Genomic DNA, 57,671 nt, shown 5'->3' with positions numbered 1-57,671 from the left:
CGCGGTGAACCAGCGCGAGCTGCAGGATGCGCTGAAAAAGGGCCAGATCAAGCCCGAGCATCTGGTGGAGAACGACAAGGCCCTGCTGGCCGAGAAATTCGCCGACGTGCAGGCGCTGGTCGAGCAGATCGCCAGATACGAGGCCAGGCGCGTCAGCGAGCTGGTCGGCGAGCTGGATCAGCAGCCGGTGCGGCTGTCCGGCTATCTGCTGCCGCTGCAGGAAAAGGACGGCAAGGTCACGGAGTTTCTGCTGGTGCCGGTGATCGGCGCCTGCATCCATGTGCCGCCGCCGCCGCCCAACCAGCTGGTGGTGGTGCGTTACCCGGCCGGCTATGCCAGCGAGCGGCTGTTCGCGCCGATCACCGTCACCGGCAAGCTCAGCGTGCGCAAGAGCCGCAGCAATCTGGCGCTGGCCGACGGCAGCGCCGAGGTCGATGTCGGCTACCAGATGCAGGCCGACGGCGTCACCGAGTACAAGCGCAAGCCCAATTAGCAAGCTTGCTCCTGCGTGGAAATCCTTCTCGGCAAAGCGCAACAACCGCTTGAACCACAGAGACACCGAGGGCACGGAGGAAGCAAAACCCTGAGAAATGTCTACCTGATTCAGCAAGACTTATCAGCACAGCATGCCCGCGTCCCACGGGAATTCCCCTCGGTCAAGGCGGGCATCCAGTATCCACGCGGCATTGCTGGGTTCCCGCCTTGACCGAAGGGAATCCCCGTGGGACGCGGGAACGACGATGTTTACCGTTTGCTGAGCCTTCTTGCTCATCGGGAAAACCTATGACGTACTCCCGCTTTTCTCTGTGTTTTCTGTGCCTCTGTGGTCAATTCGGGTTTCACTGAAAGTCTAGTCAATCAACAACGGGGTATTGCCTTGAAGCCATTCATCCTGATTGCCTGTATCGCCATATCCAGCCAGGTATATGCTGGCAAGCCGCATCAGCACGCCGCGCACCAGCACGGTGTGGCGACGCTGGATGTCGCCAGTGACGGCACAACGCTGCATATCGCGCTCGATAGTCCGGCCGACAATCTGCTGGGCTTCGAGCACGCCCCGAAAACCCCGGCGCAAAAAGCGGAGCTTGAGCAACTCGGCAAGCAGCTTGCCCGGGCGACGACGCTGCTGGACATTCCGGCGGGCTGCACGGCCAGCGCCGGGCAGGTCGCACTGCCGGCCTTTGGCAAGGGCGAACACAGCGATGTCAGCGCCAGCTACACCCTGAGCTGCCAGGCGCTGCCCGAGCGGCTGACGCTGCAGCTGTGGCAGCACTACCCGCGCCTGAACAAGCTCACCGTCAACCTGGCGCTGGCATCCGGCCAGAGCCGGCAGACGCTGCGCCGTGGCGAGGCGCTTGCGCTCAAGGGCAAATAGCCATGAGCGCGGCGCTGGAGCTGGAAGAGCTGGTGTTCGCCTGGCCGGGCCATGCCCCGGTGCTCGACATCGCCCGCTTCCGGCTGGAAGCCGGCGAGCGCGTCTTTCTGCACGGCGCCAGCGGCAGCGGCAAGAGCACGCTGCTGGCCCTGCTGACCGGCATCGCCAGCCCGCAGGCCGGCAGCATCCGCCTGCTGGAGCGGCCCTTTTCCACGCTGGCGGCCAGCGCGCGCGACCAGTTTCGCGCCGATCACATCGGCTATGTGTTCCAGCAGTTCAATCTGCTGCCCTATCTGGACCTGCTCGACAATGTGCTGCTGCCCTGCCGCTTTTCCGCGCGTCGCCGCCAGCAGGCCGGCGATGTGCGCCGCACGGCGCAAGCGCTGCTGGCCGAACTGGATCTGGCCGACCCGGCGCTGCACCGGCGCCCGGTGAACACGCTGTCGGTCGGCCAGCAGCAGCGCGTGGCGCTGGCGCGCGCGCTGATCGGCGCGCCAGAACTGCTGATCGCCGACGAGCCGACCTCGGCGCTGGATGGCGAACGCCGCCAGGCCTTTATCGACCTGCTGCTGCGCCTGGCCGCCCGGCACGGCAGCAGCGTGGTCTTCGTCAGCCACGATGCCACGCTGGCCGCGCATTTCGACCGCACGGTCGCGCTCGCCGACCTCAACGCCGCCCGCCCGGAGGCCGACCATGCTTGAACTGGCGCTGAAAAGCCTGGCCAACCGCAAGCTGACCGCGGCGCTGGCCATCCTTACCGTGGCGCTGTCGGTGCTGCTGCTGATCGGCGTCGAGCGCCTGCGCAGCGAAGCGCGCGCCAGTTTTGCCAATACCGTCGCGGGCACCGACCTGATCGTCGGCGCGCGCACCGGCTCGGTGCAGCTGCTGCTCTACAGCGTGTTTCGCGTCGGCAACGCCAGCAACAATATCGGCTGGGACAGCTATCAGGCCCTGCGCCAGGACCCGCGCATCGCCTGGACGATTCCGGTGTCGCTGGGCGACAGCCATCGCGGCTTTGCCGTGCTGGGCACCACCGGTGATTACTTCCGCCATCTGCGCTATGGCGACGCGCAGCCGCTGACCTTCGCCGCTGGAAAACCGTTCTCCGGCGTGCACGACGCGGTGCTCGGCGCCGAAGTCGCCCGCCGGCTCGGCTACCAGCCCGGCGACCGGCTGGTGCTCACCCACGGCAGCGGCGAAGGCGCGCTCAGCGAGCACGAGGACCAGCCGTTCACGGTCAGCGGCATCCTCGCGTCCACCGGCACGCCGGTGGACGATACCGTGCATGTCAGCCTCGCCGGACTGGAAGCCATCCATGCCGGCTGGGAATCCGGCAGCGCCTCGCTGCTGGCGCAAAGCGGCCTGCTCGCCGAAGGCGTGAGCGCCGATGCCCAGCCGGAAAGCATCACCGCCTTCTATGTCGGCCTGAAAAGCCGCAGCCAGCTGTTTGCCGTGCAGCGCACGATCAGCGATTACGCCGATGAGCCGCTGCTGGCCATCCTGCCGGGCGTGGCGCTCAGCGAATTGTGGGCGCTGCTGCGGGTGGCCGAGCAGGCGCTGCTGGTGGTAGGCGGCCTGGTCGTCGTGGTCGGCCTGTTTGGCATGCTCGCAGCGCTGCTGACCGGCCTGAACGAACGTCGCCGCGAGATGGCCATCCTGCGCGCCACCGGCGCCCGCCCGCGGCACATTTTCACCCTGCTGATGGGCGAAACCGTGGCGCTGGTCAGCGCTGGCATTCTGCTGGGTATGGGCCTGCTGTATTTGCTGCTGTTTGCCTGCAGGCCGGTACTTCGCACCGTATATGGCCTGCACATCGGCATTGCCGCGCCCAGCGCCACCGAGTGGCTGCTGCTGGCGCTGGTACTGGCCGCAGGGGCGCTAAGCGGCCTGATCCCCGCCTGGCGCGCCTATCGCAGCGCACTGGCCGACGGGCTGACACTGCGGGTGTGAGGCGCCACCCTTAGCAGGGTGTTGAAAAACACCCCGCGTCTCGTTTTTTCCGGCAAAGCCGGGAAAAATGTATGAAAAGAAAAATTGTAAAGCATTGATTTTTCAAGAGGTCGCTTGCACCGGGCTTTGCCCGGTGCTTGATGCTGCCGGAAAAACCGACTTTTTCAACAGCCTGTTAGGAGCGAGCTTGCTCGCGAGGTGTGGCTGATCGCGAGCAAGCTCGCTCCTACGGGAATTCAATATTCCGAGGGCTGAATTGATCGCCATCCACCGCCCCGCAAATGCCGGGCCACCAGCCCTCCTCGCCGGCAGCGGCGGCAAAGCGGTCATCCACGGCCACGCCGGCTATCGCGGCCAGCTCGCCACCGATCTCCAGCACCGGCAGCACCGCGCGCAACCAGGGCGGGATGCCGGCTTCCTGGCAGAGTTTCTTGAACTGGCGGTGCAGGCCGCGCACCAGCAGCACATCGTCGTCCCGCCGCGCGCGCACCGTCAGCCCCTGCTGCAGATGCCGCAGTGCAAGGCCACGCTCCTGCTGCCGCCAGCAGGGCGCCAGCGACCAGCCGGCGGCCCGTGCCAGAGCGTCGGCAGGCTGGTCGCCGTGCAGCGGGTAAGGTTTGCCGCTGTGCAGATGGGCGGGCGTGACAAACAGGCGCTGGCGATAGGCGCGCACGCAATACTCCCCCACCTTTATAGTCAGAGCGCTTTCCTCGTTTAGGCTGGCAAGCGATACCCAGAGGTTATCGAAAACGGCAGCATCCGGCTGCACGCCGTGCTGCCCCAGCCAGTGCCGCAGGGCGTTGCGCTGGCGACGCTCGGGCAGAAAGCGCAGTGTGGCGGGGGCATAGCCGTCGCCGCTGACGGCACGATGCAGGTCCAGCGCAGCCAGGTCGGCCAGCAGCTCGGATGCTTCGGCAGCATGGCGGGCGACGCGCGCCAGTGCGGCCTCTGTGTGCGGAAAATGGGTCACCAGCGGCGGCAGGACTGCGTGGCGCAGCCGGTTGCGCGTGTACTGCAGTTCGGCATTGCTGGGGTCGTCCACCCAGGCCAGCCCCCGGCTGGCGGCCCAGGCCTGCAAGGTGTCGCGCGTTTCGTCCAGCAGCGGTCGCCACAGGCGCGCGCCACCGGCAAACTGGCGGGCTGGCGGCATGCCGGCGAGACCGGCCAGACCGTTGCCGCGCAGCAGATGGTGCAGCACCGTTTCGGCCTGATCGCCACGATGGTGCGCGACGAGCATGGCGCGCGCCGGGCTGTCCAGGCTGGCCAGATGGCCGGCAAAGGCGGCATGGCGCGCCGTACGGGCGGCGGCCTCGATGCCGTTGCCAGCGGCGGCGACCTGCACGCGCTGCACGGTGCAGGGCACGGCGCGTGCCGCGCATTCGCGCTCGACAAAGGCCGCCCAGTCGTCGGCAGCGGCCTGCAGGCCATGGTGCACATGCAGTGCACTGAGGGAAAAGCCCAGCGGTTCGCGCAAGCCCGCCAGTACATCGAGCAGCACCATGGAATCAAGGCCACCCGAGAGGCCCAGACAAAGCTGGATCGGGTGGCCCTGGGGCAGTTCAGGCAGCCTGTGTTGCAGCCAGGCGGCGACGCGCCCGGCCAGCGCCTCAGGCGATGGCTTCTTCCTTGTACTTGCCATACTCCATCAGCCGGTCAAAGCGGGTTGCCAGCAATTCGTCGACCGGCTTTTCCTGCAGGGCGCGCAGGGCGTCGGCAATCGATTTTTTCATCGAGGCCATCATTTGCGCGGGGTTGCGGTGCGCGCCGCCGACCGGCTCGTTGATCACCTTGTCGACCAGATTCAGCGCCTTGAGACGGTTGGCGGTGATGCCGAGCATTTCGGCCGCTTCCGGGGCGCGCTCGGCGGTCTTGAAGAGGATGGAGGCGCAGCCTTCCGGCGAAATCACCGAGTAGGTCGAGTATTGCAGCATCTGCACGACGTCGCCCACGGCAATGGCCAGCGCGCCACCCGAGCCGCCCTCGCCGATCACCGTGCAGATCACCGGCACGCGCAGCTTGGTCATCTCGAAGAGATTGCGGCCAATGGCTTCGGATTGCCCGCGCTCTTCGGCGCCGATGCCGGGATAGGCGCCCGGCGTGTCGATGAAGGTGATGATGGGCAGGTTGAATTTCTCGGCCAGCTTCATCAGGCGCAGCGCCTTGCGGTACCCCTCGGGACGCGGCATGCCGAAGTTGCGGTACTGGCGCTCCTTGGTGTCGCGGCCCTTCTGGTGGCCGATGACCATGACCGACTGGCCATTGAAGCGCGCCAGCCCGCCCACGATGGCCGGATCGTCGGCAAAGGCACGGTCGCCGTGCAGTTCCTCGAAATCGGTAAAGATGCCGGCGATGTAATCCAGCGTATAGGGGCGCTGCGGATGGCGAGCGACCTGCGAAATCTGCCACGGCGTCAGCTTGCCGTAGATGGTCTTGGTCAGTTCCTGGCTTTTCTTTTCCAGGTGCGAGATTTCCACCGAAATATCGACAGCGGAATCGTCCTGCACAAAGCGCAGTTCCTCGATCTTGTTTTCCAGCTCGGCAATCGGCTGCTCGAAGTCGAGAAAAGTGGTTTTCATGGCTGGCTCATCTCCACGGCACATGTCCCGCCCGCCCGACGGGCGAGGCGCAAAATCCGGCAATAATACCGTAAGGCAGCCGGCCACACCACGCTTTCCCGGCCCCGGAAAGACAAAAGGCCGGCTGGGCCGGCCCTGTACTCTTGCCGCCTGCCGGCAAGATGCACGCGGCATTCAGTCGTTGCTGAACACGATGTTGGCCTTCAGCCGCGCCTTCTGCATGGCGCGGCGCGCGCGCGGGTTGAGCACCAGCGGGGTCTGCATCAGCGCCTTGACGGAATCCGATGCCTCATCCCGCGCCAGGATCAGCAACAGCAAGGCTTCGTCGTCGTCACACAGCTGCAGCAGCTCGCATTCGTCGTCATTGAGCACGATCTGATAGCCCAGGCCCAGCCGGTTGGCTTCGACCACGCTGAAGGTGACTTCCGGCTGATCGAGCGACTGCAGCCACAGCACGGTCGGGTCGGCCTTGTCTTCGTGCAGCAGCTTGAAACGCTTGCTGTCTTCAAAACCGGGCAGGCCCAGCGGAAATTCGATGATGGTGTCGGGGTCGACGTCGATGGGGCCAAACGGGGTCAGGAATTGCGGCATGAGGCTGCTCCGGTCACGGTTGCGGATGAGGGCCAGCATAGTGCATTTGCCGCACGCAGCCCAAGCCGGATCGCGGCGGCTGGCGCGCAGCGGTCACACTTCCAGCGGGTCCACGTCGAGAATCCAGCGGATCTGGCTGGCGGGCAGCGCGTCGATCTGCGGCATGGCGGCGTGCAGCGCAGCATGCAGCACCGCACGCGTGTCGGCCGCGATCAGCACCTGCATGCGCTCCTGCCCGGCCCGGCGGGTCATGCTGGCCGCCACCGGCTCGTGCACGGTCAGGCCACGCAGCAGCGGAAAACAGGCGCGCGCGGCGGCCAGAAAGGCCGCCACCCGCTCGGCCTGCGGCGCTTCGGCGCGCAGCATCGCCCAGGCCACCGCTGGCGGCAGACGCAACTGCTGGCGCTCGGCCAGAAGGCGCTGCGCCAGCCGGGCATAGTCGCCATCGAGCAGCTGGGCATAGAAAGGGTGATCCTCGAACAGCGTCTGGATCAGCACCTCGCCCCCCTGCCCGTGCCGCCCGGCGCGGCCCGCCACTTGCGTGAGCAGTGCGAAGAGCCGTTCCTCGGCACGAAAATCCATGCTGTAGAGGCTGGTATCGGCATTGAGCACGACCACGCAGGACAGGCGGGCGAAATCATGCCCCTTGGCCAGCATCTGCGTGCCGACCAGAATGTCCGCCTCGCCTTCGTGCACCTGTTGCAGGGCGGCATCCAGCTCGCCCTTGCGCCGCGTGCTGTCACGGTCGATGCGCAGCACGCGCGCCTGTGGAAACTGGCTGGCGACAATGTCTTCCAGGCGCTGGGTGCCATGACCCACGGCCTGCAGGTCATGATTGCCGCAATCCGGGCAGACCGGCGTGATGGCTTCTTCATAGCCGCAGTGATGGCAGCGCAGGCGCCTTTCATTCAGATGCAGCACCAGCCGGGCCGCGCAATGCCGGCAGCTGGCCATCCAGCCGCACTCGGTGCAGGCCAGCACCGGCGCATAACCGCGGCGGTTGATGAAGATCAGCGCCTGCTGCCCGGCGGACAGCGCGCGCTGGATGGCCTCCTGCGCCAGCGGATGCAGGCCGTCAGCCGAGCGGATTTTCTTGACCGGCAGCAGACGTATGGACGGCAACCCCGCTCCGGCAATGGCGCGGCGACGCAGGGTCAGCAGGGTATATCGCCGAGTCACGGCGTTTTGCCAGGTTTCCAGGCTCGGCGTCGCAGAGCCGAGCACCACGGGCACCCCCGCCTTGCGCGCCCGGTAGACGGCCACATCGCGCGCCGAATAACGCACGCCTTCCTGCTGCTTGTAACTCGGATCATGCTCTTCGTCGATGATGATCAGCCCGAGTTGCGGCACGGGGGTGAACACCGACAGGCGTGTGCCGAGCACGATGCCCGCCTCGCCGTTGGCGGCAGCCAGCCAGTTGAGCGCGCGCTGGCGGTCACTGAGCCCGCTGTGCAGGCTGGCAATCGTGGTGGCCGGGAAACGCGCGCGAAAACGCCCTTCCAGCTGCGGGGTCAGGTTGATTTCCGGCACCAGCACCAGCACCTGCCGGCCGGCGGCAAGCTGGGCGGCAATGGCGCGCAGATAGACTTCCGTCTTGCCGCTGCCAGTAATGCCGAACAGCAGAAAGGCGGCAAAGCCGCGGGCGTCGCACAGCGCCGTGACCGCCTGCTGCTGCTCGTCGTTCAGCTCCGGCTGCGCGCCGACCAGCAAGGACGCAGCCGGCACCGGCGTCAGGCTCGCCGTGACCAGCCCGGCCGCCTGCCAGGTCCGCACCCAGCGCAGCGCCTGCGGATGCCGCGCGCGCAGCTCGGCCTGGCCGGGCGAGCCTGCCAGCAGCTCGGCCACCGCACGTTGGGCATGCGCCCGTGGCGAGAGGCTGGCGAGCAGGGCCGGCAAATCGGGCGCACTGAAATGGCAATCCGGTTCGGGCGCCACAAAGGCCGCCGTTCCGCGAAACACCACCGGAATGGCCGCCGCCAGCACCTCGCCCAGCGGATGATGGTAGTAGTCGGCAACAAAACGGCACAGTGCCAGCACTTCCGCCGGCAGCGCCGGCATGTCGCCGGGCACCGCAAGCACGTCGCGCACCTTGCCGGCAAAATCGCCGGCATCGGCCGTCACCGCCAGCACGATGCCCGACAGCCGGCGCGGACCGAACGGCACCAGTACGCGCTCGCCGGGGCGCACGCTCCCGGTGCTCAGCCGGTAGGCAAATTCGCGGTGCAAGGGCACATCCAGCGCGACCTGGACGAAGCTATCTGTCATGTTTCTTTCACTTCACCCCAGGCCACGCCTGCTGCCGGGCTTATTCACAGTTTCTGTGGATAACTTTGTGAACAAACTGCGCAAAACCGCCCCAAAGCCAGCAGGATCAAGCTCCGGGCTAGATTGCCCAAAAAATGAACCAAAAATAAAACCATTGAAAATCAACAACTTGCAAATTTGCAACGTCTTTGAAAAAAATCGCCACACCCTCTTGACAAGCATTTTCCTGACGCACTGCCTTTGTGCATAACTTGCTGCGGGTTACTGCCGTGCTACTTCATATTCCGGTGGCAAGCTATTGAAAATTCGTGGCATTACGCAAAAATGCATTATTTGTAAGCTCTGGAGTGGCTGTGTACGGCCTGCACCAGCGCGGCGACATGTTCCGGGTTGGTGAACTGCGAAATGCCATGCCCGAGATTGAACACATGACCGCTGCCGTTTCCGTAGTCGGCCAGCAGGCGTTTCACCTCCTGCTCGATGGCCGCCGGCTGGGCGAACAGCGCATTGGGGTCGAAATTGCCCTGCAGCGCGACCTTGTCGCCGACGCGACGGCGCGCTTCAGCGAGGTTCACCGTCCAGTCCAGCCCCAGTGCATCGCAGCCGGTCGCGGCCAGTTCTTCCAGCCACTGGCCGCCGCCTTTCGTAAACAGAATCACGGGGATACGCTGGCCATCCTTCTCGCGTTTGAGCCCGGCCACGATTTTCGCCATGTAGGCCAGCGAGAATTCCTGGTACTTGCCATAGGCCAGCGCCCCGCCCCAGGTATCGAAAATCTGCACGGCCTGCGCACCGGCGTCGATCTGCGCATTGAGGTAGTCGATGACGGTCAGCGCGTTGATTTCCAGAATATGGTGTAGCAGCTCCGGGCGGTCATACATCATGGTCTTGACGCGGCGGAAGTCATCCGAGCCACCGCCTTCGATCATGTAACAGGCCAGCGTAAACGGGCTGCCAGAAAAACCGATCAGCGGGACGCGATTATCGAGCGCGCGGCGGATGCTGGAAACGGCGTCAAACACATACTGCAGCTCGCGCATGTCCGGCACGGCCAGCGCCTTGATGGCGGCTTCGTCACGCAGCGGACGCTCGAATTTCGGGCCCTCGCCCTCGGCAAAATACAGGCCCAGCCCCATGGCATCCGGCACGGTGAGAATGTCGGAAAACAGGATGGCGGCATCCAGCGGGAAGCGCTCCAGCGGCTGCAGCGTGACTTCCGTTGCCAGCTCCTTCGACTTGCACAGCTGCAGGAAGGAGCCGGCCACCTTGCGCGTCGCGCAGTATTCCGGCAGATAGCGGCCGGCCTGGCGCATCAGCCAGATCGGGGTGTAGTCAACGGGCTGGCGCAGCAGTGCGCGCAGGAAGGTATCGTTTTTCAGCATGGCAATCTTCTTGTCGGGAAAAAACCCGGGCACGGGCCCGGGCGGAATGAGTCTTCAGTCTAAAACCGGCGCATCAGGCTGGCTGCAGGTCCAGAAAGCGGGTGTGGTGCTCTTTCAGCGTGCTGCGGTGACCAACGCTGATCAGGATGCTGTCGGGCAGGCGCTCGATCAGCAGGGCATACAGGCGGCGCTCGGCGGCTTCGTCAATGGCGCTGGTGGCTTCGTCCAGCACCAGCAGAGCCGGCTTGTGCAAGAGCGCACGAATGATCGCGATGCGCTGCTGTTCACCGCCGCTGAGGATGTGTGACCAGTTGTCCTCGTCGTCAAGCCGGCCACGCAGATGCTCCAGGCCCACTGCGGCGAGCAAATCCTGCAAGTCTTCGTTGCTCGCGCTGGCTTGCCGCGGATAACAGAGCACGCTGCGCAGCGTGCCCAGCGGCAGATAGGGTTTTTGCGACAGGAAAAGTACGCCGCCATCCTGCCGGTAGGCAATGCGGCCAGTCACATAGGGCCAGATGCCAGCCAGCGCGCGCAACAGGGTGCTCTTGCCGCTGCCCGATGGCCCCTGCACCAGCAGGCGCTCGCCCGGGGCCAGCTGCAGGCCTAGATCACGCTGCAGAAGCTGGCCGTCAGGCCTGCTGACCGCCACTGCCGCCAGATCAACGCCACTGGCAGAAGCCTGGGGCTGGGGCACCTGCAAACGCTCTGCCGCGATCAGACTGCGATTGAAGGTGGCCAGACGATCGATTACTGCCTTCCAGGTGGCCAGCGTCTTGAAGCTGTTGATGAAAAACTCCAGCGAATCGTAAACCTTGCCGAACGCCGAGAGAATCTGCATCAGATTGCCCAGCGTGATCGCCTTGGCAAAGTAGCGAGGCGCAGCCACCACCAGCGGGAAGATGATCGCCAGCTGCCCCCAGAAATTGGTAAAGGCATTCACGCGCTTTTCATAGCGCATGATGTTCCAGTAATTGCCGACCACCAGCCCGAACAATTGCCCAAGGCGCAAGTCTTCCTGTTCGCCACCGCGATACAGCGCAATCGATTCGGCATTCTCGCGGATGCGCACCAGCGCAAAACGGAAATCCGCCTCGCGGCGCTGCTGGATGAAGTTGAGGCGTACCAGGCGCCGGCCGATGAGCACCGTCAGCGCCGAACCGAGCAGCGCATAGAGAATTGCCGCCCAGACCATGTAACCGGGGATGCGCCAGCTCTCGCCCAGCCAGTCGAATACCAGCGGACCAGACAGCCCCCACAGGATGGTCACGAAGGACACAAAGGTCACCGTGGCACGCAGCAGACCGAGTGTCAGGCCGAGTGTCAGATTGACAAACTGCCCGCAGTCTTCGGCAATCCGCTGGTCGGGGTTATCGGTGCTCGGGTCGGTGAGCTGGATGCGGTAGAAATGCTGGTTCTGCAGCCAGCGGGCTGTCAGCTCGCCCGTCAGCCAGCGCCGCCACTTGATTTCCAGCATCTGCTGGAAATAGATCGCATACACCGCCACCGCGATGTGCAGCATGGCGATCCAGGAAAACTTGAAGATCGACTGCCAGAAGGCCTTGCTGTCGTACTGCTGGATGGCATCGTAGAGGGTCTGGTAGACGGCGTTGATCTGCACGCTGAGATAGACCATCAGCAAGGACAGCCCGATCACCAGCACAAGCAGCCCCCAGGCCTTGAGTTTTTCCTGCGATTGCCAGAAAGGCCGCGCCAGCTGCCAAAAATGCGGCAGCAGCTCGCGCAATGGCGTGGTCTGGGCAAGTCGATCATCAGTGCTCATGACAACTCCGGTACGAGATGAACAGGCGGCTCGGCAGACGCGCTGGCGGGCAGGCGTCGACATGAATGCCACGCCTCGCCAGGCTGGAACAGCAGCGGCAGCGCAGCAATCCGGTCATCGGACAGGCAGCCTGGCGCAAGGCCGGCGACGTCAGAAAGAACCAACCGCTCCCCTGCGCCACCAAATAGGCACCAGCCGCCAATAAACAAGGTATATCGCTGCAGCCCTTATTCAAATTAGGCTACAGAGCAATACCCCTATTTGCACGGGCGCTGCGTCCACGCTTTGCCGCCACGGCGGCAGGTCCAGTCCTGGCGGGCGGCGTCGATCTGCCAGCGGTTGTCGACAAAACTGAGCTTCAGCTGGTAGCGCTGGCTTTTCACCGCGTCATCGAGCAGCCCGTCCATCACCAGCGCCAGATCAACGCTGCTGACCACTTCGCCCTTGCCGCCCTGGCGAATGTCGAGCTTCTGGTACTCGAACAGGCCATGCTCGTCGGCCACGCGGTCGGCCAGCCAGGCGAAGGCCACCTGCACCGGCGCATCACCGGGCTGGCCGATGAAAATCGGCCGGGCGGGCGCAGCGGCAGCCGGCGCCGAGGCCACCTCGTCAGCCGCCCAGGCGGGCGCCAGCAGGCCCAGCAACAGGGCCATCAGGGATGCGGCATGCTTCATTTGCTCTCCTTCGCCCAGGAATCCTTGAGCGTCACGGTACGGTTGAAGACGATTTTCCCGCCGGCGACATGGTCATGACGGTCGGTCACGAAATAGCCAAGACGCTCGAACTGACAGCGCGACTCCGGCGCCAGCGATTTCACCGCCGGCTCGATGTAACCGGTCACGACGGTCAGCGAGGCCGGGTTGATGAACTGCTTGAAATCCAGATACTGGCCATCTTCGCCACGGATGGCGTCCGGGCGATCCTCGGTAAACAGGCGGTCATAGAGGCGCACTTCGGCTTCGACCGCATGCTCGGCGGATACCCAGTGAATCACGCCCTTGACCTTGCGGCCGACCGGGTTCTGCCCCAGCGTGTCCGGGTCGAGCGAGCACTTCAGCTCGACGACGTTGCCGGCTGCATCCTTGATCACTTCGTCGCACCTGATGACGTAGGAGTAGCGCAGGCGCACTTCACCGCCGGGGAACAGACGCTGCCAGCCCTTGGGGGGGGCCTCGGCAAAGTCATCGCGCTCGATCCAGATTTCGCGCGCCAGCGGCACCTCGCGCTCGCCGAATTCCGGATGGTGCGGGTGGAATGGCGCACTGCGCGAGCCGGTCACGCCCGGCTCGAAGTTGGTCAGCGTCACCTTGATCGGGTTCAGCACCGCCATCACGCGCGGGCTGCTGGCTTCCAGCTCTTCGCGCACCGCGCCTTCGAGCACGGAAAACTCGATGATGTTCTCCGACTTGGAAATGCCGCAACGCTGCGCAAACAGGCGAATGCCTTCCGGCGAATAACCACGGCGGCGCATGCCCGAAATGGTCGGCATGCGCGGATCGTCCCAGCCACTGACCAGGCCTTCGGTCACCAGCTGGTTGAGCTTGCGCTTCGAGGTGATGGACGAGAGCAGCTCAAGGCGCGAAAACTCGATCTGCTGCGGGTGGCAGCCGATGGAGATATTGTCGAGTACCCAGTCATACAGCGGGCGGTGCGCTTCGAATTCCAGCGTGCACAGGCTGTGCGTGATGCCTTCGATGGCATCCGAAATGCAATGCGTGTAGTCGTACATCGGGTAGATGCACCACGCGTCACCGGTGCGGTGGTGATGCGCGCGGCGGATGCGGTAGATCACCGGATCACGCAAGTTCAGGTTCGGCGAGGCCATGTCGATCTTCAGACGCAGCGTCTTGCTGCCATCCGGGAATTCGCCGGCCTTCATGCGGCGGAACAGGTCGAGGTTTTCCTCGATGCCGCGCTCGCGGTAGGGGCTGTTCTTGCCCGGCGTGGTGAAATCACCGCGGTGCACGCGCATTTCTTCGGCATTGAGTTCGCACACAAACGCCTTGCCGGCCTTGATCAGCTCTTCGGCGTAGTCGTAGAGCTGCTGGAAATAATCCGAGGCATAGCGCACCTCGCCGGCCCAGTTGAAGCCCAGCCAGCTCACATCATCCTGGATGGCCTTGACGTATTCGTCTTCTTCCTTCTCCGGATTGGTGTCGTCCATGCGCAGATTGCACTGGCCCTGATAATCCTGGGCGAGGCCGAAATTCAGGCAGATGGCTTTGGCGTGGCCAACGTGGAGATAACCATTGGGCTCGGGCGGAAAACGGGTCTGGATGGCGGCGTGCTTGCCACTGGCCAGATCGTTGTCGATGATCGTGCGGATGAAGTGGTTGACGGCCGGCGTGGCTGCCGGGCTTGCGGTGGACGCCTCTGTGCTCATGATCGCGAAGATTCGTGGAAAACAAAGGCGAGATTGTAGCGAAAAAGGCGGCAGGCTGCCCGTCTGACGGCTGGTGCCAGGGCCGGAGGCGTTGTGGCTGACCCGAAAAGAACAAGGGCGAACCGAGGTTCGCCCTTGCCCTGCAATCGGCAGTTTGAGTCAGCCGGACTTTACTTCGGTTTTACGGTATAGAGCACGGTCTTGCCGGCCTCCACCATGCCACTCGCCATATTGGCAACTCCGGCGAAATCGTCGGTGTTGCTCAGCACGATCGGGCTGATGACAGAAGCCGCATGCGCCGCCAGGTAATCCAGATCCAGTTCCAGCACCGGATCACCCGCCTTGACGCGGCTGCCCTGCTCGGCCAGGCGGGTAAAGCCCTGACCACCCAGTTTCACCGTTTCGATACCGATGTGGACAATCAGCTCCGCACCGCTATCGGCAACCAGCGCGAACGCATGGTTGGTATTGAAGATTTTGGCCAGAACGCCATCGGCGGGCGCCACCACGATCTTGCCGGTCGGGCGGATGGCAACACCGTCACCCACCGCCTTGCTGGCAAAGGCGGCATCGGGCACGTCTTCCAGCGCCACGACTTCACCAGTGACCGGGGCCAGCAGCACGATGCCGTCGACCTTGGTGGCCTTGCCCTCGACAGCCGGTGCGATAGCCTGCACCGGCGCCGACGACGCGGCCTCACTTACTTTTTTGCGGCGCCCTCCACCAGCTTGCGCATGGCGGCAGCAACCAGCTCGGCCTTCGGTCCGATGATGATCTGGACGTTCTGGTTGTTGAGCTTCACGACACCGTTGGCGCCAGCACGCTTGGCAGCGGCTTCGTCCACCTTGGCAGCATCGGCCACGCCCAGACGCAGGCGGGTAATGCAGGCATCGATATTGGTCAGGTTTTCCACACCGCCAACCACGCTCAGATAAGTCGCGGCGAGGTTTTCGGTATCGCTGCCACCGGTGACTGCCGGAGCGGCAGCTTCCGGAGCCGCGCCCAGTACCTCGTCTTCACGGCCCGGGGTCTTCAGATTCATCATCTTGATGACGGCGGTGAAGGAGAAGTAGTAGATCGCGAAGAACACGATGCCTTGCACCATCAGCATGACCAGATTCTGCGCCAGCGGATTCTTGGCAGACAGCGCGAAGTCGACCAGGCCGGCAGAGAAGCCGAAACCGGCGATCCACTGCATTTGCGCGGCTATGAATACTGATACGCCGGTCAGGAAGGCATGCAGTACATACAGCACCGGCGCCACGAACATGAAGGAGAATTCCAGCGGCTCGGTCACGCCGGTGAAGAACGACGTCAGCGCGGCAGCGCCCATGATGGAGCCGACGCGGGCGCGGTTTTCCGGCTTGGCGCACTTGTAGATCGCCAGAGCGGCGCCAGGCAGACCGAACATCATGATCGGGAAGAAGCCAGCCTGATACATGCCGGTAACGCCCTGAACAGCCTTGCCTTCGGCCAGCGACTTGGCGCCGCCGAGGAAGTTCGGGATGTCGTTGATGCCGGCCACGTCGAACCAGAACACGCTGTTGAGCGCGTGGTGCAGGCCAACCGGAATCAGCAGGCGGTTGAAGAAGGCATAGATGCCCGCACCAACGGACTTCAGGCCTACGATGGATTCGCCAAAATTCACCAGAGCGCTATAGATGTGCGGCCATACCAGCAGCAGGATGAAGGAAACAACGATCATCACCACCGAGGTCACGATCGGCACAAAACGACGGCCCGAGAAAAAAGCCAGCGCCTTGGGCAGCTCGATGCCGCTGAAGCGGTTGTAAAGTACCGAAGCAATGACACCACACAAGATACCGATGAACTGGTTCTGGAATTTCTTCGGCGCGAAGGCGACGGGCACTTGATCCACAGGAATACTGCGAAGCTGTGCAATCACCTCGGGCTTCAGCAAGGTCGTGACGACCAGCCAGCCGACCAAACCTGCCAGTGCTGCCGCACCATCCTTGTCCTTCGACATGCCGTAAGCAACGCCGACGGCAAACAAAATACCCATGCTGTCAATGATTGCCGCACCCGCCTGGATCAGGAATGCCGCAAACTGGTTGTTGCCACCCCACGCATCAGGGTCGATCCAGTAACCGATACCCATCAGGATCGCTGCGGCCGGCAGAACTGCCACCGGCACCATCAACGCCCGACCAATTTTTTGCAAATAGCCTAGAACGCTCACTTTGGTTTCCTCACAAGAAAATAACGAAACGACCTTTCAGCAAAGCCTGGTCAAGTCCGCCCGCACCGCAGTGCCTGCTGCATGACCCGTACCCGACCTGAACTTCCCGGGACTCCTCAGCCAACCGGAAAGCGGATCCGATTCGCCTCCTCCTTTTTTGATTGAACAAGTTATCGAGCAAACTGCAGGCACTACCCAATCTGGATAAAACCTGTCCCGATTATTTACCGGTACAGCATGGAACACAACGCCCAAAGCCAGCTAACCGGCGGCACAATGACAAAAGCCTTAATAAATAAGCGTTTTTGCATAAACACCACCCATTTTCTGTAGGCATTCCACGACAGATTACAAAAAATCCGCCGTTTGCCGCCCCGGCAACACCTGCCCGGCCCCGGAAAAGCAGCGCTTCTCCGCGACCTGAACAGACGTGAGGGTTACACCTCATGTGCCACATGATCTTGAGCTCGCGCAAAGACGGCAAGCGGCGAATCACTTCCTGATTCTTTGCAACAATTGTTTACACAAACGACCGGCCAGCATGCCTGCGCCGGATTTGGTAGCACGCCAGCCGCCACTACAGCCCGAGCGTCCAATGAGCGCCAAGGAGAAATCCCCCGGTCGCTTTCCGCACCGGCATGGCTAAGTTAGAATGGCCGCTTCGATTCCCCACACTGGTATTCGGCATCATGCTTACAGGTAGTCTGGTCGCATTGGTCACTCCGATGCACGCTGATGGTTCGCTGGATTTCGCGGCGCTGCGCAAACTGGTTGACTGGCATATTGAACAGGGCACCAACGGGCTGGTCGCCGTTGGCACCACGGGCGAATCGCCGACGGTGGATGTGGAAGAGCACATCGAAATCATCCGTGTGGTCGTGGAACAGGCCGCAGGCCGGGTTCCGGTGATTGCCGGCACCGGCGCCAACTCGACGCGCGAGGCCATTCACCTGTCGCAACGCGCCCGCGCCGTTGGCGCCGACTTTGGCCTCTCCGTCGTGCCCTATTACAACAAGCCGACCCAGGAAGGCATGTACCTGCACTTCAAGGCCATCGCCGAACAGGGTGGCCTGCCGACGCTGCTGTACAACGTGCCGGGGCGCACCGTTGCCGACATGAGCAATGACACCGTGCTGCGTCTTGCCAATATCCCCGGCATCGTCGGCATCAAGGACGCCACCGGCAACCTTGAGCGTGCGGCCGATCTGGCGGCGCGCCTGCCAAAGGGCTTTGCGCTGTTGAGCGGCGATGACGCCACCACGCTGGAATTCATCAAACTGGGTGGTCACGGCACGATTTCGGTCACCGCCGATGTCGCACCCAGGGCGATGAGCGAAATGTGCCGCCTGGCGCTGGCCGGCGATTTTGCCGCAGCCAAGACCATCGACGACACGCTGCAGGGCCTGCACAAGCACCTCTTTATCGAAGCCAATCCCATCCCCGCCAAATGGGCGCTGGAAAGGCTGGGCATGATCGAATCCGGCATCCGCCTGCCGCTCACGCGACTGGCTGCCGAGAATCAGCCGCCGGTGACTGCAGCACTGCAGCAAGCCGGATTGCTGTGATAGCATCCCCGAACTTAACCTGAGTCCCACATGCCCGTGAACCCGATGCACGCACACCGCAAATCCCTTCGCCTGATCCCGCTGGCCCTGGCACTGGCACTGACTGCATGCACCTCCGATGAGCTGATGCTGCAGAACAAGGTTGACTATCGCTCGGAGAGCGACAATCTGAACAAGAATCCGCTGGAAGTGCCGCCGGATCTGTCCGCTCCGAGCGCGACATCCACCTACGGCCTGAATTCCCGCGCCCAGGCCAGTGCTCGCGAAATCGCCGCGCGCACGCCCAATACCAGCGGCGCGCAGGCGGTAACGCCGGAAGTTGGCGGCGCCTATCTCGAGCGCGCTGGAGGCCAGCGCTGGCTGGTCGTGAAAAAACCGCCGGAAAAGGTATGGAACGAATTGCGTGAATTCTGGCTGGGCCAGGGTTTTCTGCTGACCGTCGACAACCCGACGTCCGGCGTGATGGAAACGGACTGGCAGGAAAACCACGCCAACCTGCCGCCGGACATCATGACCAGCATCCTGAACAAGGTAGTGGCCCGTTTTGTCACCACCGGTGAAAAGGACAGCTTCCGCACCCGGATCGAACCCGGTCGCGAAAAGGGCACGACGGAGATCTACATCAGCCATCGCGGCATGGTGGAAGTACTGCGTGACGGCTCGGCCGAGCTGAAGTTCGGTGGCGCCGATGCTGGCGACTACAGCACGATGTGGACTCCGCGCCCGAACGACCCGGGTCTCGAAGCCGAAATGCTGGCGCTGGCGCTGCAACAGCTGGGTTATGACAAGAGCGACGCCAAGGCCATTGTCAATCCGGCAGCGCCCGTCGTTGAGCGCGCCCGGCTGGACAACGCCAAGGGCAGCAAGGTGCTCGTGGTCGATGACAGCTTTGATCGCGCCTGGCGCCGTGTGGGCCTTGCCGTCGAGCGCACCGGCTTCGTGATTTATGATCGCGACCGCTCGCAGGGCAACTACCTGATCCGTCAGGCGGAAATCGACATTGGCAAGGAGCAAAGCTCAAGCTGGGCCGACTCGCTGGCATTCTGGCGCTCGAAGGACAGCAAGGAAAAAGCCAAGATGCCAGAGTATCTGCTGAAGGTTGCTGCGGCGGGCAATGGCACGCAGGTTTCGCTGGCTCCGCAAGCAGGCACCGCAGCCAACGCCGATCTGGAGCAGAAACTGCTGAATGCGCTGTACCTGCAGCTGAAGTAAGCCGCGCTGCGCTTTCACAACAAAGGACCGCTGCCAGCGGTCCTTTTTTCATGGGCGTTTGCCACAAGGCCAGACAAGACAGCGCCACTTGTGCGGCAAGAGCCAACGACTCGTTGCCAGTGCAAAGACAGGGCAAGGCATACCCTTGCGAAATGCCAAGAGTGCAGCGTTTTCGCCATGACCGTTGCACAGGCTTCTGCTTGCGCTGAAAAGACCCGCCGCTTCAGAGTGGCACAAACTGCTGCAACAGCAGCAGGCAGGCAATGGCAAACAGCGCGGCGACGATGTCGTCGATCATCACGCCAAATCCGCCCTTCACCCGCGCATCCAGCCAGCGGATTGGCCAAGGCTTGACGATATCAAAGAAGCGGAAAGCCAGAAAGGCAGCCAGCCACCCCGTCCAGCTCTGCGGCACCGCCAGCAGCACCAGCCAGATGGCGACAATCTCGTCGATGACAATGCTGCCATGGTCTGCCACGCCCAGCGCCTCGCCGGTGCGTTGCGCCACGCGACAACCCAGCAGAAAGGCCAGTAAGCAGACCAACAGAACCAGTGCAGGAAAAAACCCGGCATTCAAACCAGGTATTGCCATGAAGCCCATTACCAGCAATGGATACAGGGCAATACCCATTAAAGTGCCCCAGGTTCCCGGCGCCGGATGCAGCAGACCGCTGCCCAGGCCAAGCGCGAGGAAATGGGCGGGGGAACGCAACAGAAAGGGCAGATCGGGCCGCAGGGGCCGCTCGGAAACTGGGTGCGTCATTGGGCGGCAAAATGATCAAAACCGCCATGCTGCCAGCGAATATCCTGCCCGTCATGCAGAACATGCACCCCCTGCCCTGCCCGCAAGCAGCCGACGCGGGTCAGCGGCAGCCGCAACTCGGTGGCCAGCGCCTGCAGCACCGCACGCCGGGCGGGCGGTGCCGTAAAGCACAGTTCATAGTCATCCCCCCCAGAGAGCAGGGCTTCGTGACGCAAGGCCATGGGCAGCTCGGCCAGGCAGGCGGCAGCGGGCAAGGCCGCCAGCCAGAGTTCGGCCGCACAGCCGGACGCCGCGCAAATGTGCCTAAGGTCGCCGGCCAGACCGTCGGAGATGTCCAGTGCCGCATGGGCAATCCCGCGCAGGCGCTGCCCCAGCGCCACGCGCGGAGTCGGGCAATCAAGTCGCGCAAAGGCCGCCAGCCGCGCCGCATCGCCCAGCCTGATGCGGCCGGTGCCGTGCATGACGGCGGCGGCGGCGGCGCCCAGCTCGCCGGACACCCACACGTCATCACCGGCTTGCCCGGCCGAACGCAAGAGGCCGCTGCCGCGCGGCAATTCACCGGCGATCTGGATGGCAATGGTCAGCGGGCCGCAAGTGGTATCACCACCGACCAGCGACAGGCCATGCTGCTCGGCCAGCTCAAGCAGGCCGCGACTGAAGGGGGCGAGCCAGGCCTCGTCGGCCTGCGGCAAGGCCAGCGAGAGGGTGAACCAGCGCGGTACCGCCCCCATGGCGGCCAGATCGGAGAGATTGACCGCCAGCGCCTTGTGCCCCAGACGGTAGGGATCGGCATCCGGAAAAAAATGCCGGCCACTGACCAGCATGTCGGCGGACACCGCGAGCTGCATGCCGGCGGGCACGGAGAGCAGCGCGCAATCGTCGCCGACGCCCAGATCGGCGTTTGGCGCCTCGCGCGTGAAATAACGGGCGATCAGGTCAAATTCGTTCAATCCGGCCTCGATTGGCAGAGCGGCGACAGCATGCGCCGAAAGGGGGAATGGTCAGGCGGTACGGAAGTTTCCGGGATGAAAAAGGCGCAGCAAAGGCTGCGCCAGCACTGCCATGACCCAAGACTGTCATGACATTATCGCGCTACCCTGCCCGGCCACACTGACCTGCCGCAAGGCAGACGCAAATGCGTCAGCCGCGCGGCTTGCGCGTGCGCAGATTGACGAACTCTTCCTCGCGCACATGACTGGCGAGGCGATCGAGCACGCCATTGACGAACTTGTGGCCGTCGACACCGCCGAAGGTCTTGGCCAGCTCGATGGCTTCGTTGATGATGACCGGATACGGCGTTTCGGGCATGTGCACGATTTCGAAACCGGCGACCAGCAGTACGGCGCACTCGACCGGGCTGACCTCGTCCATCGGGCGGTCAACGTGTGGCTTCAGCAGCGCTTTCAGGCCTTCGGCCTCCTTGATCGCGCCAAACAGTGCGGTTTTCAGGAGCGCAGCGTCGGCACGACCGTAGCTGGTGCTGCTGTCGTTCAGAAAACGGTCGATGCTGTGTGCGGTTTCGCCGGTCAGCAGCCACTGGTAAACGCCCTGCACGGCAAATTCGCGGGCGCGGCGACGCGCGGATTTCGGCTTGGGTGCCGGCGCCTGTGCCGGGGTTTGGGCTTGTTCGCTCATGCTTGCAGCGCCTTGTGCAGATTGGCCATTTCCACGGCAACGCGGGCGGCGTCGCGCCCCTTTTCGAGCATGCGCACTTCGGCCTGCTCGTCGGTTTCGGTGGTCAGCACCGCATTGGCGACCGGAATCGCGCAATCAAGGCCGACCCGGGTGATGCCGGCGCCGGATTCATTGGCAACCAGCTCGAAGTGGTAAGTTTCGCCACGGATCACCGCGCCCAGCGCAACCAGCGCGTCATAGCGGCCGCTTTCGGCCAGCGTCTGCAGCACCAGCGGGATTTCCAGCGCGCCGGGAACGCTCATCAGCAGCACATTCTCCGGCGTCACGCCCAGCGCTGCCAGCTCGGCGAGGCAGGCATCGCGCAGGCCTTCGCAGACCGGGGTATTGAAACGCGCCATCACTACGGCGATGCGCAGCGCCGAACCATCAAGGTTCGGTGCAATCGTCGGCACTTTGCTAGCAAAAGTCATGCTTTTTCCTTCTTGGTGGCCTGCGCGGCGCGCAGGCTGTCATTCAATCGTTGTTCGGTCCGGCCGCGCGGAATCAGGCCGACGGCGCCACGAAGCCGGTCACTTCCAGCCCGAAGCCGGCCATGCTCGGCATCTTGCGCGAGGGGCTCATGATCTGCATCTTGCCCACCCCCAGGTGGCGCAGCATCTGCGCGCCAATCCCGTAGGTGCGCATGTCCCATTTGCGCGGCGCTTCCAGCGCCAGCTCGGGCAGGGCGCGCGCCAGCAGGTCGTCGCCGGTCTCAGAACGGTGCAGCAGCACCATCACGCCACAGCCGGCGGCGGCAATCGCTTCGAGCGCGGGCTGCACCCCCCAGGAATGCTGGCTGCGACCAAGGTCCAGCCAGTCCATCACCGACAGCGGCTCGTGCACGCGCACCAGGGTATCGCTCTGCGGCTCAGGCGTGCCCTTGACCAGCGCCAGATGGGTGGCATGGTTCATCCTGTCGCGAAAGGCCACCAGCTCGAATTCGCCGGCTACGGTGCTGACGGTGCGCCGCCCCATGCATTCGATCAGTGTTTCGGTGCGGCTGCGGTAATGGATCAGGTCGGCAATCGTGCCGATCTTCAGATTGTGCTCGGCCGCGAATTCCAGCAGCTGCGGCAGACGCGACATGGTGCCGTCGTCGTTCATGATTTCGCAGATGACGGACGCCGGGCTGAGCCCGGCCAGCGCGGCCAGATCGCAGCCGGCCTCGGTATGCCCCGCGCGCACCAGCACCCCGCCAGGCTGGGCCTGGATGGGAAACACGTGGCCGGGCGAAACCAGATCGCTGGCCCTGGCATCCATCGCCACCGCCTTGTGGATGGTCAGCGCACGGTCGTGCGCGGAAATGCCGGTCGACACGCCCTCGGCGGCTTCGATCGACGCGGTGAAATTGGTACCGAAGGACGAGGCGTTCTGCTTCACCATCGGCGCCAGTCCCAGCTGCTTGCAGCGGTCGGCAGTCAGCGTCAGGCAGATCAGGCCGCGTCCGTACTTGGCCATGAAGTTGATCGCCTCCGGCGTGACGAAGTCGGCGGCCAGCACCAGATCGCCTTCGTTTTCGCGATCTTCCTCGTCGACGAGCACGACCATGCGGCCGGCGCGCAGCTCGGCGACGATGTCCTGAACCGGGGAAATGCTTGCACTCATGCCGTCTGCTCCAGGCTGACCATGCGCTCGACATAGCGGGCGATCAGGTCGATTTCGAGGTTCACGCGGTCGCCGGGCTGGATGTCACCCAGTGTCGTCACCGCCAGCGTATGCGGAATCAGATTGATCGAAAACTCGCAGCCGTTCGCCACGTCACGCACGAAATTCGTCGTCAGCGACACGCCATTGACGACCACCGAGCCCTTGACTGCCAGAAAGCGTGCCAGCTCTCTGGGCGCACGCACGACCAGTTCGCGGTTTTCGCCCACCGCATCGAAGCTCACGACCTCACCAACACCGTCAACATGGCCGGAAACCAGGTGGCCGCCAAGCATGTCGCCCAGGCGCATGGCCTTTTCCAGATTGACGCGCTGCCCCTGGCGATCCAGGCCGACCGTGCAGCGCAGCGATTCGTCGGACACATCAATGCGGTAGCCGCCGGCGAACAGCTCGATCACCGTCATGCACGCGCCATTGTGCGCGATGCTGTCGCCCAGCTGCACATCCGACAGATCCAGATCCGGTGCAGCCACGGTCAGGCGCACGCCGCCGGGGAAAGGGTTGACTTCGGCAATGCGGCCAACGGCCTGCACGATTCCTGTGAACATGGTTTCAATCTCCCTGGCCGGGATCAGCCGGCTTGTCATCGCTTGTCGGGCCCCGGGTAAGGGCAGCCTGGGCCAGCACACGCTTGCCCGATTTCAGTTCATTGCAGTGCGGACAAAAATACTGTGTTGCCCCGCAGGCCTTCATCACGTCCAGCGGCTTGCCGCAGTCGGGGCATGGCAGCGGTGTTTGCACATCACTCATCGCAGCGTCTCCAGCGTAAGGGGATCGGTAAACAGCAGGCGCGTGCGCAGATCGTCGCCGAGCATGCGCCGCTCGGCCACCCGTGGCCGCAGCGCCTGCACCATCGAGTCGAGCGACAGCTCGGCCAGGCCGCGCGCCGGATCGCCCAGCAGCAGCGGCGCCTGGTAATGCAGCAATTCATCGACCAGCCCCGCGCGCAGCAGACTGCCGGCCAGCGTGGCGCCGGCCTCGACAGTGACCTCATTACAGCCGCGCGCGCCCAGCTCGGCCAGCAGTGCCGGCACATCGATGCGACCACTGGCCGCGGGCAGATGCAGCAGCTCGGCGCCAGCGGCGCGCAAGGCCTGCTGCCGCGCTGCATCACCACTGACCGTGACGATCAGGACACCCGGCGTCGCGAACAGCGCGGCACCGGGCGGTGTGCGCAGCGCGCTGTCGAGCACCACGCGCAGCGGCTGGCGCTCGACCGGACCAGACCAGTCAGCAAGGTCGCGCACGGTCAGCTGCGGATCGTCGGCCAGCACGGTGCCGATGCCGGTCAGCATGGCGCACGAACGCGCGCGCCAGCGTTGCACATCGGCACGTGCGGCCGGGCCGGTGATCCATTTCGATTCGCCGCTCGGCAAGGCCGTTCTGCCGTCCAGGCTGCTGGCCAGCTTCAGCCGCAGCCAGGGACGACCGCGCGTCATGCGCGAAATGAAGCCGCTATTGAGTTCGTGCGCCTGCGCTTCGAGCAACCCACTGGCCACCGCGATGCCGGCTGCCGCCAGCCGCGCCAGTCCGCGACCGGCGACCTGCGGATTCGGGTCCTGCATGGCGGCGATCACCCTGCTCACGCCGGCGGCAAGCAGCGCATCGGCGCACGGCGGCGTGCGGCCATGGTGGCTGCAGGGCTCCAGCGTCACATAGGCGGTCGCGCCACGCGCGGCTTCGCCCGCCTGACGCAAGGCATGTACCTCGGCGTGAGCTTCGCCGGCACGCACGTGCCAGCCCTCGCCCACGACGACGCCGTCGCGGACAATCACGCAACCCACGCGCGGATTAGGCGTGGTGGTATAAAGCCCCAACCCAGCAAGAGCAAGGGCTTGCTGCATATACCCATGGTCTTGCGCGGTAAAGGCGGTGTGTTGCAGCGGCATCCGGATCAATCCCGGCTGACTTCGCGAATCACGTCGCGGAAATCATCGACGTCGGAGAAGGAGCGGTAGACCGAGGCAAAGCGGATGTAGGCGACCTTGTCGAGCTTGGCCAGCTCGCTGATGACCATCTCGCCGATCTGACGGCTGAGGATTTCGCGGTCGCCAATCGAGAGCACCTTCTGGATGATGCGGCCGATCGCCTCGTCGACGAGTTGCGTCGGCACCGGGCGCTTGTGCAGCGCCCGCTGGAAACTGGTACGGATCTTGTCGCGGTCGAATTCCGCGCGCTGGCCGTTCTGCTTGACGACCTGCGGCAGACGCACCTCGGCGGTTTCGAAGGTGGTAAAGCGCTTGTCGCACACCGTGCAGCGGCGGCGACGGCGTACCGCATCGCCCTCTTCGGACACGCGGGAATCGACAACCTGGGTATCGGGCGAACCGCAGAATGGGCACTTCATGGGGATGACGCTCCCGGACAAAGATCGATCAAAGAACAGATGGGGTTTGTACCGCCATTGCACAAGCTGCGCAACGCAGAAAAACCAAAAGGGTGAGCCGCAAGGCTCACCCTTCACGCAGCCGGCCTATGGCCGGGCCGCAATTACGCGCCGTAAACCGGGAAACGCGCGGTCAGCGCCTTCACCTTCTCGGCCACCGCAGCCAGATTGGCTTCGTCTTCCGGATTTTCCAGCACATCGGCGATCAGGTGCGCCACCTGGATGGCTTCCTCTTCCTTGAAGCCGCGGGTGGTGATCGCCGGAGCGCCGATGCGGATGCCCGAAGTGACGAAGGGGCTTTCCGGATCGTTCGGGATGGCGTTCTTGTTGACCGTGATGTGCGCCTTGCCCAGCGCCGCGTCAGCCGCCTTGCCGGTCAGGCCCTTGGGACGCAGGTCAACCAGGAACACGTGGCTTTCGGTTCGGCCGGAAATGATGCGCAGACCGCGCTCGGCCAGGGTCTTGGCCATGGCGGAAGCGTTCAGCAGCACCTGCTTCTGGTAAGCCTTGAATTCCTCGGTCGCGGCTTCCTTGAACGCGACGGCCTTGCCGGCGATCACGTGCATCAGCGGGCCGCCCTGCAGGGTCGGGAACACATTGGAGTTCAGCGACTTCTCGAATTCGGCCTTGGCCAGAATGATGCCGCCACGCGGACCACGCAGGGTCTTGTGGGTGGTCGAGGTCACGAAGTGCGCGTGCGGTACCGGGTTCGGGTAGACACCAGCGGCGATCAGGCCGGCATAGTGCGCCATGTCGACCATGAAGTAGGCACCGACCTTGTCGGCGATTTCACGCATGCGCGCCCAGTCAAAACGCAGGGCGTAAGCGGAAGCACCGCCGATGATCAGCTTCGGCTTCGTTTCCAGCGCCACGCGCTCCATGTCGTCGTAATCGATTTCTTCGTTTTCGTTCAGACCGTAAGCCACGATATTGAACAGCTTGCCCGACAGGTTGGCCGGCGAGCCGTGGGTCAGGTGACCGCCGTGGCCCAGGTTCATGCCCATCACGGTGTCGCCCGGCTTCAGGATCGAGAAGTACACGGCCTGGTTGGCTTGCGAGCCGGAATGCGGCTGCACGTTCGCATACTCTGCGCCGAACAGGGCCTTCACGCGGTCAATGGCCAGCTGTTCGATCACGTCAACGTGTTCACAGCCACCATAGAAACGCTTGCCCGGGTAGCCTTCGGCATACTTGTTGGTCAGCTGGGAGCCTTGTGCTTCCATGACGGCCGGGCTGGTGTAGTTTTCCGAAGCGATCAGCTCGATGTGCTCGTGCTGGCGAACAACTTCGCCTGCCATGGCGGCGGCGAGTTCGGGATCGTATTTTTCGATGGTGACAGATTTGGAGAACATGGCAGGGCTTGTCCGCAGTCAAAAAAATCAAAGCCGGATTCTAGCATGAGCAGGAACATTTCTTGTTTCGCTTCGTTCACGCCTGCATGACGCCACTTCACGGGCTGCACGCGCAGCGAATCCCGTGCGATAATCCGCAATTATTTCAAATAAGTAAGCAAAAACAATGAAAATTGTAATAACTGCCATGCTGCTGGCCACCACCTCGCTGACCGCTGGAGCTGCCGACTCACTACTGACAGCCGATCAGCTGCCATCGCTGATCGAATGCAAGAAATCCTTCCGGGAATACAGCGCAGCCATGTACGCCCTGCCCTCTTCGGATGCGGAGCTGAAGCGCGCAGGCTGGAAAAAACTGCCCAGCAAAAACCCGATGGCTTATGAATATCGCCTCAACAAGCCCATTACGGTGTTCGGACAAAAGACCCAGCATATCGCCTTGACCTCGATCGGCCTGTATGCCGTGCTGGACAAGGATTTCGGGCACTGGAGCGACAGGCTGGAACTGGAAATCGAGCGCAATGGCCCGGCCAGCTTTTACGCCACACGCGTCCTGTCGAAAAAGGACGGTGTCATCCAGATGCTGGCAGCAACCGGACTGGGGCAATACCCCAGCTGGAATCTGGTTGGCTGTGAATACCTGAGCTAAGTGATCGCTGGCCGCGCGCAAGCAGCCGGCCATCATTTCTTGCGCCGAAACACCCGGCCCAGCAGCTGCAGCTTGGCCGGCCAGCGCAGGCGCTGATCGGCGACGCCGTCGAGAAATTCGGACAGCTGGCGGGATTTCACCACCGTCAGCAGCGTCAGCAGAAACACCGGCAGCAACGCCAGCAGGAAAATGCCCAGCTTGGCCCCTGGGCTCTGGCCGGCGTAATCGAAAAGATTCATGCCCAGAAAGCCCGTGACCGTCGTGCCGATCATCCCCAGGATCGTGACCACGGTCAGGCGCACGACGGTATCGGCCTGGCGGCGCAGATCGTCGTTCTCCAGATACTGGTTCATGCCGTGCACCGATTCGCGCACATCGGTAAACAGGCTTTCGGTGTCCAGATGCCGGCGCAGCATCTGGAAGAGCTGGTCGGTCAGCACCTGATTGGAGACTTCGCGAAACCAGTAACGCTGGTTGAAGCGCAGAAAGCCTTCCAGACACTGGCGGATTTCGCGCTTGAAGAGCCGCACCGAAATGTCGTTGCGAATATTGAGCTGCGACATCGCCACCGCCAGGCGGTCACGAAACAGCAGCAGCGAGGCCTTGTGAAAATGCGCCACCATCGTCAGCAGGAAATGCTGGTGACGGAACTGTCCCAGCGCACCGGTACGCGGGTCGGAGAAAAACGCATTGCCGTGCATGCCGACCAGCACGAAGGCGTGGCCATTGCACATCATGCGCGTCGAGGTGGCGGGATGCCGGCGCTCGGGCACCCAGAAGCGGTCGTAACAGCAGTTGCGCTCGAATTCCTCGAACACCCTCGGTGAATACGGCAGCGCATCGCCATCGCCCGGCTTGGTCACCATGCCGAGCCGGTAGAAATCTTCTTCACGCAAGGCAAAGGGATCGTCAAACGACAGATAGGCCATCAGCGGCATGCGGTGATATTCCAGCTGCCGGTAGCGGATCGCCCCCTCTTCATCCGAGTGATGCGGCACCAGCGGGTGCAGCAGGAAATCCCAGTGCGCCGCCATGCGCGTCGAACGGAATTCACCCACATGCGCGAGAAAAGCCTTGCGGTCTTCATAATCCGATTCGCACAGCACCGCGCCATCCGCCCCCAGCCACTCGACGCGTGTCGGACAATTGGTGGCGTGCTCCTCCTCATCCCACTGCGCCGGAAAGGCCCGCCCCAGACGGAACATGGTGTCCTGCACCCGCCGCATGGGCAGATCGTCAGCCATGATCTCGAAGGCCAGAATCGCCACATCGATGTCGAAGAAGAAATACAGATCGATGTGCGCCACGCGAAAATCAGCCCGCGCGCCATCCTTGTAGCTCATGCGCACCGTCCTGATGTCGGTGCGGCGAAACACGTGCATCGGCGAGCGTCCCCAGGATGCCGCATCGGCCACCTCGGTAATCCCCTCGCCATACAGAAAGCGCTGCACATAGGGCAGAAAGGTGACGAACTCGCGGTAATGCCGCTCCTGGAACTCCTCGGGCGGGCAATCGAATTCGGTGCTGCGCGCCTCCCATGGCGAAGCGCTTTTGCTCACCGCCTGCTGCATCAGCTCCCACTGCCGCCCCATCTGCCCATGCGCCAGCGGCATCAGCTGCAGCGGCCAGATCAGGATCTGGCGGAAATGGCGAACAAGGGGATCGGACATGGCGGCTACTCCGGCGGGCTTGGCTTACAGCATAGCCGATGGCAAGGGTCTGCAGAAAACCCGCCGCCATTCCGGTAGTGCCCGGCTTGCCAAAACACCGGGCCACCACATCAAATCACAGGGTATACAACCAAAGCCCTTTACCAGAAATGGCAAAAGCCATATACCAACAACTGTATATGCACACCTGCCTCAGCTTCTGCCAAACACCTCATTGATCTGCTGGCTGACGCGGATGAAGGTGGTGCGCTTGGACAATTCCTTCAGGTGGCGGGCGCCGACGTAGGTGCAGGCGGAGCGGATGCCACCAAGCAGGTCCTGCAGGGTATTGGCAACCGGGCCACAGTAGGGAATCAGCACTTCCTTGCCTTCACTGGCCCGGTACTCGGCGACGCCGCCGGCGTATTTTTCCATCGCCACACGGCTGGACATGCCGTAGAAGCGCTTGAAACGCTCGCCATCGATTTCGACCAGCTCACCTTCGGTTTCATCGTGGCCGGCGAGCATGCCGCCCAGCATCACGAAATCCGCGCCGCCGCCGAAGGCCTTGGCCAGGTCGCCCGGCACCGTGCAGCCGCCGTCGGCGCAGATCAGGCCGCCGAGGCCGTGCGCGGCGTCGGCGCATTCGATGATGGCCGACAATTGCGGATAGCCGACGCCGGTCATCTTGCGCGTGGTGCACACGCTGCCGGGGCCGATGCCCACTTTCACGATGTCGACGCCGGCGAGAATCAGCTCTTCGGTCATGTCACCCGTCACCACATTGCCGGCCATGATGACGAGCTGCGGATACGCCGCGCGCACCTTCTTCACGAAGGCGACAAACTGCTCGGAATAGCCGTTGGCGACGTCGATGCACACGTATTCGACGGCGCCGGGCGCGCGCGCCATCACGTCCTGGAATTTGGCATAGTCCGCCGCACCGATGCCCATGCTGTAGAAGGCATTGCTCTTGACCGGCAAGCCGCCGAAGAACGCCACCAGTTCGTCAGCCGGATAGTGCTTGTGCAGCGCCACCGACAGTTGCTGATCGGCCAAGGCGCGCGCCATGGCCATGGTACCCACGGTATCCATATTGGCGGCGATCAGCGGGATGCCCTGATACTGCTTGCCGGAGTGCACAAACACGTATTCGCGGCGGATGTCGACCTCACTGCGCGAGCCCAGCGTGCTGCGCTTGGGGCGGATCAGCACATCCTTGAAGTCCAACCTGATTTCCTGCTCGATATGCATGGGGTATTCCTCTACAGCCTTTATGGATGATTGGCTGCAGAGCAATACATGGCAATGCATGGTTTTCGGCAGCCAGACGTGACAACAGCCACCGGCGAACGTCGCAAGGTGGCTGTGTTCATTGGCAGACTACGCCCTGGCTCCCGCTCTGGCGAGGCACAATTCACGCTTTGCTGATCTGCGGCAAGCGCGAGCAGCGTAGTTTACAAGCCCTTCACCGCGTAGATGGCCAGCGTGTTGCGCCAGTAGCCCTGGTAATCCATGCCGCAGCCGAACAGGAAGCGGTCTTCGACCTGCATGCCGACGAAATCGGCCTGCACGCCCTCGGCCTTGCGGTCGTGCTTCTTGTCGATCAGCACGGCCACCAGGACTTCCGCTGCGCCCTGCTGCTGGCAGTATTCAATGATGGCGGCCAGCGTGTGACCCTCGTCGAGGATGTCGTCGACGATGACCACGCTGCGGCCCTTCATGTCTTCGCGCGGCTTGACCTTCCAGTCGAGCACGCCGCCGCTGGTTTCCTTGCGATAGCGCGTGGCATGCAGATAGGACATTTCCAGCGGAAAGCGCAGGCGCGGCAGCAAATGGCCGGCGACAATCAGCCCGCCATTGAGCACCGTGTAAACGATGGGGTTGCGGTCGGCCAGGCGCTCGGTCATGGCACGGCCCATCGCATCGAGCGCGGCCAGCACTTCGGCTTCATCGTGCAGGCAGTCGGCGTTATCGAGAATGGTGCGGGCTTCGGGCAATTCCATGGTCATGGCCATATCCTTTCGTGGACGGTATAAGTGTTTTTACAGATGTTGCAACAGTCGGGAGCGCCAGCGCCTGGCCAGAACCCGCAGAAAATGCTCAGTGACCGGCAAAATCGCAGACGGTAAAGAGTTCGATGCCCTGCTCGCGCACCAGCCGGGAGCCGCCCAGTTCGGGCAGATCGACAATGGCGGCGGCCTCGACCACCTCGGCACCGATGCGCTGCAAGAGCTTCGCGGCGGCGATCATCGTGCCGCCAGTAGCGACCAGGTCATCGATCAGCAGCACGCGCTGGCCGGGCCGGCAGGCGTCGCTGTGCAGCTCAACCGTCGCCGAGCCGTATTCCAGCTCGTATTCTTCGGCAACGGTGCTGAAGGGCAGCTTGCCCTTTTTGCGCACCGGCACAAAACCCAGGTTCAGCTCGTAGGCCACCACGGCGCCCAGGATGAAGCCGCGCGCGTCGACACCGGCCACCAGATCGAGCTGCTGATCCATGTAGCGGTGGACAAAGATATCCACCAGTACCCGGAAGGTTTTCTTGTCCTGCAAGAGCGGCGTGATGTCACGAAACTGCACGCCGGGCAAGGGCCAGTCCGGCACGGTGCGAATCCGCGAACGGATGTACTCGGCATAAGGCGGTTCGGTGATCATGGCGCTGGGCTTCATGGGCGTTCATCCCGTCAGGCCGGGCGGGAGGCGGCAGGCGTGTTGCCCGGCCGGCCCTCCAGAGCCCGGATGTGGTGGAGTCGTATTAGTGGAAAAACGCGAACTTGACCACCCACAGCGCGGCAATGATCACCACGGCGGGACTCAGGTCGCGCCAGCGGCCGGCCAGCGCCTTGATCACCACATAGCTGATGAAACCGAAGGCAATGCCGTCGGCAATCGAGAAGGTGAAGGGCATGGCGAAGGCCGTCATCACGGCCGGCGCGGATTCGGTCAGGTCGTCCCATTCGATCTCGGCCAGGCCGCGCGTCATCAGAACGGCGACATAGCACAGCGCCGGTGCGGTGGCGTACGGCGGTACCGAACCCGCCAGCGGCGAGAGGAACAGCGCCAGCAGGAACAAGCCTGCCACCACCACGGCGGTCAGGCCGGTGCGCCCGCCCACGGCGGTGCCGGCTGCGGATTCGATATAGGCAGTGGTCGAGGAGGTACCCATGGCCGCGCCAGCGGTAATGGCGACCGAATCCGCCAGCAGCGCCTTTTTCAGGCGCGGCAGCTTGCCATCCTTGTCCAGGAGGCCCGCACGGTGCGATACACCGACCAGGGTGCCGGTGGTATCGAACAGGTCGACAAAGAAAAACACGAAAATCACGCCCAGCAGCGCACCATTGAATACCCCGGCCGGGCTCAGCAATGCGGAGAAATCCATTTGCAGGAAGGTCGGCGCCATCGACGGAATCGGCGCAAACACGCCGTTGAATTTCTGCAGTCCGAAGGCGATGGCCAGCACGGTCACGGTCAGCACGCCGATGATGATCGAACCGGTGACCTTGCGGTATTCCAGCGCGACGATCAGGAAAAAGCCGAAAATCGCCAGCAGCACCTTCGGGTCGGCCAGATTGCCCAGCGTCACCAGCGTGGCCGGATGGTCAACGACAACACCCGCACTTTTCAGGCCGATGATGGCGAGGAACATGCCGACGCCGGCGGAAATGGCCAGCTTCAGCGAATGCGGGATCGCATTCACCAGCGCCTCGCGCACCTTGAAGAGGCTGACGATGAGAAAGACGATGCCGGAAATGAACACCGCACCCAGCGCAGTCTGCCAGCTCATGCCCATGCCCATCACCACCGTAAAGGTGAAATAGGCGTTGAGCCCCATGCCGGGCGCCAGCGCGATCGGGTAGTTCGCCACGAGGCCCATGATGGCCGTGCCCAGCGCGGCGGCCAGGCAGGTCGCCACAAAGACCGAATTGAAATCCATGCCGGTCTTGGACAGGATGTCCGGGTTGACGAAGATGATGTAGGCCATCGTCAGGAAAGTGGTAAAGCCGGCGAGCACTTCGGTGCGCACGTCGGTACCGTGTTCCTTCAGTTTGAAAAACGTTTCGAGCATGTCGCTCCCCCTCTTCCGAAGTACTGCCTTTGTTGTAAATTCGATGGGATGTCAGGTCAGCTGCCCGACGTTGAAAATCGCCAGCAGACCCAGCAGCGCAAACACGGCGGCAGCGACAAAGCGCACCAGGCGCAGATGGTGCAGGTGACTGGCAATCCACTTGCCGAGCCACACGGCCGGCACATTGGCGATCATCATGCCGATGGTGGTGCCCAGCACCACTTGCCACAGCGGCTGGTACTTGATCGCCAGCGCCACGGTGGCGACCTGCGTCTTGTCGCCCATTTCGGCGATGAAAAACGCGACGAGCGTGGCGACAAACGCGCCATAGGGCTTGATCGGGGCTTCGTCGTCGTCCATCTCATCGGGAATCAGCGCCCAGGCGGCAATCGCCAGAAAGCCGATGCCGATGATCCAGCGCAGCAGATCGGGATTGAGCATGCCGGCGACCAGCTGGCCCAGCCAGCCGGCCAGCGCGTGATTGAGGACGGTCGCACAGAAGATGCCGAGCACGATGGGCCAGGGACGGCGAAAGCGCGCGGCGAGAATGAGAGCCAGCAGTTGGGTCTTGTCGCCGATTTCGGCAACGGCGACCACGCCGGTCGAGACGAGAAGTGCGTCCATGTTTGAGGTACTCCGGGGCGGGCGTTGAACACGAGGCGCACGACCACGCCCCACCCCGGAAACGCGGCTGCACGCCTCGGGTCTGGTCAGGCCGGAAAACCGGCTGGCCGCACCATGCAGGCTGGAAAACAGGCTGCAAGTCTGTTGATGCGGCCCCCGCTGTGAACTGCGGGCGACTACTCCCCCGAAGGGCAAAAGCCGGAGGATACCCGCAGCCCGCCACGCTGCCAACTGCGGCTATCCCGCATCGCGGCCTCACCCGCCGCGCCGCGCCTGCTCGCACTGCGCCAGCTGCTCGCGCGCATGCTCGAGAATCGCCGCGCAGGCGTCCTCGACCATGTCGAGCACCTGCTCGAAACCCTCGGCGCCGCCGTAATAGGGATCGGGCACTTCATCGATGCGGTGCCGGCGCGCAAAGCTCATGAACATCTGCAGGCGCGGCAATTCGTCCGCCGGGCAATGGCGGCGCAGTACGGCCATGTGGCTGTTGTCCATCGCCAGGATCAGGTCGAAGCGGCTGAAATCGGCAGGATGGATCTGCCGCGCCACCAGCGCGGAAAGGTCGTAGCCGCGCTTCCTGGCGTGCTGCTGGGCCCGGCGGTCCGGCGCCTCGCCGACGTGATAGTCGTAGGTGCCGGCCGAATCGACCTCGATGGCGTGCGCCAGGCCAGCATCGGCCACCAGCTTGCGCAGCACACCGTCGGCAGTCGGGCTGCGGCAGATGTTGCCGGTGCAGACAAAAAGCACCGAGTAAATTCCTTTATTATTCATTGACTTACCCCGTTTTTTCGGCAAGAAAATCAGGTACAAAAACGTAAAATCACGCCTATATAAATCAACATGTTATCAGCGAATAAGTGACACGCCCTGTTTAAGCGCAAACCGTAAGACGCTTCCGTGTTCCTATTTGCCGGGCTCTGCGATGCTTGGACCATCTTCACATGGATGTGAGCCCATGCTGCTCTGGCGCAACCCGGAAAACGGACGCTACTACGCCGCCATTCTCGGCCGCGACCCGTTCGACGGCCTTCCCCTGCTCTACCTCTACAAAGGCGGCCAGATCGTTGACCACCCGGCAGAGGTAGAGCGCCCCGCGTCCTTCCTCACGCGCCTGCGCGAACTGCGCAAGCTGCGCCGCCAACACGGCTACATCCTCACCTTTTCCCCACACCAATCCAAGCTTACCGACACCCCGCCGCCCTAGCCCGCTCATCGCGCGCCCACTGCTTTGCGTCGTTGAGGTCCAGCAGCAGCACCCGCGCAGCCTCCACAGGGCCGGGATACTCGCCGTTGCCCCAGCGCCAAGCCGGCTCGTCCACGACCGGGCCAAGGCATGGCGCGGACACCGGGCGATCAATGACTTGCGGGCTGCTGGCGCACCCGACCAGCAACAGACACAGCAGCACAGCCCTCATTGTGCGCCCCACATCTTCTCGAGCAGTTCATCGCAGTTTGCCGCCGGCACGCGCTTGATCTGGTCTGCCCGGCGCTGCGCCTCCCGGCGCCAGCTGTCGGCATCCATGCGGGCGCGTTCACCGGCAGCGGAGGCGGCAGATGCCGCGGCTGACTGAGCGCGGATTTCGCCACTCTGCTTTTCCAGCGCCAACTCAAGCGTGTGTTTGTCCTTGATCAGCTGCCGCTGCTCGACCGCGTGACTTGCATCCTTCTGCCAGCCGCGAACCAGCCAGGCGCCAGCCGCCCCCAGCGCAGCGCTGGCGACCAGTGCGCCAGCAGCAATGTAGATGCGGGGATCCATGTTCACCACCAGCGAATCACATACAACAGCGGGGTGGCCGCCAGCATGAGAATGGCCATGCCGATACACCAGCGCAGCCAAGGTGAGAGATCGGTGTTTAGCTCAAGCCCAGTGCGTGTCATCTTGAACAGTCCTTTGCTATACTTACGCAAGATTCAATCCTTTCCGATTCAAAGGGTTGGAGATAAAAACCCCCGCGCTGCGTCAACAGCCGGGGGTTTTGCTTTTCAGCGCAATTCGGCCACGGCGGCCGGCTGCAGATCGGCGGGCAGCGAGCGCATGCGGCCTTCGCACAGCGCGCGCTCTTCCTTCCGGCGATTGACCAGGCCCTGCACGCGCTGGCCTTTGACGAAAACCCACTTGTCGAGCTCGGCACACGCGCCGGGCCAGTCGCCGGCATTGGCCTTGCGCACCAGCTGCGACTTGCAGGCGGCAGACACGCCGACGTTGTAGGTCCAGCTGGTCAGCGCGGCGAGCTGATGCGCTTCCGCCGGGGCGGTCAGGCAGCGGGTCAGGCCGGCGTAGTGCTCGGCCATGCTTTCCTGTAGCCACTGCTTGCAGGTTTCATCGCTGTAGCGCTGGCCAGTTTTCACCCTGGCACCCGTCTGGCCATAGCAGGCGGTCGGGATGCCTGCCAGGTCGATGTAGGTGGCGTTGCGCTTGCCTTCCCACTTCATCACCAGCGGGGAAGCGAGCGCCAGCGCGGCCAGGGCAAGGGCCGCAGCACCTCGGCGCGCGGTCATGAGCGCCCCCGGAGCGCAGCGCGCAAGGCGCGGGCACGCTCTTTCCAGCGCGGCCAGTGCGTCCAGACGGCGTCAACCATTTGATACAGCAGCCACAACAGCGTGGCGTACTGGATCAGCTCAGGCACGCCGATGCCGGCGTAGAGCGCGCCTGTCACCACCACTGGCGGGGCCGACTTGACCATGCCAGAGGCGACGGCGGCGCCAGATGCGATTTCTTCTTTCATGCGCGGACTCCAGACGCAAAAAAGCCCGCACACGGCGGGCTTGAAAACAAAAAACCCCGCAAAGGCGGGGTTGGGGTAATTTGACAAACATATAGCATGGCGACGCCAGTTTGTCCACGCATTGCGATTTCCTTGCCCATACATGACCGCAGTCTTATATTCCCTATGAATCACAAGGGAATGCGATGACAAAACGTGATGTTATGCCTGCGGAGGCTGTCTACCAGAACTTGCACCGACAGGGCTCTTGGCCCATGCGGGTTTTGACTCGAGGGCTGCAAACGCTTGTGGCGCTGGCATTCCCCGCGTTCATGCTGGCAATGGGTGTTTTGCTGCTACCGATCTTCATGCTGGCCTGGCTGCTTGAGGCTATTCCTGCGCTTCTCGCGCGATGGCGCGCATAGCCCTACGCTCCTCATAACGATCCTGCCGACCTGAACGACTCATGGCCGCGCGCACGTCGCGGCCATCCACCTTGTCGCGGCTATAGTCGTGCTTGCCGTTGTAGGCCTTGATCGCGTCGCGCGCCTTTTTGATCGCATCCTGGTCGCGGGCCTGCGTGGCAATTCCAAGATCGCGCAGCAGCTCTTGCTTGCGCTGGCCCAGCAAAGTCTGCTCGGTCTTGTCGTCGCGGGAAAAGTCCACCTCGCGCGCAATATCGGCCGGGCGGAAGCCTGCCGCCTGCAGCACAATGTCAGCAAAATCGGCCTGCACCGGCTTGCCATCCATGCCAATGCGCTGGACGCCCTTGCCATCACGCACCCCGCTGCTGGCAATGCGCCCAGCCTTCACGGTGTTCTGCAAGAAGGTCGGCAGCGCCTGCATGACGACATCAAAGCCCTCTCCCTGCTCTGCCGCATCCAGCGCCCGGGCGGCACGATCACTGAACATGCCGACCGCGCCAGTTTGGGCAAAGACCAGATCACGCAACTTGCTTTGCATCTTGTCGCCGGGTTTGCCTGGGTCGCGCACAAACAGATCCTGCATGCCGATCCGGCCGGTAATGTCCATGCCGATGACGGTTGGCAGACCCTTGGCGAACACATCAGCTAACTCCGCATCATCACCAATTGACTTCGCCAGATCCCGTGCAACCTGCCGAAGCTCCTTATCCCAGTCCCATGCTTCATCGTCATCCGCGCCCATTCCCATCATGAACGCCTGCATCAGCAATGCGCCGATGGTTGCGCCGGCCCACATGCCTTTACGGCCACCGATTGCCTTGCCGGCCAGTGCGCCCGGAACGGCTGCGGCCAGAGCCACCGGTGCCCCCAGCATGCCAGCCAGCCCAAGCTGCACCAGCGTCATACGCGTGAGGAAACGGCGAGCCTCGCGCCGCTCAGTTGGTGTCAGCCCGCTGAGCGACTGCGACAACATGCGCCCCTGCAGCGACACCAGGTTGAAGGCGTAATTCTTGAACAGGAACAGCACATGCCCCAATGTGCCCTGGGCAATGGTCGGACGATTCTCGATGCTGTAATCAAACTGCGTGTCTTTCAGCGCAGCAGTCACTTCGTCCACCAGTGACTCCATGCTGGCTTGCGGATTGGCTTTCTTCGCCAGCCGATAAGCTGCCAGCGCCACAGTGTCACGGTTTGCAACTTCGGACGCACGCATGAAATAGCCCATCCACAACATGGCTCGGTCGATGCCCTGTCCGATCTTGGACGTGGCGGCCACTTGCCCGGATTGTGCTGCACGCAGCAAATCCATCGCCGCCGACATATCGCGCAGCCCCAAATCCTCCAGCGCCTGCAACATATCGCGCTCGTCCTGCGCCAGATTCGGATTGCGCCCGGCATCCATCAGGAACTCCGCACCCTTGCCAATCCGCATCGTGCGCAGCATCTGAGCACCCGCGCGGCCAAGTTCGGCGACAGCTGCACCGGTTGAGTATTTAGCGGCCAGCCACGGATAGGCCAGCGTTGGCACTTGCGAAAGGTTGACCACGCCAGTTGAGAGATTAAGGCCCATCGCGAAGACAAAACCTGCGCTATTGAGCTTCATCACCCACGGGGCCACCGCCTGGGCGGCGCGCTCCTGTCGATCGACGAGGCCGTTTACCACATCTTGCAGCTCAATGCGTTCGTCTTCCCGGGTGGCCTTGGCCTCCTTCATGGCATCCTGCATGGCTTTGTTGATCGCGTCGCCGTGCTCGAGGCTGGCAATCATGCGCGCGCTGTTGCCTATCACTCGGGCATAGTTGCGCATCGCATCACGACCGGCACCAGGCGTGCCGGCTCGGTGCAGGAAATTCTTGCGTGCAGCCGCATCGGGCAAGTGCTGAATGAACAGCTGATTGATCTCGTCCAGCAGTTGCTGCTCGGCGGCCGCCGGCAGCCCTTGCGACTCGACGGCCGACGCAATGCCGCGGACAAGCTCCATGCTCACGTCCGCCTTTTTCCGCGCCTGATCACGCGCAAAGAAGGTCGCATCGGCGTAGCCACGATTGCGCAGATACTCGGCCTGCGCTGCAGCTTCTTGCTGGGTTTCGGCGTGCAGCACCACGCGGCCATTGCCATCATTGCCGACCACCACATAATCACCGGCACGCCCCAGCGGAAAGTACACGCCCGTTGCCGTGCGCTGGTCGTATTCATCCTGGAGCTGGCGGATCAGCTTCGCCGCCGATGGCCCGCCCTGCAGATCGCGGTTGATGCGGTCAACCAGCGCCTTGTGGGCGCGCTCGGCCATGGCCTTGTAGTCGTCGCGCATGTCGCGGTAGAGCTGCTGCACGTCAACGGGTAATGCATTGAAGGCCGTTTGCAGCTTGGCGTGCGCGTTCACCCAGGCCGGCTTCATGCCGGGCGGCATCGGCAAGGCTGGATCCACGCCCCACACGGTCGCCAAGTTCATGATGTCGGCCAGGTCATCCATGGCCTTCTGGCCGTGCTGCTTGCGGGTATCGCGCATCTGCTTGACGCGCTCATCGCCCTGGGCCTGCAGCTGCTGCCGCAAGCCAGCCTGCTTGGTCTGTGCCTTGATCGCCCGCATCAGGGACGGCAGTTTGTCGGCGTAGGACTTGGCCAGGTGCCACGTCGGCACAAGGCGGGTTGCCATGGCAAAGCCCCAGCGACTGGACTCCTGGGATTGCGCGAGTGCGCGCTTTAGATCGGAGAGGCGGGTGTCATCCTGGGCCGCGCGGCCTGCATCCCAGCTGGATTCGTTGGGAGCCGAATAGCGAATCCCGGCCAGCGCCGGGTCTAGTCCGTCCCGCCGTAGCTGGCGGCTGATTTGATCCAGTACAGATCGCCCGGCCACTGCTCCTGCGCTTTCTTCGACAAGGGTCTGATAGAGCGCCGCTGTTTTAAGCGTCGCGCTTCCGACAAGACCCCGCGTGCGTGCATCAGTTCCGAATGCCTCTCCTGCGGCGACCAGGAATCCCATTCCTTGTCGAGACAGAGATAGGGCGCTGTTTGTAGCGATGCGCTTAAAGTCATTGTCTGTAACGACCTTTCCACTTCCATCAACAAACTGTCGATGTTCAAAATCGTAGCGGACATCTGCAATCTCCGGGGCCAGCGCAACAGTATTAGCGTAACTGGTTTCCAGCAGGTTGTGCATGTTTTCCGCGTCGTTGTCCGACCACTGCAACGGTGTCGCCAGCTTGGCTGCCTGCTCATGCTCTTCCAGCCAGAAGTAATGCCGATTCATCCCCGTTACCGGGTCGTATCCGACGCCATCAACAGGCGACATTTGCTTGACGTGCGGGTGCAGAAATTCAGTCGTGCCAAATTTGAGCGCCAGGCTCGCCATTTGCTCGGTGCGGCGGAACAGGGCTTTGATGCTTAAGTCCGCAGGATCGCCAGCAAACACCTTCCCGGTGTTGTAGGCGTAATTCCCGACGATGCTATACAGCAGAGAACCCTTGGACGTGGTTGATTTCAACTGGCTGGCGTCAACGTAGACATGGCCATTCGTCTGCTCGACAATCGCGGCCTGCTTGCCGTCCGGCATGGTCAGAATGTAATTCTTGTCGCCGGTTTCCTTGTCCACAATCGGCTCGCCAATCTGCACTGCGCCATCAGATACTACGCGCGCAACGTCGGCCAGTGACTGCATCGACTTCGGCGCAGTCGGATACTGGAACATGCTGGTATCCGTGTCGCTCTTGCCTACCCGGCTCAGGATCGACAGCCATTCAGCCGCGCGATTGCTCTTTGCCGCGTTGTACCGCACCCCGCCGCCATTCGGCCCTGCAGGCTTCCCCTTGCCCTCAACGTGCCGGCGCGCGTTTGCCAGCATCAGGCGAATGTCATCATCGCTGAATTTAATGTCCACGCCCAGCTTGCGCAGCCAGGCCTTCATCTGCGCGACGATGTGCCGCACAATCGGCATCTGCTGCCAGTCCGGCAGGTTCGCCAGATCCGCAAGCGCCTCTTCCGCCCACAGTGCATGGCGCTCGCTCTCGGCCATGTCATCGCCCTTGTAGGCGTGCTGCCTGCCCTTGGCGTCGGCCATTTCCTTGACCATTGCGTTGGTGTCGTAGGCGCGCGCAAGCAGCTTTTCCAGTCTGTTGCCATAGATCGCACGCAGGCCGTGATGCCCGAGCGTTTCGTGAATGGCGGTGAAAATGAGCTGGCGCGGGCTGGCGTTGTTGCTGGCAATCAGATACACCTTGCCGTCGTAGTACAGACCGTAAGAGCCGGTCGCACCATCGCGGTACAGCGCGCCAGCAAGCTCAATCGGCAGATCAGTCCAGTCCTGCACCACGATCATGGGCGGCTTGTTCGCCCAATTCTGCGTCAGGTTCTCGATGTGGATTTCCGCCGACTCTTTGCGCATGCCACGGCGGAATGCCGGCTGATCGCGCATGCGGGCGGTGTCGGCGTTGGTCGCGGAGTATTTAACCTTGTAGGTCGTCAGCCCCTGCTTGTTGGCCTCTTTCTCGACCAGCTCGCGGGCCTCGGCTTCCTGGCGCAGCAAATCCTTGTGGTCCGACTCAGCACGGATCAACTCAACGCGCAGATCGTGACGACCATCCTTGATTTGTTGGCGCAACTGCTTGACGCGCTGCCACGCCTGTTCTTTCTGCGTCGTGTATGTCGCAAGACGGCCAGATGCAATCGCGGCGGCGGTGCCGTGGTCTTGCTCGTTCAGCGATGAAGGTTTGATGTACGTCCGCGCAGATGCTTTTCCCTCTGCAACAGGCGAGTCGGACGGCTTGGCTTCGGGCTGGGCGGGGGCTATACTTTGCTCATGCCCGACTGCAGGCTGAGTAGGTGAAGTACCGGATGCCGGTGTGGAACTCTCAGAGATACCAGTCGGGCTTTCTTCATTATCGAACAGCATGTGTTCGTAGTAGCGGTTACCATCATTGTGCTCGCGGACAACCAGCGTCACGTCATACAGGACGCCATCAATATTGATGTTGCCCTGGTATCGACTGACCGATGCCGGGTCGCGCTTCCCATAACGGTTCTGCTCTGTGCCAATGAGTTTGGCAGTTTTTAGCATGTCCTCGACGTGCAGCGTTGACAGCGCGTTCTGCCAAGATGGCTGCCCGATGTTCAGGTTGTGCTTGATGCCTTGCCACGACACAACAATGGCGCGTCCATCGGCGGCAATGACTGGTATCCCCACTTTCCCAGCGTATCGCTCCCTTGCTATTTCACGAACAGCTTCACGATACGCATCAGTATCTGCTTTATCAGCGGGAACCTCATCGCTTCGTGCAACGGGAACCTGTCGATTTTCGGCCTCAGAATCGGCGCGTTCGGCTGATGTGTCGATGGCGTCGGCAGATTGCTCGGTAGCCTCCTGCTCTGCGCGCCAGTCGTCATAGGCCTTGCCAGTGTGCTGCTCGAACTTGGTCAGCAGCGCCGCATCGTCCACGCCGTGCAATCGCGCCACCTCGATTGCATTCCCTAGATCGTTGGTTTGCTCATGCAGGAAAGCCAGCGCATCGGCGTTTAGTGCGTGTGCAGTATCACCATCGCCGGCGCTGCGCGCTTTACTGGCAGATACATCTAGCCGGGCGCGCTCTTGTTCGTCCTGTTTCACCGCATCGACAAAGCCCTTCACCACCCCCGGCGCAGTCTTGGCCGTGACATCGGGCGGTACTCGCCGGTTCGGCGCACTTGCATTCAGGCTGCTACGGTTAGCTGCATCAAATTTCTTGCGGAAGTCGGCCAGATGCTCTTGTGTGTTCAGTACCTTGAATTTGCCGTCACCCGGAATATCGATAGTGACATAGGCGGCATCACCATAAGCCTGCCGGTAGGCGGCTGTGGCACGCCGCATGGCCTCTGCCCTTGCTGCCGGCGCGTGCTTCGACCAATCCTCCTTGTTCATATTCTGCAGGCTAGGCGCAGCTGCCTGCGCCTCATCCACCTGCCGCAATCCCTCGATCAGCACATCAGCGCGGCTACTGTCTTTCAAGCGTTTCGCGCCGGTTGCGACGGATTTCTGCATCACTGCCGCCGACGCAACTTCAATCTGCTTGCCCTCGATATGGACGGCGCTACCCGTATCGCCCTGCACGCCTTGATTGTCATTGCCTACACGCGCATACCCTTGCTGGTAGGCCATCAAGGCCGCATCACGGCTGGGGTGCGTTTCTACACTGCTGCCGTTGCGCACATTCAGCCGCCAGCGCCCGTCCGCCATCTCGCTGATGGTCGCGTCGTGATGCTGCTCGGTCTGCACCGGCACATTCGGCAGCGCTTCCTTGGCCTGCGACTTGCCGACACGCACCAGCGGCTTTGCGCCCTTGCCGGTTACCGCCTTGATGCCCAAGTCTTTCAGGCGGGCAGCAATGGCCTGTGCTTCTTCGTGACTGGCCGGGCGAATGTCAAGCGTGCCGGACGGCTGAATGGCTGCGGTGGTTTTTGCCTGATCGGCAGCCGGCGCTTGCTTCGTGGCAGGCGCAAATTCCTGCGCTGGAGCGGCTTGCGGTGCTTGCTGGGTATTTGATGTGGCGGCGTCTTTTGACAGAACTTGTTGCGCCTGACTGTATGGAACAAAGCGCACAGTGGGGAATCGTTCTTGTAAGGCGGGGATCGTGTTTGCCACGCCATCAGCCACCAGCACGGTATGAATGCCATCGCGCGTCAGGTTGCCGCCGCGCGGGCCAAGAACAATAAATGCCCCGTCCTTGTACGCGCCACCCGATGCAGTCCCAAGCCCAGCCCCAGTGCCGCTGCCAGAGGTCAGCGGGGCGGTGTCGAATCGTCTGGTGTTGTTGATGCCACTGGTAAGCAGATTAAGCAGCGCGCCCAGCTGGTTGCCCTTGGCGATGCCGTGCGCGTCGTACTGGCCGCCAACTTCAGGAGTTACCCCGCCCGCCTCGTACCACGCCTCGAAATGGTCGTGACGAATACGGTCGCCATCACTATCGAAGTGCGCGGCGTTCCACGCATTGCGGATCTTGCTGTTCTCCGGTGCGGCAATGGCTGCATCGGCTGCGTGGGTAACGTCAAACTGCGATTGCCCACTGCTTGAATTGGGCATCGTCACGGCAGCATCAGTATCCGCCATTTGCTCAGACATACCCTGCACATTGGTCGGCCCGGCATTTGCGGTTTGCGATAAAGCACTCTCGGCCTGCATCTGCTCGGCCACACGCGCACGAATAGCGCTGTCATCCTCTGCCGGCACGTTCTCCCATTGCATGCGCTGCGCATTGTCGCGCGCCCATTGCACCTGCTCGCGAGTGCGGCCCATTTCTTCCGGATTGACGCCGGCCTGCGCGGCGAGATTGGCGCTACTCACATCCTCACGCCATGCGCGACGCTCGTTCGGCTCGGCCTGAATGCGGTCAGCGGTAGGTTGCTCACCCTGCAGCTCCCGCAGCTGCGCCACGGCGTCAGCGTAGATGCCCTGTGCCCGCGCATAAGCCGGGTCACGGCGGAATGCCTCGATGCGCTCCGGACTGCTGTTGCTCTCCACCTTGTTGAACCACGCCAGCACGCCATCACGCGCCTTTTCCAGTTCGGCAATCCGGTTGCGGCGCTGTGTGTCCGGATTCAGGTCAGTCGGATTGCCAGAAAGGTTGCCGCGCTGGTCGCCGTACATCGTGCCGGAATGATCGGGCAGGGCGAGCACCGGCTCAACGCTCTGGCGCGGCGCTTCCGCCTCGCGCGCCACACCCTGCGCGTCAGTTGTCCAGGCTGTGTCGCGGCGCAGCGGGTCACCGGCACCCGCTGGAATGTACTCGCCAGAACGCGCGTTCGATTGCGGCTCGGCCCACGGCATCAGGGCTGTCTGTGCTGGCGCCGCTTCGGCAGCCGCCGCCGCGCGTGCCGCATCCATTTCACCTGACGGCGGCAGGCCAATGCCGGCCAGCGCGGAAGGACTGATTACCGGCGTCACCGGAGCCGCAGCGGCATCGATCAGGCTGTCGGAGCTGGAAGCGGTGGGCCGGCCAAGATTCAGCGCCAGTGACAAACTGGCGGCGTCCACCAGCTCGCGCGGGTTGCGCAGCATGCTCGCCGCGCCAGCATTCAGGCCGGAGCCGACGACCGAGCCAATCGCGGCGGCGCGCAGATCGTCCGGCAGCTTGTCGGCATATTGCTGCCAATCGCCCGCGCGGCGTCCGCCCATGCCTTCGCCCTGGTCAACCAGCCCTTGTACGGCGGCGGCGGTCATTTCGCCGGGAATGTCGGTCAGTTGAGAGGCCAGCAGGCCGCCAAGGCCACTGCGCTTGCCGATGTAGTTCGCCACGCCCTGCGCAGCAATCTTCTCGGTCAGGCCTTCAGTCATCGCGTGCTGACCGCCGATAACGATGGATTCCAGCACACTGCGGCCGGTGTCGCGGGACTCGCCGTACTTGTCGAAGCCGGATGTACCCATGCCATAGGCAATCATCGGGGAGGCCGCGCCACCACTGATTGCGGTCGCAAGCAGGCCGGGCGACTGGCGCGCGAATGATTGCACGCCCTGCCACACCTCCGAATCCTTGCCGCCCTGCCATTGCGCGTCGGCCATGGCTTGATTCATCTGCTGCTGGCCCTGTGCGCCGATCTGCTGCAGGTAGTCGATGCCGGTGAGGTCGCCAGCCAGGCGGTTGATGCCCGCGCCAAGGGCGCCGATGCCCGCCACGACCTGCGTACCCATGTCGCGGCTCTGCCCACCAATTTGATTCAGCAGCGTGCGGCCGGGGCCGCCGATGACCTCGCCCACCGCTTCGGCGGCGCGCCCCAGCAATCCCTTATTGCCCTCGGCCGTGCGCAGCATGGCGGCTTCACGCGCGCGCTGGTCACGAGCTGCCGCGAAATCCTCAAAATTCGGGTAGTCCGCGCGTGCGCTACTGGTCTGCCACTTCCTGAAGAGTGCCAGTGCCGCTGGGTCAGCCGGCGGCTGATTGGCCGGGCGCGTGTAGTAGCTGGGCATGTCGCCCGCCATGCGCTCAACCTCCACCGGGTTCAGGTTGGCGTTGCCTGCCGGCGCCGCAGACACCCCCAAAACTGCTGCGTAGTCTTCAAAGGTTGGCGTGACTTGGCGTCGGGTCATTCGCGACTCTCAATAAAAAAGCCCCACGGCGCAAACCGTGAGGCTGAAATAGAAAAAGCCCGCGCAGGGCGGGCTTTGGGTAATTTAGCAAAATCGTACCACAGGAACGCCGCGCCTACTCCAGGCCCTGTACCTGCTTGAAATACGCGCCATAGTTGTTGCCGACCTGCGAAAGCAAACCAGCCTTTGCGATGTCGTCCGGGCGTTGCTTGGCTGCCGATTCAGCCCGCTGGGCCTGCAGCGCCTTGAATTGCGTGTTGAACACCTGAAAGGCCCGCGGCTCTGTTTGCAGGTAACGCAAATTCTGGTCGCTGGGATTGGCCAACGCCTTGCTCACCGCATCCTGCTCATGGGGCGACAACTTCACGGCCTGCACGGATCGCGTCTTCGGGTCGAGCTCCACCGCGTAGCCCATCAGATTGGCCTGCTGCGCCTGCGCCGCGGCTTTCAGTTGTCGCTGCAGCGGATCATTGGCATCTGCATTGGCTCGTGCCTGCGCCGAGCGCGCCAGCGCCAGCCGAGCGCCCTCCATGTCCAGCTGCCGCTGATCAACGTTCTTGCGGTGACTGAACTGGTCTTGCTGGAGCTGGAAGCCCTTCCCCCACTGCTCATCCTGAACAGCAAATCGTGCATCCTGGCGTTGATTGTTGAGATCCCGGTCTTCCACCTGCCAGCCGCGCTGTTTGTCGTTTTCCTGGCCCTGCAGCTCCGCCCGGAGCCGGGTCAGAAACGTGTCCTGCTCGTGGCGCTTGTCCTGCAGCTCCAGCACATTGCGGTGCTGAATCTCCTTCTCGGCGCCGTCCGCCACAAATCTGCCGCCCCCGACCAGAGCTCCCAGTAACCCCTGCCCCCAGCCACTCATTGCATTGCTCCTTGCGCTTGTTGCCCCTGCGGCGATTGCTGCGCGCCGCGCTGGTTGTCCTGCGCGCCATACTGGCGGAAGTAGCGGTCTGCCGCGTCCAGCACCTGCCGGGCCGCCGGCTCTTGCTGCTCACCCTCGATCAGACCCAGCTTTTCGGCCAGCTCCGTTGCCATGCTCGCCACCACAGCCAGCAGCTGAATCTGCCCTTGCGGCGGCACGGGCGTGCCCCGCTTGCGCGCGGTGCGGATGGTCGAGCGTGTCGCCTGCGCGGCAAACTCGCCGGCCTCGTCCAGTGCGTCGCCCTTTCCATCGGTGAGGCGCTGCACCATCAGCTGGGTGCGCTGCGGGTCGCCATACATCACCTCATGGGCAATGACGATGGCCGCTTGCAGCGGGTTGCCGCCTGGTGGCTGCTGCCCCTGCGGGTGTGCTTGCGGCTGTTGCGGCGTAGCCTGCGCCATATCGAGAAGTCCCATACTCACGCTCCGAACGATTTGCGATTGAGGAGGTCGGTCATCACCGGCACGGCGCGCATTTCGCGCTGGAATTGCTGATCGCGTTTTTGCTCTTCCTCGCGCGCCTTCATTTGCTCTTGCAGCATCTTCTTGCTGGCGCTTTGCTGCATCAGGCCCTGCGCGCCACCGGCAATCAGCGAGCCCAGCAGTCCACGCGTTTCCGGCTTGGCCTCGTTCCAGGCCTTGCCGACCGAGTCCAGCATATTGCTCATGAAGCCCCCGCCCAGTGCACCGAATACGCTGCTCGTCGGCGCGCCGTAGCTGGACTGCAGGGCGTTGCTCAAACTCTGGTCGATGGGCAGCCAGCCGCCTTGCAAGGATTCAAGGCTAAAGGCCGGCGAGCTACTACCCCCGGCAGCCGCCGCCATCCAGCCGAAATCCGCATCGCCAAGGCTGCTGAAGTCGGTCTGAAACGTGTCCGCCGACACGGATGGATCAAACACCGTCACCGTGTCCGGATTGCTGTAGCTGTTGGTTGTGGCGAAGTCGAACACCCCGCCGAATGCGTCTGTCATGATTTCCCTCACCACAGTTGGACGTTGGATTTGACCGGCGCATATTGCTGCGCCGCCCAGCGGATTTGCGCGACGGCATCAGTGATGCTGCCGGCTGGCTTTGCACCCTTGGCACCTGCGTCATGATTTGGATTGGTGCTGAAGTTGCCGCCCCCGGAATCAGCGCCGACGTTCCCGGCGTTGTCGGCCACGCTGCCGCCATTGACTGTCGATTGCCCAAGGGCGTTGCCGGCCCAGCCGCCCAGCTTGCTGCCTATGATCGCGCCGGGCTGGCCGGCCAGAGTGGACCCCAGTAGCCCGCCAAGGTTGGAGCCCAGGACACCGCCGGCCAGGCCGGCCAACGCACCGGGGTTATCGCCACTCACCGTCTGGTAGCCCGCCAGCAGGCCATTGGCAACCAGCCCCGCCACCGGACTGGCCATGCCGGCGAGATTCGCGCCGGCCCCGGCCAGCGCATAGGCGCGCGCCTTGGCGGCGGCACTGGTGTAGCCGCCCGCATCCAGTGCGCCAGCGCGCTGCATGTTGTCCGCCAGGCTGCCCAGCAGGCCTACGCCGGGAATCGCGCTACCAATGGTGTTGGTCAAGGCGCCAAGCGTCTGCGCCGCCTTCACAGCCGAGAATGCCTTGCCGGCATCCACCGCCTCGCCGTTTTTGGCTGCGTCGCGGCTGTCGCCGTTCAGCATGGCATCCGTGGCCCACCCCAGCGCGGTATCGACCGGCCCAAGGGCATTCAGCCCCGCCAGCGCACTGAAACTGGCGCTGGGCAGGCTGGCGTACTGAGCAGCCAGTGCCGCATCGTTGACACCCAGCCGGCTGGCGTAAAACTGTGCTGCTTTGATCTGGCTCGGCGTGGTGGCCGATAAAAACGCCTTGGGGTCGGTCGCAAAGGCCTGCTGCTGCTCTTCCGCCAGTCGCGCCAGATCATTGTGCAGCGACACGGCGCGGCTGGTGTTCTCGCCCCCTGTCCAGCCCCCCATGCCGCCAATGCCGCCAACGGCCTCGGTGACACTGTTCGCCCCCCAGCCATTGCTGGCATTCGATTCGCCACTGTCAGTCCCTACCCCGGCAAAGCCATACCCGCCATTGTCTGCCGCGCCATTCTGTTCGCCGCTGGCTCTGCCGCCGTTACCGCCTTGGTTGCCGCCACCGTAGCCTCCAAAGCCGCCACTGGTGCCGACGCCGCCGTAGCCATAGCCCCCGTTCGTGCCGCCCGATCCGCTATACCCGCCCATCAGATCGCCCCGCCACCATAGATGGCATTCATATTGGCAATGGCGGACTCCTTGTCTGCGGCCGGCATGTTGCTGGTCATGATCCCGTAGATGCGATTCGCATAATCACTCAGGAAGTTCTGGCCGATCTGCAGCCTCGACAGGTCGAGCTTGGATTGATCAAGCCCATACTGCTTTGCGGCGGTATCGATGGTGGCTTTCAGGCGCTCGCGGTCAAGCGCAAGGCTGTCGCCCCATTTCTTCTTGTCGAAGGCCATGCCTTGCTGCCACTTGTCCCGGTCGAGCCCCAGCGACTGATTGAACTGACTGGCCTGCAGATCAAGCGAGCGACTGAACTGGCTGGCCTGCAGATTAAGCGAGCGACTGAACTGATCAACCTGATCGCCTCGGCGCGTCCAATCCAGCTCGCCCTGGGATAGCGCGTCCGTGATCGCGCCCTGAGTAATGCTGGAGTTCAGCAAACCGCGCTCATTGGCGTTTTCGTTGACTCGCCGGATCAGTGCTTCACGCACGCTGCCCGGCATACCCTGTGCGACGGATCCCAGTAATCCGGCGCCCCCTTGGCCGCCGACCTGACTGCCGGCGCCCCCTTGGCCGCCGACCTGACTGCCGGCGCCCCCTTGGCCGCCGACCTGACTGCCGGCGGCATCATTGCCGCGCGGCGGCTCAATCGCCCCCGAGCCAACCATCCCATTCTGGGTGTTGAACACGGGCTGGTTATTGCTGCCGCCCGCCTCGCCGCGCACCGTCAGCAAGTCACGTGCAGACACCGCAAGGCCGTTGGCCTTGGCAAAGTCGAGAAACGCCTGCTCGCCGGCACCGGTACGGCGAAACAGATCGGCCATGCCAGCCGTTGAATAGTCGGTCAGACCGACCTGATTGCCAGCGGCATCGAACACCCCCAGGCCGAGCTTGCCACCGTACATTTCACTGTTCGTGTGGTTCGACTTGGCTGCCTTGAGGGTGAGGCCATTGCCCAGCGTTGAACTGAAATTGCCAAGCCCGCCCCATTTGCTGTCGGTCACGTCACCATTGCTGAGAAACAGCGTCCCGGCAGCCTTCATCGGGTCGTTGTAACGGGGATTGCTGGATGTGTCGGTGGCAAGCAAGCCAGGCTGCGCGGCCTTCACCATGCCTTGCAGGGTCGCACTGTCGAGCCCGAGATTACCGGGCGCGGTGCTGATGTTTGATTTGGTGCTGCTGATCGCCACATTGCCATTCAGTAGCGGCGATGGCGTCAAGCCACTGGTGTCGAAGGTTGAATCGAACCATTTTTTCGCGCTCTCAGCCGTGTGTCCGCCCTTGAGCAACAGTGCCGCGTTTTTGTCGTATTGCTCTTGCGTAATCTTGGCCAGGCCCATGATGCCTCCTTGCAATAAAAAACCCCGCCGAAGCGGGGTTGTATGTGGTCTATTGGGCGGTCAGGCCGGCCAGCCGGCGTGAATGTCGTAAGTGTCCAGCGCGTCGTCTGGCAGCGCGGCGATGGCGGCGATGTGCGCGGCTTCAGCAGCAAAAGCCGCGTCGACGTGCGCATTGCACGCCAGTGCCACCGCTTTCAGCTCATCCGGCGTTACGGCGCGGAACTGCTGATCGGCGAACTTCCAGTGCGCTGGCCAGCTGTTGAGCAACTCGCCGGTGACAATCGCGCTGGTCAGCACGGCGCGAGCGTCGCGCTCGGTCAGCACCGGCACCTCGCCCCAGCGCGTGCCTGCGGTTTCCGCCTGCCAGCGCCGGGCAGCGAGCCGTGCCAGCAACCCTTCGCGAAGCGTGGGCGGCGGCTGATCCGTTGCAACGATGGCCGCGCCATTCCACACGGCGAACTCACCAGCGCCCAGCGCCGGCATCGGGCCGGGCGCGAATCCTGGCGGCACAGCATCGCCGGCCAGTTCAATCTGCCCACTGATGTAGCCGCCAGGCCCGATCCGGTAAAAAGTATTCATCGTCATGCTGTGGCCCTGATGTAGTTGCGCACGGTGTCCGACAGCGCCGGCACGCTAAACCGTGTCGCATGATCGTAAGACGGCGTGTAGCGGTAAAGGGCTGCCTCGCTTTGATTTTTCAGCAATACGATACGGCCTGAGCTATCCATGCCGCCAGGCCCGATGCCAGCCAGATCGGCCTTGACCAGCGTCCAGCGCATTCCGTCGATAGTCGCCACAGTCTTGTCCCCTGCTGCTCTGGCAACCAGGAAGTCACCGAATCGCTCAATGAAGTCAAAATTGTCCGTAGACAAGGCCACGGACGAAATCACCAACGCCCATGTCGCCCCGTTGTCCGTGCTGCGGTACAGGCCGCCGCTCGCGGCGGCGAAGACAAAGCTGCCGCCAACGCTGCGAAGACAGCGCATCCTCGGAACTGCTGGGGCGTCCGGCTTGTTCGCCCATGTCGTGCCGGCGTCTGTGCTGAGTGACACCTTGCCAGTGTGGCTAATCGCCATGACAGTCGCGCCGATTGCCGCCAAGCCGTAAACAGATTGCGACGCGTCGAAGGATGACGTGCGCGTAGTCAGTGGGGCTGATGCACCAGTGGCGATGTATGGGTCTGTTAGGCCGGAGTTTCGACCCCCTACAACAATGACACCGCCGTCAGTGATGCAGGCTGCGTAGCAGTAAGCAACTGTTGATGAACTCCAGTTCGCCCCGCCATTTGTCGTAATGGCATATTTCGGTCCGGTTACCTCCAAGCCGATTACCGCCTTTTCGGCGCGCGCCGCGCAGAGTTTTGCAGCCGAGGAAGTTGGAGCGCCGGAGCCGGTATTCCACGGCCCATCAGGTGAACTTGCATACCGCGCTGTGCCGCCTGTGCTGTATGTGTACCAGTGACTACCACCACCAGCGAAGCCGCCCGACTCCGGAGCCGGAATGGGGCTGATGGTCGCCACAGACCAGAGCAAATTTTGATGCCCGACTAGCGCCGACAGGTCGGGGTAGCTGGCTTTCAGGTAATTGCTGCCATCGCAGAGCAGGAAACCGGTCGGCGCGGCAAGCCTGGCGCTCACCAGCACATCGCCAATCCCAAGGCGCAGCCCGCTTGCCGCCAAGGCATTCAGCTTCTGCACCGCCGCCAGAAGCGAGTCGGTAGGAGTGACCTCCTGTGCGGGGCCAGACACGAAGCCGGACAGCACCGTTGCCAGCGAGGTTGCGGCTGCAGCGGCAGCACTGGCTGCCGCTGCAGCCTGGCTGTTTGCTGCGGCAACCTGGCTGTTTTCGGCCGAGAGAGCACTGTTTGCCGCGCTGATGGCGCTGGCATTGGCCGCCGTCGCACTATCCTGCGCCGCGTTGGCATTGCTCTCCGCAGCGCCAAACTGCGCCTCAAGCGCAGTGAGCTCGGCCAGGCGCAGCGGCTCACCCGCACTCAACGGTACTGGCAGGTTGAGAATGCGTTTGCTCTTGGCGTCCAGGTTGTCGGTCAAGCCCTGCGCGTAATGCACAGCCTTGGCTTCGACCGACCGAAACGCCGTATCAGTCGCGGCATTGAGATTGTTCACGTCGCTGGCGCGGGCGATCGCCCCGTCGATCAGCGCCGGGTTGCTGTAGTTAAAATGCGTGCCGCTCATCGCCGACCGCTCCACGGATTGAATTGATACATGGCCTGCCGTAGTGTGAAGGCGCTCAGGCTGGCGGATTCGCTGAATAACAAGGCGCTGAATTGCCGACCCACACCCGACACGCAGGCGTATTCGTCAGCAGCGGGTGATATACCCCAGTGGAATCCCCCCCATGCGCCCGTGCCATATAGCCCGGCGTCGCCGTGCCCGGCGAACATCCCCGCGTCCGGGTTTTGCGCGACATCCTCGTTCTCGACGGTAAAACGCAGCGGCACCGGTGCGTCGCAATCCATCAGCAGGCCGAAGCGAAACAGGCGTTTCTTGGTTTGCGCGTCACCCAGCCCGGAAAACACCGTGCGGATATACGCGGCGATGGGCGCACCGGCAAAACTCGTCAATCCAGCGCGCATGCGATACACCGCGCCATCGCTCGCGCCGAAATACAGCGCCGCGTCATCACTGGCCAATGCGCTGACCGTCCAGGGCAGGAAAAAGCGCATCCATTGCGGCGCGCCGCCGGCCTGATGGGTCAGCAACCAGCCCGTCCGGTCACCGTCCTGCAGCACACCCAGCGAATCATTGAGCTTGCCAATCGCCCGCCAAAAACCACGCCAGCGCGGGCGGATGCGCGTGAGCAGCGACACCGAGTCAGCATCGCCAAACGTTTGCACGGCTTGAATGCCATTCACGCCGCCTTGCCACAGGGCCAGCATCTCGCCGCCGACTTCGATGAAACGTTGCGCACCGGTCGCTGTGGTGATGGTTTTCTGCGCCATGCTGGCGGTACTTGCTCCGGTCAGCATGTTGACGCGATTGGCGCAGCCGACCAGCAGGGCATCATCACGCCACGGCTGCAGTGTCTGCACCGCGTCACCCATGCCAAACTCGACACCGCCCGTTGCGCTGGTCGGGTTGCCCAGGCCGGAGCCTTGCACCGACCCCGCCGCCGCCAGCCAGAGCCGGTTTTGATGGCAGGCTAACGCGGCAGCACTGCCGCCAGCCAGCCAGGTGATCGCGGTCAGCGTCGCGCCATCCCACTGGTACGCCTTGTTGTCCACGCCGTTGATGAAGTACAGGCGCACCGCGCCAGCAGCCCCAGAAAACGCATAGCTGACCGCCTGAATTTCCCCGCCCGCCGTAATCGTGGTGGCCGAGCCGACCTCGCTCCAGCCGCTCGCCGTGGCCTTGTACATGCGCAGGCGCGTATTGCCGGCGTCATTGCGCCAGCCGTACAGCTCGCCCTTGTAGACCGCCAGTCCGCGCACCGGGCCAGCGCCGGGAATTGCTGCTGCTGACACCGTGCGACCGTCGTATAACTCCGCGCCATCCAGACGGCGATAGCCGCCCTCCGGCAAAGCCCGGAAATTCTCGCCGGCCAGCAAAAAGCCAGGCTGCGCATCACCCAGTACATCGAGCCCGCCCGCCAGCGGAAACTGTGTGGCGCGCCAGCTCATGCCAGCGGCTCCAGCTCAACACGCAGCGGCAGCAGCGCATTCATCGCACGACTCAACGTCGCCTGGTAATCCCGTTCGGCGGTCACGTACAGGCCCGGCACCTCCTCATGCTTGGCGTACAGCATCAGCGCCCGCCAGACGATGGCCAGATGGTATTGCTCTGGCAGCAAGGGCACATCAAGGCTAGCCGCCAATACCTGCTGGGGCTTCAAGCCAATCAGCTGTGCCGCATAATCAACTTCCGGCGCCCGATTGAAGCGCACTTCACCCGGCAGCAGCTGCGTCCAGACGGAGGGCTGCCCCTGTTCAATCACCGGATAGCTCGGCACGAACACATCAGCGGGCAGATGGCGCAGCCCGGTGATCACCTCAACCTTGCCGATCTGCGCACTGGTCAGCGCCGATTGCCCGGCCAGTAATGTCGCCGGCACGCTAACGTGTCGCCACGGCCACGGCTCGGTATCGATTTCTGTCCACGCATCCGCCGTCCAGTTCACCAGCTTGGCGAACATGCCGGACTGCCCGGTCACCGCTTGTGGCGGATTGCCAGACAGCCCGGCTTCGGCGTGCAGACGTTGCACCAGTTGCAGGTAGTTCATGGCTTAGGCCTCGCCCAGCACCTGATACGGGTAGGTCGGCGCGTCGTATTCGATCAGCTCGCCGCCCTGGTTCTTGTACTTCTTCTGCACTGCTGCGCGCAGCACGTCGATCAGCGGCTCGACCACCAGCACCTCCTGGTCGCGCGGGATCAGGAACAGCTTGAAATTCAGGCCGATCTGCACCGGTTGGGTGTCTTGCTCGGTGGCCGGAATGGTCACGCGCAACACCTTGGCGTCGGGATAATCTTTGCCGCCAACTACAATTTTGGAATCCCCGCCGGAGGCTTTGTGAATTGTTGCCATGCTTTGTATCTCCACAAATAGAAACCCCCGCACACGGCGGGGGTCTGATTCAGTTACCCAGGATTACAGTGCGGTCACTGCGGTTTCGATGCGCAGCACCCACGACTGGTTAGCAATCCAGGCCGCGAAATACTGCTTCCAGCCGACCGTGCCTTTCTGGCCCAGCGGGTTGGCAACGCTGATGTTGTCCGGAGGGGATACCATCAGTTTTTCAAAGGCCTTCTTGCCAACTGTGGTGCGACCCCAGCCTTCGTCACCGAAGACGATGATGGGGTACACGTCCGCCGACGTGCCGCTGGTGGACACCATCGTGCCCTTCGCGCCGCCGCCGTCGGCCCATTTGGGCATCAGCGGCGTCAGGCAAAAGCGGATGTCGCCCCAGGCGCCAACTTCGCCCGGAAGCAGCTCGGTCTGGCCCTGGTACTGGTCGCACGACTTCCAGTTCGGCAGCTGCTCCAGATCAGCCAGCGAGTCGGTGTGGCCCAGGCCGATAAAGGCCGGCTTGATGTTGACAGTTTGCTGAGCAGCGCTGGATTTCACGAACTGCGTTACGCGCTTGGCGCGCATGCGCATCAGAAACTGCACTGCACCACGCAGCTTGGTGGCAGAGATAACGGAATTGACGGCATTACGGGCTGCGCCGTTGGTGTAGGCCACGTTGGTGCCGCCACGCAGCACACCCAGCGTTACCAGTTCGATAGTTTCCGCGCGCTGCTCGCCGCACAGCTTGCCGGCATCCTTCAGTACCGGGCAGTCGGAAATGTCGTGCACCACATCGGTCAGCTCGACCACATCGCCGTATTGACCGATGGTCACATCGACGTTTTCATACGCCATCGCCTTGGCGGTCGGCGCGACGCCTTCGGCCAGCGGCGTGGTATTGGCCGCAAACGGCGTCGGACGCTTGTATTTCACCGTGCCATTGGAGCGATTGGCCGGCAGTTCGCGGGTCATACCCAGCTTGGCCACGACTTCGATGGGTTCGGCGTGCGCCAGGTAGTTGGCATCGATAAAGGCCTGCTGCACATTGGTCAGCGAGGCTTGAGTGGTAGTAGCCATTGGCTATGTTCCTTATTTCAGGACGCCGGCCTTGCGCAGTTGCGCGTTGAGCAGTGCGTCATAATCATCAACGGCGGCGGAAGGCGGGGCGGCATTGCCCGGAACGCCTACCGCATTCGCCAGCTTTTGCTGTTTGGCGGCCTGTTGCTGCGCGATGGCGGCATCACGGCCCTGCTTGAACTGAGTGAGGAAGGACGCGGCTGTGGCCGGGTCGTTGGACGACAGAGCGACCGAGCGAATGTCGGTCGGCAGCGTGCCAAGCCAGGCCTGGAACTGCTGCGACGTGCTCACGGCCTGCCAGTCCGGATGCAGTTCAGTCAGGCGGCTCACGGCGGCCTGCTGCGCGGCTTGTTCGCGCTCCTGCTCCAGACGAATCTGCTGTTCGTAGACCGGCGCCACGGCCTGCTCGACGTGCTGAGTGACGGCCTGATGGGCGGTCGCGGCATTGCGAATCAGCTTCGCGGCAGTCGGCGACAGCTCGGCCAGCTCTTGATCAAGCGCGGCCAGCTCCTCGGCGGTCGGCCCACCCGTAGGCGCACCCGACCTCAGTTCTTGCAGTTTGCGTTGCAGCGCAGCCTGGCGACCGGCTTCCGAGCGCAACTGGTGCTGCAGCCGCTGGTTTTCTTCCAGCAGACGCTGCTTTTCTTCGTCAATCACCAGCTCAGCTTCGGCGGCAGCGCCTTGCTGCGGCTCCTTGCTTTGCTCGGGCTCGACTTCGGCTTGCGCTGCCGGCTCGGCTTGCGGCTGCTCAGCAGCGGCAGGCTCTGCGCCGGCAAATTCGGCCAGAAAGGCATCCAGTTCGTTGTCGTAGTTTTGGTCGGCAGCTTGTGCGGCTTCGCTCATGTGCGGCTCCTTTCGTAGCGGCAGAAATGAAAAAACCCGCCTTATGGGCGGGTCGAGTGGGGGTGACGGCCTTTCGGCGGTCAGGTTGAATAATCGGCGTCAGTCTGCAGCTCAGGCTTCTCAGCCAGCCGCAGCAGTCCACGCAGTGCGGCAATGCGCCCGCGCGTGAATTCAACCCAGATTGTCCATTAGCCACTTCGCAGTCCTTGGACAACCGGCGGAGCCGAAGCATTGGCCCAAAGTCCGGAGAACCAGGCGCGTTTGCGGCGGGGAATCGATAGCATCAGGTGGTTCTGCTTGCTGCCCTGACCCCACGCGCCGCCAATCGCCAGCACCAGCCCATGCAGCGTCGACAGCGTGTGCTGAACCCGGGAGCGCAGCACGGCCTGCCGAAACAGGCTCATCAGGTTGTAGGCCAGCATGGCAAAGCCCAGCGCAGCTTCGGTGGCCCAAAAA

53 protein-coding genes (1 of these 53 running past the window's edge) are annotated in these 57,671 nt (G+C 63.1%); 8 read left to right on the top strand and 45 right to left on the bottom strand.

Translation table 11 applies throughout. The annotated features are described in order from the left end of the window. The 4 genes from C515_RS22350 to C515_RS0106020 form a co-directional block, all read left to right on the top strand. Positions 1-493, top strand: the 3' portion of a protein-coding gene (locus tag C515_RS22350) for a DUF3299 domain-containing protein (protein WP_051304683.1). 182 nt of this gene lie to the left of the window's left edge; 493 of the gene's 675 nt are visible here — the last part of the coding sequence; its start codon lies beyond the left edge, outside the window; its stop codon occupies positions 491-493. A gap of 384 nt (positions 494-877) precedes the next feature. After that, entirely contained in the window at positions 878-1,375 is a 498-nt protein-coding gene (locus C515_RS22345; protein ID WP_051304682.1) for a ZrgA family zinc uptake protein, read from the top strand. Between the two features lie 2 nt (positions 1,376-1,377). After that, a complete protein-coding gene (locus C515_RS0106025; RefSeq protein WP_028454808.1) occupies positions 1,378-2,076 on the top strand; it encodes an ABC transporter ATP-binding protein in 699 nt (232 codons plus the stop codon). Then, a complete protein-coding gene (locus C515_RS0106020; RefSeq protein ID WP_028454807.1) occupies positions 2,069-3,325 on the top strand; it encodes an ABC transporter permease in 1,257 nt (418 codons plus the stop codon). The genes C515_RS0106025 and C515_RS0106020 overlap by 8 nt, the downstream gene beginning before the upstream one ends. A 226-nt stretch (positions 3,326-3,551) precedes the next feature. Here C515_RS0106020 and tilS read toward each other — a convergent pair whose 3' ends face one another. The 10 genes from tilS to nagE form a co-directional block, all read right to left on the bottom strand. Then, positions 3,552-4,964, bottom strand: a complete 1,413-nt coding sequence (tilS, locus tag C515_RS19765) for a tRNA lysidine(34) synthetase TilS (RefSeq protein ID WP_081686783.1) — start codon at positions 4,962-4,964, stop codon at positions 3,552-3,554. Beyond that, complete coding sequence (locus C515_RS0106010) at positions 4,933-5,901, bottom strand: acetyl-CoA carboxylase carboxyltransferase subunit alpha (RefSeq protein WP_028454806.1); 969 nt, start codon at positions 5,899-5,901, stop codon at positions 4,933-4,935. Before C515_RS0106010 ends, tilS begins: the two co-directional genes overlap by 32 nt. A 174-nt stretch (positions 5,902-6,075) precedes the next feature. Beyond that, positions 6,076-6,492 carry a flagellar assembly protein FliW gene (fliW, locus tag C515_RS0106005; protein ID WP_043648345.1) on the bottom strand — a complete coding sequence of 139 codons (417 nt, stop codon included), beginning with the start codon at positions 6,490-6,492 and terminating at the stop codon, positions 6,076-6,078. Positions 6,493-6,585: 93 nt separating this feature from the next. Beyond that, a complete protein-coding gene (locus C515_RS0106000) occupies positions 6,586-8,757 on the bottom strand; it encodes a primosomal protein N' (RefSeq protein ID WP_028454804.1) in 2,172 nt (723 codons plus the stop codon). 329 nt (positions 8,758-9,086) lie between these two features. Further along, a complete protein-coding gene (gene hemE, locus C515_RS0105995; RefSeq protein ID WP_028454803.1) occupies positions 9,087-10,145 on the bottom strand; it encodes a uroporphyrinogen decarboxylase in 1,059 nt (352 codons plus the stop codon). A 67-nt stretch (positions 10,146-10,212) separates the two neighbouring features. After that, positions 10,213-11,919, bottom strand: a complete 1,707-nt coding sequence (locus C515_RS19760; RefSeq protein ID WP_051304680.1) for an ABC transporter ATP-binding protein/permease — start codon at positions 11,917-11,919, stop codon at positions 10,213-10,215. A 257-nt stretch (positions 11,920-12,176) separates the two neighbouring features. Next, positions 12,177-12,593 (bottom strand): hypothetical protein, encoded by a 417-nt coding sequence (locus tag C515_RS0105980; protein ID WP_028454802.1) that lies wholly within the window; start codon positions 12,591-12,593, stop codon positions 12,177-12,179. Beyond that, positions 12,590-14,302 carry a glutamine--tRNA ligase/YqeY domain fusion protein gene (locus tag C515_RS0105975; protein WP_028454801.1) on the bottom strand — a complete coding sequence of 571 codons (1,713 nt, stop codon included), beginning with the start codon at positions 14,300-14,302 and terminating at the stop codon, positions 12,590-12,592. The genes C515_RS0105980 and C515_RS0105975 overlap by 4 nt, the downstream gene beginning before the upstream one ends. A gap of 170 nt (positions 14,303-14,472) precedes the next feature. Next, complete coding sequence (locus C515_RS0105970; RefSeq protein WP_028454800.1) at positions 14,473-14,979, bottom strand: glucose PTS transporter subunit IIA; 507 nt, start codon at positions 14,977-14,979, stop codon at positions 14,473-14,475. A gap of 23 nt (positions 14,980-15,002) precedes the next feature. Then, positions 15,003-16,451, bottom strand: a complete 1,449-nt coding sequence (nagE, locus tag C515_RS0105965) for an N-acetylglucosamine-specific PTS transporter subunit IIBC (RefSeq protein ID WP_245574992.1) — start codon at positions 16,449-16,451, stop codon at positions 15,003-15,005. A gap of 740 nt (positions 16,452-17,191) precedes the next feature. Here nagE and dapA point away from each other — a divergent pair. After that, positions 17,192-18,067 (top strand): 4-hydroxy-tetrahydrodipicolinate synthase, encoded by an 876-nt coding sequence (gene dapA / locus C515_RS0105960; RefSeq protein WP_028454798.1) that lies wholly within the window; start codon positions 17,192-17,194, stop codon positions 18,065-18,067. A gap of 30 nt (positions 18,068-18,097) precedes the next feature. Then, positions 18,098-19,279 (top strand): NlpB/DapX family lipoprotein, encoded by a 1,182-nt coding sequence (gene bamC / locus C515_RS0105955; RefSeq protein WP_051304679.1) that lies wholly within the window; start codon positions 18,098-18,100, stop codon positions 19,277-19,279. A gap of 223 nt (positions 19,280-19,502) precedes the next feature. On the opposite strand, the gene C515_RS0105950 is transcribed toward bamC, so the two are convergent. From C515_RS0105950 to glyA, 10 genes are all read right to left on the bottom strand, one after another. Continuing rightward, entirely contained in the window at positions 19,503-20,042 is a 540-nt protein-coding gene (locus tag C515_RS0105950) for a phosphatidylglycerophosphatase A family protein (protein WP_028454796.1), read from the bottom strand. Further along, a complete protein-coding gene (thiL, locus tag C515_RS0105945) occupies positions 20,039-20,992 on the bottom strand; it encodes a thiamine-phosphate kinase (RefSeq protein ID WP_028454795.1) in 954 nt (317 codons plus the stop codon). Before thiL ends, C515_RS0105950 begins: the two co-directional genes overlap by 4 nt. A gap of 190 nt (positions 20,993-21,182) precedes the next feature. Next, entirely contained in the window at positions 21,183-21,677 is a 495-nt protein-coding gene (gene nusB / locus C515_RS0105940; protein WP_028454794.1) for a transcription antitermination factor NusB, read from the bottom strand. Beyond that, entirely contained in the window at positions 21,674-22,147 is a 474-nt protein-coding gene (gene ribH / locus C515_RS0105935; protein WP_043648342.1) for a 6,7-dimethyl-8-ribityllumazine synthase, read from the bottom strand. The genes nusB and ribH overlap by 4 nt, the downstream gene beginning before the upstream one ends. Before the next feature lie 73 nt (positions 22,148-22,220). Further along, positions 22,221-23,321 carry a bifunctional 3,4-dihydroxy-2-butanone-4-phosphate synthase/GTP cyclohydrolase II gene (gene ribBA / locus C515_RS0105930; RefSeq protein WP_028454792.1) on the bottom strand — a complete coding sequence of 367 codons (1,101 nt, stop codon included), beginning with the start codon at positions 23,319-23,321 and terminating at the stop codon, positions 22,221-22,223. Continuing rightward, positions 23,318-23,929 (bottom strand): riboflavin synthase, encoded by a 612-nt coding sequence (locus tag C515_RS0105925; protein ID WP_028454791.1) that lies wholly within the window; start codon positions 23,927-23,929, stop codon positions 23,318-23,320. Before C515_RS0105925 ends, ribBA begins: the two co-directional genes overlap by 4 nt. 4 nt (positions 23,930-23,933) lie before the next feature. Further along, on the bottom strand, positions 23,934-24,131 hold the full coding sequence (locus C515_RS19755) for a YfgJ family double zinc ribbon protein (RefSeq protein WP_043648339.1): 198 nt from the start codon (positions 24,129-24,131) through the stop codon (positions 23,934-23,936). Then, complete coding sequence (gene ribD, locus C515_RS0105915) at positions 24,128-25,270, bottom strand: bifunctional diaminohydroxyphosphoribosylaminopyrimidine deaminase/5-amino-6-(5-phosphoribosylamino)uracil reductase RibD (RefSeq protein ID WP_043648337.1); 1,143 nt, start codon at positions 25,268-25,270, stop codon at positions 24,128-24,130. The genes C515_RS19755 and ribD overlap by 4 nt, the downstream gene beginning before the upstream one ends. A gap of 5 nt (positions 25,271-25,275) precedes the next feature. Next, positions 25,276-25,728, bottom strand: a complete 453-nt coding sequence (gene nrdR / locus C515_RS0105910) for a transcriptional regulator NrdR (protein ID WP_028454789.1) — start codon at positions 25,726-25,728, stop codon at positions 25,276-25,278. Positions 25,729-25,871: 143 nt separating this feature from the next. Continuing rightward, complete coding sequence (gene glyA, locus C515_RS0105905; protein ID WP_028454788.1) at positions 25,872-27,119, bottom strand: serine hydroxymethyltransferase; 1,248 nt, start codon at positions 27,117-27,119, stop codon at positions 25,872-25,874. Positions 27,120-27,285: 166 nt separating this feature from the next. Here glyA and C515_RS0105900 point away from each other — a divergent pair, with 166 nt between their 5' ends. Beyond that, positions 27,286-27,768, top strand: coding sequence for a hypothetical protein (locus C515_RS0105900; protein WP_144290365.1), 483 nt, complete (start codon positions 27,286-27,288; stop codon positions 27,766-27,768). A 32-nt stretch (positions 27,769-27,800) separates the two neighbouring features. On the opposite strand, the gene C515_RS0105895 is transcribed toward C515_RS0105900, so the two are convergent. The 7 genes from C515_RS0105895 to C515_RS19750 all read right to left on the bottom strand — a co-directional run bounded on the left by C515_RS0105895 (position 27,801) and on the right by C515_RS19750 (position 34,878). Beyond that, positions 27,801-29,438 (bottom strand): hypothetical protein, encoded by a 1,638-nt coding sequence (locus tag C515_RS0105895; RefSeq protein WP_028454786.1) that lies wholly within the window; start codon positions 29,436-29,438, stop codon positions 27,801-27,803. A gap of 192 nt (positions 29,439-29,630) precedes the next feature. Further along, positions 29,631-30,671 (bottom strand): GMP reductase, encoded by a 1,041-nt coding sequence (locus tag C515_RS0105890; RefSeq protein ID WP_028454785.1) that lies wholly within the window; start codon positions 30,669-30,671, stop codon positions 29,631-29,633. 203 nt (positions 30,672-30,874) lie between these two features. Next, positions 30,875-31,429: a hypoxanthine-guanine phosphoribosyltransferase gene (locus C515_RS0105885; protein ID WP_028454784.1), complete on the bottom strand. Its 555-nt coding sequence runs from the start codon at positions 31,427-31,429 to the stop codon at positions 30,875-30,877. Between the two features lie 91 nt (positions 31,430-31,520). After that, on the bottom strand, positions 31,521-32,087 hold the full coding sequence (locus C515_RS0105880) for an adenine phosphoribosyltransferase (RefSeq protein WP_051304678.1): 567 nt from the start codon (positions 32,085-32,087) through the stop codon (positions 31,521-31,523). Between the two features lie 85 nt (positions 32,088-32,172). Beyond that, positions 32,173-33,483, bottom strand: coding sequence for an NCS2 family permease (locus C515_RS0105875; RefSeq protein WP_028454782.1), 1,311 nt, complete (start codon positions 33,481-33,483; stop codon positions 32,173-32,175). Between the two features lie 51 nt (positions 33,484-33,534). Beyond that, entirely contained in the window at positions 33,535-34,107 is a 573-nt protein-coding gene (locus tag C515_RS0105870; protein WP_028454781.1) for a TMEM165/GDT1 family protein, read from the bottom strand. Between the two features lie 255 nt (positions 34,108-34,362). Continuing rightward, positions 34,363-34,878, bottom strand: a complete 516-nt coding sequence (locus tag C515_RS19750; protein ID WP_043648334.1) for a low molecular weight protein-tyrosine-phosphatase — start codon at positions 34,876-34,878, stop codon at positions 34,363-34,365. A 184-nt stretch (positions 34,879-35,062) separates the two neighbouring features. Between C515_RS19750 and C515_RS0105860 the strand changes: the two genes are divergently transcribed. Then, positions 35,063-35,311: a hypothetical protein gene (locus C515_RS0105860; protein ID WP_028454780.1), complete on the top strand. Its 249-nt coding sequence runs from the start codon at positions 35,063-35,065 to the stop codon at positions 35,309-35,311. Between the two features lie 207 nt (positions 35,312-35,518). Here the strand turns inward: C515_RS0105860 and C515_RS0105850 are convergent, their stop codons facing one another. From C515_RS0105850 to C515_RS19730, 18 genes are all read right to left on the bottom strand, one after another. After that, positions 35,519-35,863, bottom strand: coding sequence for a hypothetical protein (locus tag C515_RS0105850; protein WP_043648329.1), 345 nt, complete (start codon positions 35,861-35,863; stop codon positions 35,519-35,521). A 2-nt stretch (positions 35,864-35,865) separates the two neighbouring features. Beyond that, complete coding sequence (locus C515_RS23990) at positions 35,866-36,015, bottom strand: hypothetical protein (RefSeq protein ID WP_158380785.1); 150 nt, start codon at positions 36,013-36,015, stop codon at positions 35,866-35,868. Between the two features lie 75 nt (positions 36,016-36,090). Continuing rightward, a complete protein-coding gene (locus C515_RS19740) occupies positions 36,091-36,606 on the bottom strand; it encodes a lysozyme (RefSeq protein WP_051304677.1) in 516 nt (171 codons plus the stop codon). Then, complete coding sequence (locus tag C515_RS19735) at positions 36,603-36,833, bottom strand: hypothetical protein (protein WP_043648326.1); 231 nt, start codon at positions 36,831-36,833, stop codon at positions 36,603-36,605. The genes C515_RS19740 and C515_RS19735 overlap by 4 nt, the downstream gene beginning before the upstream one ends. Before the next feature lie 369 nt (positions 36,834-37,202). Continuing rightward, entirely contained in the window at positions 37,203-46,286 is a 9,084-nt protein-coding gene (locus C515_RS0105835; protein WP_081686781.1) for a PLxRFG domain-containing protein, read from the bottom strand. Between the two features lie 115 nt (positions 46,287-46,401). Continuing rightward, on the bottom strand, positions 46,402-47,148 hold the full coding sequence (locus C515_RS0105830; RefSeq protein ID WP_043648323.1) for a hypothetical protein: 747 nt from the start codon (positions 47,146-47,148) through the stop codon (positions 46,402-46,404). Continuing rightward, on the bottom strand, positions 47,145-47,624 hold the full coding sequence (locus tag C515_RS0105825; protein ID WP_043648321.1) for a vWA domain-containing protein: 480 nt from the start codon (positions 47,622-47,624) through the stop codon (positions 47,145-47,147). Before C515_RS0105825 ends, C515_RS0105830 begins: the two co-directional genes overlap by 4 nt. 2 nt (positions 47,625-47,626) lie before the next feature. Further along, positions 47,627-48,178, bottom strand: coding sequence for a hypothetical protein (locus C515_RS0105820; protein ID WP_144290364.1), 552 nt, complete (start codon positions 48,176-48,178; stop codon positions 47,627-47,629). Positions 48,179-48,186: 8 nt separating this feature from the next. Beyond that, the gene (locus C515_RS0105815; RefSeq protein WP_028454774.1) at positions 48,187-49,410 is read right to left on the bottom strand and encodes a hypothetical protein; all 1,224 of its coding nucleotides are present in this window, start codon (positions 49,408-49,410) and stop codon (positions 48,187-48,189) included. Continuing rightward, the gene (locus C515_RS0105810) at positions 49,410-50,771 is read right to left on the bottom strand and encodes a hypothetical protein (protein WP_028454773.1); all 1,362 of its coding nucleotides are present in this window, start codon (positions 50,769-50,771) and stop codon (positions 49,410-49,412) included. The genes C515_RS0105815 and C515_RS0105810 overlap by 1 nt, the downstream gene beginning before the upstream one ends. Before the next feature lie 60 nt (positions 50,772-50,831). Then, positions 50,832-51,356: a DUF4376 domain-containing protein gene (locus tag C515_RS0105805; RefSeq protein WP_028454772.1), complete on the bottom strand. Its 525-nt coding sequence runs from the start codon at positions 51,354-51,356 to the stop codon at positions 50,832-50,834. Further along, positions 51,353-52,966, bottom strand: a complete 1,614-nt coding sequence (locus tag C515_RS0105800) for a phage tail protein (protein WP_028454771.1) — start codon at positions 52,964-52,966, stop codon at positions 51,353-51,355. The genes C515_RS0105805 and C515_RS0105800 overlap by 4 nt, the downstream gene beginning before the upstream one ends. Further along, on the bottom strand, positions 52,963-54,411 hold the full coding sequence (locus C515_RS0105795; protein ID WP_028454770.1) for a hypothetical protein: 1,449 nt from the start codon (positions 54,409-54,411) through the stop codon (positions 52,963-52,965). The genes C515_RS0105800 and C515_RS0105795 overlap by 4 nt, the downstream gene beginning before the upstream one ends. After that, positions 54,408-55,010, bottom strand: a complete 603-nt coding sequence (locus C515_RS0105790; RefSeq protein WP_028454769.1) for a phage adaptor protein — start codon at positions 55,008-55,010, stop codon at positions 54,408-54,410. Before C515_RS0105790 ends, C515_RS0105795 begins: the two co-directional genes overlap by 4 nt. A gap of 3 nt (positions 55,011-55,013) precedes the next feature. Beyond that, a complete protein-coding gene (locus tag C515_RS0105785; protein WP_028454768.1) occupies positions 55,014-55,313 on the bottom strand; it encodes a hypothetical protein in 300 nt (99 codons plus the stop codon). Positions 55,314-55,376: 63 nt separating this feature from the next. Next, the gene (locus C515_RS0105780; RefSeq protein ID WP_028454767.1) at positions 55,377-56,372 is read right to left on the bottom strand and encodes a N4-gp56 family major capsid protein; all 996 of its coding nucleotides are present in this window, start codon (positions 56,370-56,372) and stop codon (positions 55,377-55,379) included. 12 nt (positions 56,373-56,384) lie between these two features. Then, positions 56,385-57,215: a hypothetical protein gene (locus C515_RS0105775; protein WP_028454766.1), complete on the bottom strand. Its 831-nt coding sequence runs from the start codon at positions 57,213-57,215 to the stop codon at positions 56,385-56,387. Positions 57,216-57,403: 188 nt separating this feature from the next. Then, a partial coding sequence (locus tag C515_RS19730) for a hypothetical protein (RefSeq protein ID WP_043648315.1) occupies positions 57,404-57,671 on the bottom strand: 268 nt, incomplete at its 5' end.

It is taken from the genome of Chitinilyticum litopenaei DSM 21440 (assembly GCF_000428145.1).
GTDB classification, from domain to species: Bacteria; Pseudomonadota; Gammaproteobacteria; order Burkholderiales; family Chitinibacteraceae; genus Chitinilyticum; species Chitinilyticum litopenaei.
This window is presented reverse-complemented; position numbering and strand designations above follow the sequence as displayed.

Bases quoted from the DNA above. Each gene is read 5' to 3' on its own strand.
- C515_RS0106025 (WP_028454808.1), top strand. From the start codon at position 1,378: ATGAGCGCGGCGCTGGAGCTGGAAGAGCTGGTGTTCGCCTGGCCGGGC.
- C515_RS0106020 (WP_028454807.1), top strand. From the start codon at position 2,069: ATGCTTGAACTGGCGCTGAAAAGCCTGGCCAACCGCAAGCTGACCGCG.
- tilS (WP_081686783.1), bottom strand. From the start codon at position 4,964: ATGGCAAGTACAAGGAAGAAGCCATCGCCTGAGGCGCTGGCCGGGCGC.
- C515_RS0106010 (WP_028454806.1), bottom strand. From the start codon at position 5,901: ATGAAAACCACTTTTCTCGACTTCGAGCAGCCGATTGCCGAGCTGGAA.
- fliW (WP_043648345.1), bottom strand. From the start codon at position 6,492: ATGCCGCAATTCCTGACCCCGTTTGGCCCCATCGACGTCGACCCCGAC.
- C515_RS0106000 (WP_028454804.1), bottom strand. From the start codon at position 8,757: ATGACAGATAGCTTCGTCCAGGTCGCGCTGGATGTGCCCTTGCACCGC.
- C515_RS19760 (WP_051304680.1), bottom strand. From the start codon at position 11,919: ATGAGCACTGATGATCGACTTGCCCAGACCACGCCATTGCGCGAGCTG.
- C515_RS0105980 (WP_028454802.1), bottom strand. From the start codon at position 12,593: ATGAAGCATGCCGCATCCCTGATGGCCCTGTTGCTGGGCCTGCTGGCG.
- C515_RS0105975 (WP_028454801.1), bottom strand. From the start codon at position 14,302: ATGAGCACAGAGGCGTCCACCGCAAGCCCGGCAGCCACGCCGGCCGTC.
- dapA (WP_028454798.1), top strand. From the start codon at position 17,192: ATGCTTACAGGTAGTCTGGTCGCATTGGTCACTCCGATGCACGCTGAT.
- bamC (WP_051304679.1), top strand. From the start codon at position 18,098: ATGCCCGTGAACCCGATGCACGCACACCGCAAATCCCTTCGCCTGATC.
- C515_RS0105950 (WP_028454796.1), bottom strand. From the start codon at position 20,042: ATGACGCACCCAGTTTCCGAGCGGCCCCTGCGGCCCGATCTGCCCTTT.
- nusB (WP_028454794.1), bottom strand. From the start codon at position 21,677: ATGAGCGAACAAGCCCAAACCCCGGCACAGGCGCCGGCACCCAAGCCG.
- ribH (WP_043648342.1), bottom strand. From the start codon at position 22,147: ATGACTTTTGCTAGCAAAGTGCCGACGATTGCACCGAACCTTGATGGT.
- ribBA (WP_028454792.1), bottom strand. From the start codon at position 23,321: ATGAGTGCAAGCATTTCCCCGGTTCAGGACATCGTCGCCGAGCTGCGC.
- C515_RS0105925 (WP_028454791.1), bottom strand. From the start codon at position 23,929: ATGTTCACAGGAATCGTGCAGGCCGTTGGCCGCATTGCCGAAGTCAAC.
- C515_RS19755 (WP_043648339.1), bottom strand. From the start codon at position 24,131: ATGAGTGATGTGCAAACACCGCTGCCATGCCCCGACTGCGGCAAGCCG.
- ribD (WP_043648337.1), bottom strand. From the start codon at position 25,270: ATGCCGCTGCAACACACCGCCTTTACCGCGCAAGACCATGGGTATATG.
- nrdR (WP_028454789.1), bottom strand. From the start codon at position 25,728: ATGAAGTGCCCATTCTGCGGTTCGCCCGATACCCAGGTTGTCGATTCC.
- glyA (WP_028454788.1), bottom strand. From the start codon at position 27,119: ATGTTCTCCAAATCTGTCACCATCGAAAAATACGATCCCGAACTCGCC.
- C515_RS0105900 (WP_144290365.1), top strand. From the start codon at position 27,286: ATGAAAATTGTAATAACTGCCATGCTGCTGGCCACCACCTCGCTGACC.
- C515_RS0105895 (WP_028454786.1), bottom strand. From the start codon at position 29,438: ATGTCCGATCCCCTTGTTCGCCATTTCCGCCAGATCCTGATCTGGCCG.
- C515_RS0105890 (WP_028454785.1), bottom strand. From the start codon at position 30,671: ATGCATATCGAGCAGGAAATCAGGTTGGACTTCAAGGATGTGCTGATC.
- C515_RS0105885 (WP_028454784.1), bottom strand. From the start codon at position 31,429: ATGACCATGGAATTGCCCGAAGCCCGCACCATTCTCGATAACGCCGAC.
- C515_RS0105880 (WP_051304678.1), bottom strand. From the start codon at position 32,087: ATGAAGCCCAGCGCCATGATCACCGAACCGCCTTATGCCGAGTACATC.
- C515_RS0105875 (WP_028454782.1), bottom strand. From the start codon at position 33,483: ATGCTCGAAACGTTTTTCAAACTGAAGGAACACGGTACCGACGTGCGC.
- C515_RS0105870 (WP_028454781.1), bottom strand. From the start codon at position 34,107: ATGGACGCACTTCTCGTCTCGACCGGCGTGGTCGCCGTTGCCGAAATC.
- C515_RS19750 (WP_043648334.1), bottom strand. From the start codon at position 34,878: ATGAATAATAAAGGAATTTACTCGGTGCTTTTTGTCTGCACCGGCAAC.
- C515_RS0105860 (WP_028454780.1), top strand. From the start codon at position 35,063: ATGCTGCTCTGGCGCAACCCGGAAAACGGACGCTACTACGCCGCCATT.
- C515_RS0105850 (WP_043648329.1), bottom strand. From the start codon at position 35,863: ATGGATCCCCGCATCTACATTGCTGCTGGCGCACTGGTCGCCAGCGCT.
- C515_RS19740 (WP_051304677.1), bottom strand. From the start codon at position 36,606: ATGACCGCGCGCCGAGGTGCTGCGGCCCTTGCCCTGGCCGCGCTGGCG.
- C515_RS19735 (WP_043648326.1), bottom strand. From the start codon at position 36,833: ATGAAAGAAGAAATCGCATCTGGCGCCGCCGTCGCCTCTGGCATGGTC.
- C515_RS0105835 (WP_081686781.1), bottom strand. From the start codon at position 46,286: ATGACCCGACGCCAAGTCACGCCAACCTTTGAAGACTACGCAGCAGTT.
- C515_RS0105830 (WP_043648323.1), bottom strand. From the start codon at position 47,148: ATGAGTGGCTGGGGGCAGGGGTTACTGGGAGCTCTGGTCGGGGGCGGC.
- C515_RS0105825 (WP_043648321.1), bottom strand. From the start codon at position 47,624: ATGGGACTTCTCGATATGGCGCAGGCTACGCCGCAACAGCCGCAAGCA.
- C515_RS0105820 (WP_144290364.1), bottom strand. From the start codon at position 48,178: ATGACAGACGCATTCGGCGGGGTGTTCGACTTCGCCACAACCAACAGC.
- C515_RS0105815 (WP_028454774.1), bottom strand. From the start codon at position 49,410: ATGGGCGGGTATAGCGGATCGGGCGGCACGAACGGGGGCTATGGCTAC.
- C515_RS0105810 (WP_028454773.1), bottom strand. From the start codon at position 50,771: ATGGGCCTGGCCAAGATTACGCAAGAGCAATACGACAAAAACGCGGCA.
- C515_RS0105805 (WP_028454772.1), bottom strand. From the start codon at position 51,356: ATGACGATGAATACTTTTTACCGGATCGGGCCTGGCGGCTACATCAGT.
- C515_RS0105800 (WP_028454771.1), bottom strand. From the start codon at position 52,966: ATGAGCGGCACGCATTTTAACTACAGCAACCCGGCGCTGATCGACGGG.
- C515_RS0105795 (WP_028454770.1), bottom strand. From the start codon at position 54,411: ATGAGCTGGCGCGCCACACAGTTTCCGCTGGCGGGCGGGCTCGATGTA.
- C515_RS0105790 (WP_028454769.1), bottom strand. From the start codon at position 55,010: ATGAACTACCTGCAACTGGTGCAACGTCTGCACGCCGAAGCCGGGCTG.
- C515_RS0105785 (WP_028454768.1), bottom strand. From the start codon at position 55,313: ATGGCAACAATTCACAAAGCCTCCGGCGGGGATTCCAAAATTGTAGTT.
- C515_RS0105780 (WP_028454767.1), bottom strand. From the start codon at position 56,372: ATGGCTACTACCACTCAAGCCTCGCTGACCAATGTGCAGCAGGCCTTT.
- C515_RS0105775 (WP_028454766.1), bottom strand. From the start codon at position 57,215: ATGAGCGAAGCCGCACAAGCTGCCGACCAAAACTACGACAACGAACTG.